The sequence below is a fragment of the Streptomyces enissocaesilis genome, assembly GCF_039533765.1.
In the GTDB taxonomy this organism is placed as follows: domain Bacteria; phylum Actinomycetota; class Actinomycetes; order Streptomycetales; family Streptomycetaceae; genus Streptomyces; species Streptomyces enissocaesilis.
Window position 1 is genome coordinate 113,929 of record NZ_BAAAUD010000010.1, and the last position, 45,935, is coordinate 159,863.

Here is a 45,935-nt window from a genome sequence, read left to right on the forward strand (position 1 = left end):
GTGCCCCTGGGCGACGCAATGAGACGCTCCGGACGGGCGCGGAATTTCGCCCACACGAGTAATGTATGGAGCAGATATGGGCCTTTTTTCACGGTTTCGCCGCAAGTCCAAGGATGTCGCGGAGGCGTCGCCCGAGGAGGCACAGGCCGGAGATCTGACGGCCGGCACTCCGGAGGAAGCCGCGACGGAGGGGACGCAGGGCGCGGCCGGGACCGAGAAGGGCGCCGGGACTCCTGGAACCGCCGAGGGGGAGAGCGTCGAGATCCCCAAGCAGCAGTCCGCGGACGAGGCGGCGGACAATGAGGCCGGAGAGAGCGCCCACAAGTAGTCCCCCGAAGAGCGAAGGTGATCCATGGGTTTCCTGGATTCGTTGAAGGCCAAGATCGCTCCTGCGAAGGACAAGGTCTCGGATCTCGCGCAGCAGCACGAGGGCAGGATCGAGCAGGGTCTGAGCAAGGCCGCCAAGGCGGTCGACAGCAAGACCAAGGGCAAGTACAGCAGTCAGATCGAGTCGGGAACGGGCAAGGCCAAGCAGGCCCTGGACCGCATCGCGCACAAGGACGGCGGGACCGGCGGGACGAGCGGTACCGGCACTGCGCCGCCGCCTCCTCCTCCTCCGGCTTCCTGACCAGCGGTGCCCTGACGAGCGGCAACGGAGGACGGGCGCGGAGCGCACATCGCTCCGCGGCCGTCCGCCGTGCTCGTGTCTCTTGGCGTTCTCGGCGGTTCCCCCGGCTTCAGGACCAGGCGGCGACGAAGTAACCGACGCCGTACGGGGCCTCCTCGTACAGCAGCCGGCCGCCGAGACCGGCGCCCTCGGCGGCGCCTGCGAGGACCTGCCAGGGTGCCCGCCCCGCCGCCTTGAGTTCGTACGCCACGTGCTCGTCCAGGGCCAGCAGGGCGGCCGTGTCGGCCGCGCCCAGTGCCCGTGCCGCTGCCGCGTCGAAACCGTCGGCCCGTTCGTCCAGGTAACCCGGCGCTTTGAGGGTCCGGCAGGCGCTGCCGTCACCGAGCACGAGAAGGGCGACCCGCTCCGCCCGTGCGGCCAGTTTCCGGCCCTCGTCCGCGCACCGGCCGCGCGCGAGCCGCTCCCCGACCCCCAGGCCCTCCACGGGGGCGTCCGCCCACGGCGTACGGGAGAGCAGCCAGGCGCCCACGGCCAGGGACTGCGGGAGTCCGCGCCCTGCGGCGCCCGCCCGGTCGCCCTCCGCGGTCGTGCCGAGACTCACACCGAGTCCGACGCCGAGACCCCGGAAGCTGCCGGCGCTTCCCCGGGGGTACGTTCCGGTGCCGTCCTGTCCCGCGGGGCCCGCGGGGCCCGCGGGGCCTTCGGGGCCGACCACGACCAGCAGGTCGGGGCGGGACGCCGCGAGGACCCCGAGAGCGTCCGCGCAGGCGTCCCGTGCGGCCTCGAGTTCCCCGGCCGCTCCGGAGGCGATCTCGGGGACCAGGAGCGGCGGACAGGGGCATACGGCGGCGGCGACAAGCATGTCCGGAAGCCTAGTACCCCGGCGGAACGCCGTCCTGGGGCTCCGGGGCCTCACTGTCGTACAGCAGCTCCAGCACGCCGAAGCGGCAGTGGTAGTCCCGGGAGCGGCCCTCGGTGACGGTCAGGAAGCCTTCGCCCTGCCGGTAGACCAGGCGGCGCCCCGGACGGCGGGGGTGCTCCGGCCGGTAGGTCCTCGCCCAGCTCTCCAGCCGGGCGAGAGCCTCTTCCCGGGTGCCGTCGACATGGGCCAGCACCCGGAGCGCCCACATCTTCTCCTCGCCGCTTCCCTGGTTCTCCTCGACGACCAGGCCCCACCGGCCCATGTCTCCCCCTCGGCGCGTGGACCGGTTGTCAGCCGGTCACTGGACGGAGCAGCCTCCGGTGGCCGCGGGCAGCGGCTCCGGTACGCCGATCTTCGGCAGCCCCAGCAGAACGCCCGGCCCCTGCTGCGGCCGCGCGGTGCGCTTCTCCCAGGCGTCGCCCGAGCGGGTGCGGCGTACCGCCTTGGAGGGGCCCTCGGCCAGCAGGTGGTGCGGCGCGGCGTAGGTGATCCCGACCGTCACCACGTCACCGGGGCGTACGTCCTCGTCGGGCTTCGTGAAGTGGACGAGGCGGTTGTCGGGGGCGCGGCCGGAGAGGCGGTGCGTGGCGCCGTCCTTGCGGCCCTCGCCCTCGGCGACCATGACGTCCACGGTCCGGCCGACCTGCTTCTTGTTCTCCTCCCAGGAGATCTCCTCCTGGAGGGCGACCAGGCGCATGTAGCGCTCCTGGACGACCTCCTTGGGGATCTGGTCCTCCATGGTGGCGGCCGGGGTCCCGGGGCGCTTGGAGTACTGGAAGGTGAAGGCCTGCGCGAAGCGCGCCTCGCGGACCGTGTGCATGGTCTGCTCGAAGTCCTCCTCGGTCTCGCCGGGGAAGCCCACGATGATGTCGGTGGAGATGGCGGCGTGCGGCATCGCGGCGCGCACCTTCTCGATGATGCCGAGGAAGCGCTCCTGGCGGTACGAGCGGCGCATCGCCCTGAGCACCGTGTCCGAGCCGGACTGGAGCGGCATGTGCAGCTGCGGCATGACGTTCGGCGTCTCGGCCATGGCGGCGATCACGTCGTCCGTGAAGTCGCGCGGGTGCGGCGAGGTGAAGCGCACGCGCTCCAGGCCCTCGATCTTCCCGCAGGCGCGCAGGAGCTTGGAGAACGCCTCGCGGTCACCGATGTCGGAGCCGTACGCGTTGACGTTCTGGCCGAGCAGGGTGATCTCGGAGACGCCCTCGGCGACCAGGGCCTCGATCTCGGCGAGGATGTCGCCGGTCCTGCGGTCCTTCTCCTTGCCGCGCAGCGCCGGGACGATGCAGAAGGTGCAGGTGTTGTTGCACCCGACGGAGATGGAGACCCAGGCGGCGTACGCGCTCTCGCGGCGCGTCGGCAGGGTGGACGGGAACGCCTCCAGCGACTCGGCGATCTCGACCTGCGCCTCTTCCTGGACGCGGGCGCGCTCCAGCAGCACGGGCAGCTTGCCGATGTTGTGCGTGCCGAAGACCACGTCGACCCAGGGGGCCTTCTTGACGATGGTGTCGCGGTCCTTCTGCGCGAGGCAGCCGCCGACGGCGATCTGCATGCCCGGCCGCCTCGTCTTCATCGGGGCGAGCCTGCCGAGGTTGCCGTACAGCTTGTTGTCGGCGTTCTCCCGCACCGCGCAGGTGTTGAAGACGACGACGTCGGCGTCACCGTCGGCGCCCTCCGGCGCCCGGACATATCCCGCGCCCTCCAGGAGGCCCGAGAGCCGCTCGGAGTCGTGGACGTTCATCTGGCACCCGTAAGTGCGCACCTCGTATGTCTTCTCACTCATCTCGTACACCAGGGTACGGGGCCGGGCACCCCCTGGTCCCCGAGGGGAGTGAACTGGCAGGATCGCGCGCATGCCCCAGGTCCTCCCCCGCATCAGCCGCCGCCGCGCCCTCCGGGGGGCCGCCGCCGCACTCGTGGTGTCCGGGCTGCTGCTGTGGTGGCTCCTGCCGGTCGGGGAGTCCTCGCCGCGCGGGAGGATCACGTTCAGTACGGGTGTGACGACCGGGGTCTACCAGCGCTACGGCGAGCTCCTGGGCGAGTCCCTCGCCCGTGATCTCCCCGAGGTGGACATGCGGCTGCGGACCAGCGAGGGGTCGCAGCAGAACCTCGCGCGGCTGGCGAGCGGGGAGGCCGATTTCACCATCGCCACCGCGGACGCCGTGGCGAAGTACCAGCGGGACCGGATGCCCGGCGCGAAGCGGCTGCGCAGCTGCGCGCGGCTGTACGACGACTATGTGCAGCTCGTCGTGGCGAAGGGCTCCGAGGTGCGGTCCGCGGCCGGTCTGCGCGGCATGCGGGTCGCGGTGGGGCAGGACGGCTCGGGCGTACGGCTGGTGGCGAACCGGCTGCTGGAGGCCGCCGGGCTCGACCCCGAGCGGGACGTCGTCCCGGTGTCCGCCGGCATCAACACCATGCCCCGGATGCTGGAGAAGGGCGAGATCGACGCCTTCTTCTGGTCGGGGGGCCTGCCCACCAGTGCCGTGCGGGATCTGTCGGAGCGGATGGCGATCCGGCTCGTACCGCTGGGTGATCTGGTCGACGAGCTGCACGCGGCGGGCGGTGCCTCCCGCCACTACCGGTTCGCCGTGATGCCCGCCGACGCGTACTCCGAGGTGCAGGACGGGGTGGCCGTGCCGACGGTGGCCGTGGCCAATCTGCTGGTGACCACGGACCGTACGGACGCCGGGCTGACGGAGGAACTGACCCGCTCGGTGATAAGGAGCCGGGACCACATCGGCAACGTGGTGCACGCGGCGCAGCTGGTGGATCTGCGGACCGCGATCTACACCGATCCGCTGCGGCTGCACGAGGGCGCGCAGCGCTACTACCGGTCGGTCAAGCCGTAGCCGGTCAGGCGGTCAGGCGGTCAGGCGGTCAGGCGGTCAGGCGGTGGGGGACGTGCGGGGGACCGTCACGGTCACCCGCAGCCCGTGGGGCGTGTTCCGGGCGTACGACATGGTGCCGCCGCCGGCGAGGAGCAGGGCCCGCGAGATGGACAGGCCGAGGCCCGAGCCCTTGATGTTCTGGTGGCGGTTGCTGCGCCAGAAGCGGTCGCCGACGCGCGTCAGTTCGTCGTCGGTCAGGCCGGGGCCGCCGTCCGCGACGGTGACCGTGCAGGTCTTGCCGTTCGGCACGACCGCGACCTCGACCCCCTCGCCCCGGGGTGTGAACTTCAGGGCGTTGTCGATCACCGCGTCCAGGGCGCTGGAGAGTGCGACGAGGTCGCCCCAGGCGGTGACGGCCGCCGGGCCTTCGTACGTGAGGCGTACGCCCTTGTCGTCCGCGAGGGGGCGCCAGGCGGCGACGCGCTCGGTGACCAGTTCGCCGAGGTCGATCAGCCGGAGGTGGGCGGGGGCGTGTTCGGCCAACGCCAGGTCCAGCAGGCTGTCCAGGACCTGTGCGAGGCGCTTGCCCTCCGTGCGGACGGAGGCGATCTCTTCGTTTCCGGGCAGGTCGAGGTGGAGGAGCTCGATCCGCAGGAGCAGGGCGGCCAGTGGGTTGCGCAGCTGGTGGGAGGCGTCGGAGACGAAGGCGCGCTGCTGCTCCAGCACGTCCTCGACGTTGTCCGCCATCTCGTTGAACGACCGGGCCAGGCGCCTGAGTTCCGGCGGCCCGCCCGCGACCGCGACGCGCGAGTTCATCAGGCCGGTCGCTATGTCGTGGGTGGCCGCGTCCAGGATGCGTACGGGCCTGAGCACCCAGCCGGTCAGCCGGAACGCGGCGCCGACCGCGACCAGCATCGCCGCGACCTCGCCCGCCGCGATCAGCACCCAGCCGTGCAGCGTCCGCGAACGCATCTGTCCCGTGGGCGAGTCGGTGACGACGACCGCGACCACGTCACCGTCCCGGACCACCGGCGAGGCGACGAACAGCCGGCCGTTCTGCCAGGGCCAGACCTGCTCCGGATCGTGGCTGCGGCGCTTGTAGAGCGCCTCCTGGAAGGCGTCGCGGCCCTCGCCCTCCGCGGGAACGGACCAGTTCGCGGGGGCGCTCGCCATGGATGCGCCGTCGCGGTAGAAGACCCCCGCCCGGATTCCGTACACCCCGTGGTAGCTGGCGAGTTCGGTCTCCAGGGTCCTGCGCCGCTCGTCCTCGACGCTGTCCTTGCGGGCGGTGACGAACTGGGCGAGGGCCGCGAAGCGCGCCGTGTCGTCGATCCGGTCGACGACCACCCGCTGCTGCTGCGCGGCGGCCACGCTCACCGCGAGCGGGAAGCCCAGCGCGAGGAGGATGCCCGCGAGGAGGACGATGAGCAGCGGGAGGAGGCGGGCGCGCACGCGGGGTTACGGGCCCTGTACGGCGGCCGGGACGACGAGCCGGTAGCCGACGCCGCGCACGGTCTGGACGAGCGCGGGCATCCGCAGCTTGGAGCGCAGCGAGGCCACGTGCACCTCCAGGGTGCGGCCGGTCCCCTCCCAGCTCGTACGCCAGACCTCGCTGATGATCTGCTCCCGGCGGAAGACGACACCGGGGCGCTGCGCGAGGAGGGCGAGCAGGTCGAATTCCTTGCGGGTCAGCTGCACCTCGGTGCCGTCGACGCTGACGCGGCGCGTGGGCAGCTCGATGCGTACGCCGCCGAGTCGCAGGGCGGTGTCGGCGGCCGTGGCGGACACCGGCGCGTCCCCCGTCGCCTTGCGCCTGCTGACGGCGTGGATACGGGCGAGCAGCTCGCCGGTGTCGTACGGCTTCACGACGTAGTCGTCGGCGCCGAGGTTGAGGCCGTGGATGCGGGAGCGCACGTCGGCCCGCGCGGTCACCATGATCACCGGGGTGTCACCGCGCTTGCGGATCTTGCCGCAGACCTCGTAGCCGTCCTGGTCGGGCAGTCCGAGGTCGAGCAGCACGACGCCGAAGGGCTCCTTCTCGGCCGGCAGGAGCGCCTGGAGCGCCTCTTCGCCGCTGCGGGCGTGGACGACCTGGAACCCGTGCCGGACGAGGATGGCGGAGAGGGCCGCCGCGACGTGGTTGTCGTCCTCGACGAGCAGCAGTCTCATGGCCGGCCCCCCTCCTCCGGTGAAATCTTCGTGAATTGGCCTCAGGGCATAAACGCCGATGCGTCACGTTCCAGTCAAGACCCTTCCCGTCACGGGCATGTTCCGTTATGGAGCCGGTATCCCCACCCGGAGTCCCGTTCACGCGGAGTGTCCGGTTGCAGCCGGATCGTTATGCTCAATTTCAGCTCAGATGTAATGACGCTGGTCGTAGCGGCTGACTAGGGTCCTCCCAACCGAGGAGGACGGAGCAAGAAGCCGATGAGCGGAGTTTCAGTGACCAAGGCCGCCGATGACGCTGCGCCCGCAGCCGACGACCTGGTCGTGCTGAGCAACGTCAACAAGCACTTCGGCGCGCTGCATGTGCTCCAGGACATCGATCTGACCATCGCCCGTGGCGAGGTCGTGGTCGTCATCGGACCCTCCGGGTCCGGAAAGTCCACGCTGTGCCGCACCATCAACCGCCTGGAGACGATCGACTCCGGTGCGATCACGATCGACGGAAGGCCGCTGCCCCAGGAGGGCAAGGAACTCGCCCGGCTGCGGGCCGACGTCGGCATGGTCTTCCAGTCGTTCAACCTCTTCGCGCACAAGACGGTGCTGGAGAACGTGACGCTGGGCCAGATCAAGGTCCGCAAGGCGGACAAGGCCGCGGCCGAGAAGAAGGCACGGGAACTGCTCGACCGGGTGGGCGTCGGCTCGCAGGCGGACAAGTACCCGGCGCAGCTCTCCGGCGGTCAGCAGCAGCGTGTCGCGATCGCGCGGGCGCTGGCCATGGACCCCAAGGTCATGCTCTTCGACGAGCCCACTTCGGCGCTCGACCCCGAGATGATCAACGAGGTGCTGGAAGCCATGCAGCAGCTGGCACGCGACGGCATGACGATGGTGGTCGTCACCCACGAGATGGGCTTCGCGCGCTCGGCCGCCAACCGCGTCGTCTTCATGGCGGACGGCCGGATCGTCGAAGAGGCCACGCCCGACCAGTTCTTCAGCAATCCGCGCAGCGACCGGGCCAAGGACTTCCTGTCGAAGATCCTTCACCACTGACGATTCACGACTTACGACATAAGGGATGTTCACGATGAAGCTCCGCAAAACTGCCGCTGTCGCCATTGCTGTGCTCGCCCTGACCGCGACCGCCTGCGGCGGTGAGTCCGGGACCGCCGGCGACAAGCCGAAGGCCCCGGCCGGCGGCAAGGACGCCCCCAAGCTTCCGACGTACACGGTCGCCAAGGACGTCAAGATCGACTCGCCGGTCCTGAAGAAGGCCCAGAAGGCCGGCAAGATCACCTTCGGCGCCAAGAACGACCAGCCGTACCTCGGGTTCGAGGACACCGACGGCAAGCGTTCCGGCTTCGACATCGAGATCGCCAAGATGGTCGCCGCCGACCTCGGCTTCTCGCCCGACCAGATCACTTTCAAGACGGTCGACTCCGGTGTCCGCGAGACGACCATCTCGAAGGGTGACATCGACCTCTACGTCGGTACGTACACGATCAACGACGAGCGCAAGAAGCAGGTCGGCTTCGCCGGTCCGTACTTCATGGCGGGCGCCGACCTCCTGGTCCGCAAGGAGGACAGCGCGATCACCGGGCCCGAGACCCTCAAGGGCAAGAAGGTCTGCTCGATCGTCGGCTCCACGCCGCTCCAGGAGATCAAGAAGCCGAAGTACGGCGCGAAGACCGTCGAGCTCTCGAAGTACTCCGAGTGCGTGCAGCAGCTCGTCAACAACGAGGTCGACGCGGTCACCACCGACGACGCGATCCTCAAGGGCTACGCCGCGCAGCGTCCGACGAAGCTCAAGGTGGTCGGCAAGCCGTTCACCAAGGAGCCGTACGGCATCGGCATGAGCAAGGGCGACAAGGCGCTGCGCGAGGCGGTCACCAAGTCGCTGGAGACGCACATCAAGAACGGCGACTACAAGAAGGCGTACGACGCGACGCTCGGCCTGTCCGGCTCCGCGTTCACCGAGCCGCCGGCGCTCGAGCGCTACTGACAACCGCCGCCTGTCTCCGGTGGTGACTTTCCGGGCCCCGTACGCGCTTGAGGGGAGCGTACGGGGCGCGGTGTCCCCTGCCCGTCCGCTGCCGCCCACGAGGACTTCCCCGTGAATGTATTGCTCGACCACTTGCCGGAGTTCCGTGACGGTTTCATAGGAACCGTGCTGCTGACCGCCGCCAGTGCACTGCTCGCGATGGTGCTGGGCGTCGTGATGGCCGGTTTCCGCGTCTCTCCCGTACCGCCCCTGCGGTTCTTCGGCGCCGCCTGGGTCACGCTCTTCCGCAACACTCCGCTGACGCTGCTGTTCCTCGTCGTCTGGTTCGTGGTGCCCGCCGTCTTCGGCAGCGGCATGAACCCGTGGGTCAAGGCCCTTCTGGCGCTCGGCTTCTACACTTCCGCGTTCGTCTGCGAGGCCGTCAGGTCCGGCATCAGCACGGTGCCGCTCGGCCAGGCCGAGGCCGCCCGTTCCCTGGGCATGTCGTTCTTCCAGACGCTGCGCATGATCGTCCTTCCGCAGGCCACCCGCACCGTGATCCCGCCGCTGAGCAGCATCTTCATCGCGCTCACCAAGAACTCGGCGATCGCGGGAGCGTTCAGCGTCACCGAGCTCTTCGGTGTGCAGAAGCTGCTGAGCGACAAGGGCTTCGCCATCGCCCCGATCTTCCTGTTCGTGGCTCTCGCCTACCTGGTCATCACCTTCACCATCAGCGGTCTCTTCCGGCTGCTCGAGCGGCGCATGGAGGTCGCACGATGAGTTCGACCGTCCTGTACGACGCCCCTGGTCCCAAGGCCCGGGTCCGCAACCGCGTCTACACCGTCGTCGGTTCCCTCTGGGTCCTCGGCCTGATCGCGTTCGCGGTCTACCGCCTCGCGGACGGCGGGCACCTGGCGCCCGAGATGTGGGACATCTTCAACTACGCCGGAGTCCGGACCAGCATCCGCGACGGCATCCTCTCCACCCTCCAGGTGTTCGCCGTGGCGGCGGTGCTGTCACTGGTCCTCGGCGTCGTGCTGGCCGTGGCGCGGCTCTCCGACCACCGTCCGGTGAGCGCGCTGGCGACCGGCTTCATCGAGCTGTTCCGCGCCATCCCGCTGCTGATCACCATTTACGCGCTGTGGGTCGTGTTCCTGACGTACAAGGACAACCTCGGTTTCGTCGGCGAGAGCTCGGCCTTCTGGGCCCTGGTCGTCGGCCTGACGGTCTACAACGCGTGTGTGCAGGCCGAAGTGCTCCGGGCCGGCGTCAACGCCGTGCCCAAGGGGCAGGTCGAGGCGGCGTACGCGCTGGGTCTGCGCAAGTCGCAGGTCATGACGATGCTGCTGATCCCGCAGGCCGTCCGCTCCATGCTGCCGACGATCATCAGCCAGCTCGTGGTGACCCTGAAGGACACCTCGCTCGGTTACATCATCACGTACGCGGAGCTGCTGTTCGTGGCCCGGAGACTGGCCAACAACACCATCGTCAATGACGACTATCCGTACGTCCCGGTGGTCATCGTGTTCGGAGCGATCTACGTCGCGATGTGCCTGGCGCTCTCCTCGCTCGCCACCTGGGTCGAGAAGCGCGGCCGCCGGGCCAAGACCGGCATCGCGCCGGCCGCCGCCGCCGAACCGCTGGAGGCGCCCGGGGTGCTCGACGCCGGTGGCGGGCCGCTCGGACCGCACAGGGAAGGCGGGGCCGGAGGTACCGAAGGGCCCGACGGCAAGAAGAACTGACGAAATGTGAGGCAGCGGCCCCCGCGCCGCTGCCTCTGTCACTTGACGCAAGCACCCGCAGTGGGTTGCATACGTTCTGTGATCGTGCACCGGGTTCCACCTGCCGCTTCCCGCATGTCCGTACGGACGGGAGGGGGCGCGCCGTGGACCCGGTGATCGTCGTCGGGGCCGGTCCTGTCGGACTGGCCCTCTCCCTGGCTCTCGCCGGCCAGGGCGTGCCCTCCGTCGTGCTCGACGAGGGGGCGGGCAAGGACGAGCCCCGCACGGCCCGTACGGCCGTCCTGCGGCCGGACACCGCGGAGCTGCTCGAACGGCTCGGCTGCGCCACGGTCCGTGACGACGGGGCGCGCTGGGCCGGATGGCGGTCCCTGCGGCGCCATCAGGAGGTCAGGCGGATCGTTTTCGGCGACGACGGTGGTCCGCCCTCCCCGGTGCATCTTCCCCAGCACGACCTGACGCGCGGGCTGCGGGACGCCGTCACGGCGCACGAGCTGGTGCGCACCGTGCCGCACGGACGTCTCGACACCATCGAGCAGGACGACGGCGGCGTCACCGCGCACACACGCGAACCCGGGGCCACCTCGTGGCGCGGCAGCTTCCTGGTCGGCTGCGACGGAGCGCGGTCGACGGTGCGCAAGCTCCTCGACATCCGCTTCCCGGGACGTACGTCGGTCGAGCGGCATGCCGTCGCCGCGCTGCGTACGGAACTGCCCTGGCCGGACGAGGCGTTGCTGCACCGCATGCCGCCGTGGCGGACCGGCGGGCAGGAAGTGACCGCCCGCCCGCTGCCCGGCGGTGTGTGGCGGCTCGACTGGCTGCTGCCGTCGCGCGGCGAGCTCGTCACTCCCGAGGCCCTGCTGGCGCGGATCCGGGACACGCTGGGCGGCTGGTGCGGCGAGACACCTCCGTACGAACTCATCGACACCGGCGTGTACACCGTCCACCACCGGCTGGCCCGCAGGTGGCGGGTGGGGCGGGCGTTCCTCGCCGGGGACTCCGCCCATCTGCTCGGCGCGCTCGGCACGCAGGGCCTCGACGAGGGGTTGCGGGACATCGACAACCTGGCCTGGAAGCTGGCCCAGGCCTGGCACCTGGGGGCGTCGGAGACGCTGCTCGACAGCTACCAGGCCGAGCGGCGCACCGCGGTCGCCGCGCGCCTGCGCGCCGCCGACCAGGCACTGCCCGTACTGCGGGGCAGCGGACTGCGGACGTACCTTTCCGGTACCGCGCGCGGGCACGACACCCTGCTCACGGGCGGGCACCTGGGACGCGGGGCACTGGGAGCGCCACCCGAGTACACGCACTCCCCGCTCACGCCCCTGCACACCGAGGCGCAGACGCTCGTCGGCACGCCCCTGGGCGGGCCGGTGGCGGACGTGCGGGCGACCGCGCCCGACGGCACCACGGTGCGGCTGCGGGACCGGCTGGGGCGCGGACGGCAGCTGGTGGTGCTGGTCGCGCCGGGGACGGGCGTGTGGGACCGGCGGCACTGGATGACAGCGGGGCTGATGCCCCGGCTGGCCGCGGCCGTGACGGCCCTGCCGGTACGCGCGGAGCTGCTGGTCGCGGAAAGCTATCCGGGGGCGACCGCGCACACCGTGCTGCTGGTGCGGCCCGACGGGCATCTGGTCGCGGCGTTCCACGGTGTGCGGCCCGCGGAGCTGTACGCGGCCGCGGACGCGGCGCGCGGGGGCGCGCCGGCGGGGGCGCAGGCCGGGCCGGGGCCGCAGCGTTCCGGGGAGGCCGAGGGTCCCGGGGAGCCCGGGCGCTCCGGTTCCGAGAAGACCACGCACGCCGGCCGGACCGCGGACATCAATTGACCGTCACCGGTGTGCGTGGTCTACTCCGGAGCGTGACCGACACCGACGTGCGCCTGTGGCGGAGGGTCCATATGGACCTCGTCCGCTACGCGGGCTGCGTGTGTCCTGCGTCCTGCTGATTCGCCCTTCCCTCCTCGCGCTGTGCCGTGCTGTGGTCCCGGCCGCGCGTTCCCGCGAACTCCTTCAGGACGGTCCCCGTGTCTCTTTCCGTACGTTCCCCAGGCGCGCCCGAAAGCGTTCCCCGGAACGCGGCGTCTTCGCCCTCTTCCTCGGAACTGCTCGCGTTCGTGCGCCGTACCGCCGCCGACGCTTCCCTGGTGGCTTCCCTTCCGCTCGATCCCGAGGGCCGTACCTGGGTACGGCTCGACGGGCCCGGGGGCAGCGAGGCCTGGCTGATCGGCTGGCCGCCCGGCACCGGTACCGGCTGGCACGACCACGGCGGCTCGCACGGGGCCTTCGCCACCGCGGCGGGCACGCTGCGGGAGGAGTCGCTCGCGGCGCGCATCCCGACGGAGGGCTGGAAAACGCTCGAACTCGCCGACGGGATCGACCGGGAGCGGCGGCTGACGGCAGGTCGCGGACGGGCCTTCGGCGCACACCATGTGCACCAGGTGCTGAACGAGTCGGTGGACGAGCACGCCGTCTCGGTGCACGCGTACTACCCGCCGCTGCCGATGATGCGGCGCTACAGCCGTACGGGAGCGATGTTGCGTCTGGAGCAGGTCGAGCGCCCCGAGGAGTGGCAGTGAGCAGCGGACGTACCGGCATCGACGAACTGCTGGAGCGGGTGCGCGAAGGGCTCGACCGGATCGGGCCGCAGGAGGCGTACGACGCCGCCGCGGCCGGTGCGCTGCTGGTGGACATCCGGTACGCCGCGCTGCGCGAGCGGGACGGGCTGATTCCCGGGGCGCTGGTCGTCGAGCGCAACGAGCTGGAGTGGCGGCTCGATCCGCAGGGCAGCCACCGGGCTCCGGAGGCCACCGGTCATGATCTGCGGGTGGTGGTGATCTGCAACGAGGGGTACGCGTCGAGTCTGGCGGCCGCCTCGCTGCGGCAGTTGGGGCTGCACCGGGCGACGGACCTCGTCGGCGGGTTCCAGGCGTGGCGAGCGGCGGGGCTGCCCGTCGCCACGTGAGGAGGCCGCCGCGTGAGGAGAGCGCGGTGAGGGGCGCCCTTCCTGGAGGACGCCCCTCACCGCGTTGCTGTGTTCACTGCCGGGCTTCATTCCTGCTGTGCTTCGCTGCTGTACTCCGCTGCTTGGCGGTGGCCACCTCCGCCGGGCGGAACCTGAGCGCCACCCGGCCCGGGAGAGCCGTCGTCACCAGCGCGAGGAGCCCTGCCGCGCCGGCCGCGGTCGCGTACACCAGCGGGTGCACGGCGGGGACGGCGGCGCCCGTCGTGCCGACACTGAACGCGGTCAGGACGGCCAGCGCGATACCGGTGCCGAGGACGGCGCCGATCAGCAGGACCACGCCGTGGCAAGAGCCTCCTTCAGCCGACCGGGGCCCGTTCCCTTTCCGGGCACGACGCCGATGGCGGTGATCCGGCCGGGGCGGGCGGCATCCCCGGAGGAGAAGAAGAGGGAGGTCTGACGGCGCAGGTCGCCGACGGGGGCAGGGGCGGGTGGCGGCAGGGGCCTCGATGCCGGCGATCCGGTACCGCCGGGGTCCTGTGCCATGCCCACATACCCTCCTGTGCACCCATGGGGGGTGCACTGGAGCGGACCTGCGTCTTCGACCGGGGGTTGCCCCCTGCCCGCGGGGCCGCGGAACCGGTGCCCGGAGGTGTCCGGCCCGGGCCGGCCCGTCATGGTGTGCCGCCCTGGCTAGAGCGGGTCGTAGCCCAGGTCGTCGTCCGCGGCCTCGCCTTCTTCCTCCAGGGCGCGTCTGACCACCCGCAGGGCCATGCCCTCGGGGTAGCCCTTGCGGGCCAGCATGCCGGCGAGGCGGCGCAGCCGGCGGTCGCGCTCCAGTCCCCGGGTCGAGCGGAGTTTGCGGGCCACGAGCTCGCGGGCTCTCTCCTCCTCCTGGTCGGAGTCGAGCTGCCCCACCGCGTCGTCGATCAGCGTGGGGTCCACGCCCTTGTTCCGCAGCTCCCGCGCGAGCGCCCGCCGGGCGAGGCCCCGGCCGTGGTGGCGGGACTCCACCCAGGCGTCCGCGAAGGCCGCGTCGTCGATGAGTCCGACCTCCTCGAAACGGGACAGCACCTCGTCCGACACCTCGTCCGGGATGCCCCGCTTGTGGAGTGCGTCGGCGAGCTGTTTGCGGGTGCGCGCGGTCCCGGTGAGCAGCCGCAGGCAGATGGCCCGCGCCTGCTCACCGGGGTCCTGGGGCGGCAGCCCCTTGCCGGCCCTCGGCGGGTCGGGGCTGCCGCTGTCCTCGGCGTCCATACCTTCGCTCGCGCTTCCCGGCCAGTCCGTCCTCCGGGTCACGGTCTAGCTCTTGGCTGCCGCGGGCTTGGCCGTCTTGGCCTTGGTCGCCGGAGCCGCTACCGACTTCGCGCCGTCGGCCACGGCCGGGGTGCCGACCGCCGCGTCCGCGCCCGGCTCTGCCCCCGGGACCACCGGCTTGACACCGACGCCCAGCTTTTCCTTGATCTTCTTCTCGATCTCGTCGGCGAGGTCGGGGTTGTCCTTCAGGAAGTTACGGGCGTTCTCCTTGCCCTGGCCGAGCTGGTCGCCCTCGTACGTGTACCAGGCACCCGCCTTGCGGACGAAGCCGTGCTCGACACCCATGTCGATCAGACCGCCCTCGCGGCTGATGCCCTGACCGTAGAGGATGTCGAACTCGGCCTGCTTGAACGGCGGCGCGACCTTGTTCTTGACGACCTTGACGCGGGTGCGGTTGCCGACCGCGTCCGTGCCGTCCTTGAGGGTCTCGATGCGGCGGATGTCGAGCCGCACCGAGGCGTAGAACTTCAGCGCCCGGCCACCCGTCGTGGTCTCCGGCGAGCCGAACATCACACCGATCTTCTCGCGGAGCTGGTTGATGAAGATGGCCGTGGTCCCGGACTGGTGCAGCGCACCCGTGATCTTGCGCAGCGCCTGGCTCATCAGCCGGGCCTGGAGACCGACGTGCGAGTCGCCCATCTCACCCTCGATCTCCGCTCGCGGCACCAGGGCCGCGACGGAGTCGATGACGATGAGGTCGATGGCGCCCGAGCGGACCAGCATGTCCACGATTTCGAGCGCCTGCTCGCCGGTGTCCGGCTGGGAGAGGATCAGGTTGTCCGTGTCGACGCCGAGCGCCTTGGCGTATTCGGGGTCGAGCGCGTGCTCGGCGTCCACGAAGGCGACGGTGCCGCCGGCCTTCTGAGCGTTGGCCACGGCGTGCAGCGTCAGCGTCGTCTTGCCGGAGGATTCCGGTCCGTACACCTCCACCACACGGCCGCGCGGCAGCCCGCCGACGCCGAGCGCGATGTCCAGTGCGGTCGAGCCGGTGGAGATCACTTCGATGGGGTCGTTCGGCCGGTCGCCGAGACGCATCACCGCACCCTTGCCGAATTGCCGTTCAATCTGTGCGAGCGCGGCGTCGAGCGCCTTCTCGCGGTCGGTGCCTGCCATGGGTTCCACCCGATTTGCTTGTGTCGATCGCTTCACGTCAAAGACGCTATCTCCTGCCACTGACAACGCGTCCCGACGCCGTCCTGACCTGTGGATAACCGTGGGCAGCCCTTGCAGCTTCACGGCCCGGATCCCATGAGAATGGATGTTCGATTTCAGTGTCAAGCGCACCACGCCGACCGTCCCGGGGCCCTCTGCCCGCCTGTCCTTCGGGTCATGGCCCTCCCCCAGCGCACCGTGCCGCTCGGCGCCGCGGCCGGTGTCGCCCTGGTCACGGCCGTCGTGGCCCTGGTGCGTGACCGGGACGCGTTCGAGTCGCCGGCGTCGCCGACTTCACCTCGCCGGTCATGATGCTGGTGGGCCTGGGCCTGGGCCTGGGCGTCGGCATCGACTAAGCACTGCCGATCCCCTCCCGTTACCGGGGTGAACTGCTGAGGGGCGTGCGGGCGGAACGGGCCGGGCGCGGTGCGTGAGGGGCTCGCGGCCACCGGCAAGGTGATCACGGCGGCCGCGGCCATCATGATCGTGGTGTTCGCGGCGTTCGTGTTCAGCCCGGACCGGATGCTCCAGCAGTTCGGCCTCGGCCTGGCGGTCACGGTCCTGCTGGACGCCGTCGTCATCCGCTGCCTGATCGTGGCGGCGGTGACGCGGCTGCTCGGGCGTCGCGCGTGGTGGTTGCCGGCCCGGCTGCGCGGGGCGCTGCCGCGGGTGCGGCTTGGAGCGCCGCTGACACGGCACCGACGGCTCCTGCGCGAACGGAACCGGCACCAGTGGGACCGGGGGCCCCGGAGCGGTGGTCAGGCGTCGTCGTCCGAGGACGGCGGCGCCTGACCCTTGCGGGGCTCGTCCCGGGCCTCTTCGCGAGGCTCCTGGTGCAGCGTCCGCCGCAGGCGCACAAGAGCCGAGGTGCCCCGGCGCCGCTGGTGCCCGCCGTGCACGCGCGGGTCGTCCGTCACGGCGTACCGCTTCACATACGCGCCCAGGAACGCCTGCAGTGTGGCGATCGCCGGAATCGCGATCAGCGCGCCGACGGCCCCCATCAGCGCCGTGCCGGCGACGACCGAGCCGAAGGCGACAGCCGGGTGGATGGCGACGGTCTTCGCGGTCAGCTTGGGCTGCAGCACGTAGTTCTCGAACTGCTGGTAGACGACGACGAATCCGAGCACCCACAGGGCGTACCAGGGGTTGACGGTGAAGGCGATCAGCATCGGCAGCGCGCCCGCCAGGTACGTACCGATCGTCGGGATGAACTGCGACACCAGCCCGACCCACACCGCGAGCGCGGGCGCGTACGGCACGTCGAGGATCCACAGCAGGATGTAGTGCGCGACCCCGGAGATGAGCGCCATCAGACCGCGCGAGTAGATGTAGCCGCCGGTCTTGTCGACGGCGATCTCCCAGGCGCGCAGCACCTCGGCCTGGCGGGCCGGCGGCAGTACGGAGCACAGGGCGCGGCGCAGCCGTGGTCCGTCGGCCGCGAAGTAGAAGGAGAACAGGAAGATCGTCAGGAACTGGAACAGCCCGCCGAGCACGGTCGCCGACACGTCCAGGACACCGGTGGCGCTGTTCTGCACGTACCTCCGCAGCCAGTCGGAGTTCAGGAGGCTGTCCTGGACCTCGACCCGGGAGAGCTCGGTGCGGAAGGTCTGGTTGATCCAGTTGATCACCTGGTCGAGGTACTTGGGGAAGTCCTCGACCATCTCGACGATCTGGCCGGCCAGCATCGAGCCGAGCAGCACGACGAAGCCGATGCCGACGGCGAGCACTGCCATGAAGACCAGGAAGGTGGCGAGGCCGCGGCGCATGCCGTGGGCCGCCATCCGGCCGACGGCGGGCTCGATCGCGAGCGCCACGAAGAAGGCGATCAGGATGTTGATCAGCAACCCGACGAGCTGGTGGAACGCCCAGTCGCCGAGCTGGAAGCAGGCGTAGAGGGCGAGCGCGAGCACCATGGCGCGCGGCAGCCACCGGGGCATGCGGGCCGGACCGCTCTCCACTCCGGAGGACGCGGGCGGCGGTGCGGTCAGCGGGTCTTCGTGCCCGGCGGGCTCGTCAGTGGGTGCCACGGGCCCAGTCTGGCCCATGCCTGTGACACTCCGTCGCTCCCCCTGCCCTCAGCGCTTGTCCGGGGGGACGTCCATCGCGGCGCAGACACCGCGCCAGACGGTCTTCGCATCCCATCCGGCCGCCAGCGCCTGGTGCACCGTACGGCCGCCGAGCTCGGCCATCACGTGGTCGCGGGCGAACGAATCGGCGTACGCCTCGCCGAAGTGGTCCGCCATCCGCTCCCAGAAAATCGTCAACCGCATGACTCCATTATCGCGCCCCTGGGAGTGCAGCCCTGTCCGGAGAGCTTGCTGGCAGCGCTTTCCGTCCTACGGTCGTTCCATGGCTGGATCCGGAGCATCTCCCCTCGCGCGCGCCGAGCACTTCGTCTGGCTGACGGCCCGTGTGCTCGAACAGCGGCGGTTCGCCCACCACTTCCTGGGCGACGGCGCCGATGCGGTCGAAACGGCGCTCGCCCCGTACCAGGGCGAGGACGGCGGTTACGGCCATGCCCTGGAACCCCATCTGCGCGGTCCCGTGAGCCAGCCGTTGCACACCGCTCACGCGCTGCGTGTCCTGGACTCCATCGGCCGGTGCGAGGGCCCCCGGGTGGAGCGGATGTGCCGCTACCTGTCCGGGGTGTCGACGAAGGAGGGGGCGCTGCCCGCCGTGCATCCTTCGCTGCGCGGCTGTCCGGCCGCGCCGTTCTTCCCGGTCCTCGACGATCCTCCGGGCGATCTGCTCGCGACGGGTCCCGTGGTGGGGCTGCTGCACCGCAACGAGGTGTGGCACGCGTGGCTCTTCAGGGCCACCGATTTCTGCTGGGCCGCGATCGAGGCGCTGGAGGAGTCCCACCCCTGCGAGATCCAGGCCGCGGTCGCCTTCCTGGACGGCGTGCCCGACCGGGCGCGGGCCGGGGCCGCCGCGGACCGGCTCGGCCGTCTCGTGCGCGACCGGCGGCTGGTGGTGCTGGATCCGGCGCGGGCCGGGGAGCAGCCGGTCGCGGCGGGGTACGCCCCGGGCGAGCAGCACTTCCCGTACGAGTACGCCCGTACGCCGGGATCGCTCGCCCGGGGCTGGTTCACCGACGAGGAGATGAGCCGCTCGCTGGACTTCCTCGCAGCCGGGCAGCGGGAGGACGGGGGCTGGCCGGTCCGCCGGCGGGAGTGGGGGCCGGGGGCCGTGCTGGAGTCGCGCCCGATCGTGACGATCGACGCGCTGCTGACGCTACGGGCGTACGGACGTGCCGTCGGCTGACCCCGGCGAGGCGGCGTCCCGCAGCAGCAGGGCGGCGAGGGCGACGCCGCCCGGACAGGCCAGGTCGATGCCGGTCCGCGCGGCGGTCTTCGCGAGCCGGTGGCCGACGGTCTGGGGCGCGGGCCGAGCACGGCCACGGTGGCACGGCAACCCTGCCGCTGCGCGAGGAATGTGCGGAGAGTGTACGGAAGGGGAGGATCCGGCCGGTGTGACGCGCCACATCGTCCAGGGCACCAGAGCGTGTCGGCCGCGGGCCTTCCGGGGCACCGCCCAGGCCGGTGCCCGCGCTCCTGGCGAGGTGCCGTACGGCGCCGGGTGTCAGCCGGCGACCGCCCGTACACCCGCCGTGGCGGCCATCGCGGCGCCGACCACGACGAGGAAGGGGGCGCGCAGCACAAGCGCGAGCCCCGCCGCCGCGAGTCCGGCGCCCCTCGCGTCCAGCATCAGCTGCTGACCGGTGCTGAAGGTCTGCTGGGCGGTGAGCGCGGCGAGCAGGGCCACCGGCAGGAGAGCGGCCAGTCGCTTCACCAGCGGGTGTTCCAGGGCCCCTGCCGGCACCAGCAGGCCGAGCAGTTTGACGAGGTAGCAGCCGACGGCGGTGGCGCCGATCGCGATCCAGACGCTCATCGCCCCGCCTCCTTCGCGGTACGGCGCGCTCTGCGGCCCCGGGCGCAGAGCACGGCGGGCGCGGCGAGCGCGGCCAGGAGCACCGGCGCCCCCGCCGGCAGCACCGGCAGGAAGCCGAGGACCAGAAGCACCGCGAGTCCCGCGACGGCCCGCTCCATGCCGGTACGGATCATGGGCGCCAGCAGTGCGAGGAAGACGGCGGGGCCCGCGGCGTCCAGGCCCCACGCGTCGGTGTCGCCGACGGCCTCCGCGCCCAGCGCCCCGATCAGGGTGGTGAGGTTCCACAGGACGTACAGGGTCAGTCCCGTGACGGTGAAGCCGAGCCGGGCACTGCGGCGCGAGGGCTGTGCGAGCGTCACCGCCGTCGTCTCGTCGATCACCCAGTGCGCGGCGAAGGGACGTACGGAACGCGGGAGCGCCAGCAGCTGGGACAGCCGCAGCCCGTAGAAGGCGTTGCGTACGCCCAGGAAGAAGGCCCCCGCGGCGGCGGTGAACGGATTGCCGCCCGCCGCGAGCGCCCCGACGAGCGCGAACTGCGAGGCTCCGGTGAACACGAGGAGGCTGAGCGCGCACGTCTGGAGGAGGCTGAGGCCCGACCCCGCGGAGGTCACGCCGAAGGCGAAGCCGGAGAGTCCGACGGCGACGCCCACGCCGAGCGCGTCACGGACGACGGCGCTGTCCGGTTTGGCCGCGGGTGGTTCTGTACGTATCGCTGAGGATGCTGTCTGTTCTGCCACGCCCGGGACACTACGGCGGACGGCCGCGGCCGGTCTTGTACGTTCTTGCGCGCTCCCGCTGGTAGGCACCGGGCGGCACCCCGACGATCCGGGTGAAGTGGCGGTTCAGATGCGGCTGGTCGCTGAACCCGACCGCGGCGGCGGCCTCCCCGGGCGCCGTCCCGGCCTCCAGGAGCCGCCGGGCGGTGCGCACGCGCGCGTTGGTGAGCCAGGTGTGCGGCGGCATGCCGTACGCCGATCTGAACGCGCGCAGGAGCGCGAACGGACCGGTCCCGAGTTCGTGCGCCAGCTGTTCCAGGGAAGGCGGCTCGGTCATGCGCTCCTCCAGGAGGCTCTTCGCGAGGGCCGCCGTGCGGGCGCCGGCCGCGTTCGGCGCGCGTGCGGGAAGGCTCTGGCCGTGGCGGCGCAGCAGCCTGGCCACCACGATACGGAGCACGCTGTCGGCGGCGAGCGCGTTGCCCTCCTCGGCCGCCCGGTGGACCGCGCGGATGAGCCGCGCGGTGTCGGCGTCCTCGACGATGGTCTCCGCGAAACCGGCCGTTCCGCGCAGGCTCGTCGTCTCGTCGGCGATGCCGGCGACCACCTGCGCCGAGGGGTACAAGGTGGCGTACGACCAGCCCTCGGGCACACCGGCGCGGGCGGAGTGCGGCACCTCCGGGTTGATCATGACGACGGTGCCGGGGCGGGCCTTGATCGTGCCCTGCGGCATGACCACGTCCTCGATCCCGCGGAGGACCGCGCCGAAGACGAACCCCTCATGGCTGTGGCGCGAGAAGGAGTGGCGCACATAGCGGGCCCGCAGCAGGTCGAGGCCGGGCACCCCGGGGTACTGCCAGTGCCTCGCCCACTCCTCCTTCCGGACAGCCGTCTCCCGGGTCTGCCCCGCCTCCTCGACCTCTCCCGAATCCCTGGCCTCCTCCGTCTCTTGGACCTCACGAGCCTTTCGCTCCTCCGTCGCCATAAAGCCATTCTGCGCTCCTTCCACACGCCGCTGACCTGCATATCCACGTCCTGGACACCCGTTGTCAGTGGTCGGGTGCACGATGGTGGGCATGGCCAGGACTGCGCTCGACTCCTTCTCCCCCGCGACCCGCGGCTGGTTCACGGGTGCCTTCAGCGCGCCCACCGCGGCGCAGGAAGGTGCCTGGCAGGCCATCTCCGAGGGGTCCGACGTCCTGGTCGTGGCCCCGACCGGTTCCGGAAAAACCCTGGCCGCCTTTCTCGCCGCCCTCGACGACCTGGCGTCCAAGCCCCCGCCCGCGGACCCCAGGCAGCGCTGCCGCGTGCTGTACGTATCACCGCTCAAGGCCCTCGCGGTCGACGTCGAGCGCAACCTCCGCAGCCCGCTCACCGGCATCCGGCAGGAGTCTGTACGCCTCGGGCTGGCCGAACCGGACGTGCGGGTCGGCATCCGCTCCGGCGACACCCCTGCCGCCGAGCGGCGGTCGCTGGCGACCAAGCCGCCGGACATCCTCATCACCACGCCCGAGTCGCTGTTCCTGATGCTCACGTCCGCCGCGCGTGACGCCCTGGCCGGCATCGAGACGGTGATCCTGGACGAGGTGCATGCCGTCGCGGGGACCAAGCGCGGCGCGCATCTCGCCGTGTCCCTGGAGCGGCTGGACGAGCTGCTGCCGCGGCCTGCCCGCCGGATCGGCCTGTCGGCGACGGTCCGGCCGGTGGACGAGGTCGCCCGCTTCCTCTCCCCCCGGCGCCGGGCCGCGATCGTCCAGCCGCCCTCGGGCAAGGAGTTCGACCTGTCGGTGGTCGTCCCCGTGGAGGATCTGGGCGAGCTGGGCGGCGCTCCGGCCAAGGAGGGGGACGACGCGGGCGACAAGCCGTCGATCTGGCCCCATGTGGAGGAGCGCATCGCCGATCTCGTCCAGGCCCACCGCTCGACGATCGTCTTCGTGAACTCCCGCCGCCTCGCCGAGCGCCTGTGCAACCGGCTCAACGAGATCGCGTACGAACGGGCCACCGGCGAACCTCTGCCGGAACACCACTCCCCCGCCGAGCTCATGGCCGAGTCCGGCGCCGCCAGGGGTGCTCCGCCCCTGCTCGCCCGCGCCCACCACGGCTCGGTCTCCAAGGAGCAGCGCGCCCAGGTCGAGGAGGACCTCAAGGCGGGCCGGCTGCCCGCAGTCGTCGCCACCTCCAGCCTGGAGCTCGGCATCGACATGGGCGCGGTGGATCTGGTCGTCCAGGTCGAGTCACCGCCGTCCGTCGCCTCGGGCCTCCAGCGCGTCGGCCGCGCGGGACACCAGGTCGGCGCGGTCTCCACCGGTGTCGTCTTCCCGAAGTACCGGGGCGACCTGGTCCAGTCGGCCGTCGTCACCGAGCGCATGCGCAGCGGTGCCATCGAGGCCCTGCGCGTCCCCGCCAACCCGCTCGACGTCCTGGCGCAGCAGCTCGTCGCCATGGTCGCCCTCGACACCTGGCAGGCCGACGACCTGCTCACCGTCGTCCGCCGTGCGGCCCCTTTCGCCTCCCTCCCGGAGTCCGCCTTCACGGCGGTCCTCGACATGCTCGCGGGCCGCTACCCGTCCGACGCCTTCGCCGAACTCCGCCCCCGCGTCGTCTGGGACCGCATCGCCGGTACGGTCACGGGCCGCCCCGGCGCGCAGCGTCTCGCCGTCACCTCCGGCGGCACCATCCCCGACCGCGGTCTCTTCGGCGTCTTCCTGGCCGGAGCCGACCCCAAGAGGGGCGGCGGCCGCGTCGGCGAGCTCGACGAGGAGATGGTCTACGAATCCCGGGTGGGCGATGTCTTCACCCTCGGCACCACCTCGTGGCGGATCGAGGACATCACGCGCGACCGCGTGCTGGTCTCCCCCGCCCCCGGCGTCCCCGGCCGACTGCCCTTCTGGAAGGGCGACCAGCTGGGCCGCCCCCTCGAACTGGGCCGCGCGCTCGGCGCGTTCCTCCGTGAGGTCGGCTCGCTCACCCCCGAGGCGGCCCGGCTGCGCCTGGCCGCCGCCGGACTCGACGACTGGGCCGCCGACAACGTCCTGACCTACCTCGACGAGCAGCGCCGTGCCGCCGGTCATGTCCCGGACGACCGCACCATCGTCGTGGAACGGTTCCGTGACGAGCTGGGCGACTGGCGCGTCGTCATCCACTCCCCTTTCGGCGCCCAGGTGCACGCCCCCTGGGCACTGGCGCTCGGCACCCGCCTGACCGAGCGGTACGGCATGGACGCCCAGGTCATGCACGCCGACGACGGCATCGTGCTGCGCCTGCCCGACGCCGATCTGATGGGCCTCGACCTCCTCGACGACCAACCGTCCCGGCAGAGCACGGCGTTCGACAGCGACCAGGCCCCGCTGGGCGCCGCGGACGTCGTCTTCGACAAAGGCGAGGTCAACCAGGTCGTCACCGACCAGGTCGGCGGCTCCGCGCTCTTCGCCGCCCGATTCCGCGAGTGCGCCGCCCGCGCCCTGCTGCTGCCGCGCCGCAGCCCCGGCAAGCGCACACCGTTGTGGCAGCAGCGCCAGCGCGCCTCCCAGCTGCTCCAGGTCGCCTCGGAGTTCGGCTCGTTCCCGATCGTCCTGGAAGCCGTGCGGGAGTGCCTCCAGGACGTCTTCGACGTGCCGGGCCTCACCGAGCTCATGGGCGACATCGAATCCCGCCGCGTCCGGCTCGTCGAAGTCACCACCCCCGAGCCGTCCCCCTTCGCCCGCTCCCTCCTCTTCGGTTACGTCGCCCAGTTCCTGTACGAGGGCGACTCGCCCCTCGCCGAGCGGCGCGCCGCCGCGCTCTCCCTGGACTCCCGGCTCCTGGCGGAGCTGCTCGGCCAGGCGGAGCTGCGCGAACTCCTCGACCCAGGCGTCCTGACCGAGCTGGAGCAGGAACTCCAGTGGCTCGCCGAAGACCGCCGTGTCAAGGACACCGAGGGCGTCGCCGACGCACTGCGGGTCCTGGGCCCGCTCACCGACCCGGAGCTGGCGGCGCGCGGCGCCGAACCCGGGTGGGCCGAAGACCTTTCGGCCGCCCGCCGGGCCATCCGCGTCCGTATCGCGGGGGCGGACCACTGGGCGGCCGTCGAAGACGCGGGGCGGCTGCGCGACGCGCTGGGCACCGCGCTCCCCGTCGGTGTACCGGAGGCGTTCACCGAGCCGGTCAAGGACCCGCTCGGTGATCTGCTGGCCCGTTTCGCCCGCACCCACGGTCCCTTCACCTCAGCCACGGCCGCCGCGCGCTTCGGACTGGGCGCGGCGGTGACGGACGGGGCCCTGCAACGCCTCGCCGCGGACGGCCGGGTCGTGCAGGGCGAGTTCCACCCGGCCGGAATCGGCCAGGAGTGGTGCGACGCGACGGTGCTGCGCCGCCTGAGGCGCCGGTCCCTCGCCGCCCTGCGCCATGAGCTGGAGCCGGTTCCGCCCGCCGCGCTCGCCACGTTCCTCCCCCAGTGGCAGCACCTGGGCAGCAGCAGTCTGCGCGGCATCGACGGACTGGTGCGCGCGGTCGAGCAGGTGCAGGGCGCCTCCGTCCCCGCCTCCGCGCTCGAAAAGCTCGTCCTGCCGTCCCGCGTAGCGGGCTACTCTCCCGCCATGCTCGACGAGCTCACCACCACCGGCGAGGTCCTGTGGGCCGGATCGGGCGCCCTGCCCGGAAAGGACGGCTGGGTGTCCCTCTACCTCGCCGACGCGGCCCCCCTGCTCCTCCCCCAGCCGCACCCCCTCGACCTCACAGCGCTCCACGAGTCCGTCCTCACCGCCCTCTCCGGCGGGTACGGCCTGTTCTTCCGCCAGGTCGCCGACCAGGTCCGCGCCACCACCCACCCCGACTGCACCGACCCCCAGCTGGCCGACGCCCTCTGGGAGCTCGCCTGGTCCGGCCGCCTCACCAACGACACACTCGCCCCCCTGCGCGCCCTCCTCGGCTCGGGCCGTACGGCGGGCTCCACCGCCCACCGCGCCACACGCACGGTCCCACGCGGGCGTTACGGCACCCTCGGCGCGGCCGCCCGCCCCGCCGCCCGCACCGGCCCGCCCACGGTCTCCGGCCGCTGGTCCCTGCTCCCCGCCCGCGAGCCGGATCCGACCCACCGCGCCCACGCGCTCGCCCGTACGCTGCTCGACCGGCACGGCGTGGTCACGCGCGGCGCGGTCGCCGCCGAGGGCGTCGAGGGCGGCTTCTCGGCGACGTACCGCATCCTGGCCGCGTTCGAGGACAGCGGCCAGGCGCGCCGCGGTTACGTCGTGGAGGGCCTCGGCGCCGCCCAGTTCGCGATGGACGGGGCGGTCGACCGGCTGCGCGCGGCGGCCACCGCGCGCGAACGCGCCGACACTGACTCCCCGCACCGCGCGGTGGTCCTGGCCGCCGCCGACCCGGCCAACGCGTACGGCGCGGCCCTGCCCTGGCCCGAACCGCCGTCCGGCGCGGGCCACAAACCCGGCCGCAAAGCCGGAGCCCTGGTCGTCCTCGTCGACGGCGAGCTGACCCTCTACATGGAGCGCGGCGGAAAGACCCTGCTGGCCTGGCCCACCGACCCGGACGACCCGTCGGCCTCGGACCCCCGTCTCAGCGCGGCGGCCGAAGCCCTGGCGACGGCAGCCCGGCGGGGCGCCCTGGGCACGGTCACGGTGGAACGCACCAACGGCGTCCCCGCCCTGACCTCCCCCCTGGGCCGGACCCTCGAAGCGGCAGGTTTCCACCCCACCCCCAGGGGACTGCGCCTCCGCCCCTGACCCACCGCCCGCCTCACGCCCACCCCACGTCCCCCACCCCGCATCATGGACACATGCCCGAAGGAGACTCCGTCTGGCAGGCCGCCCAGCGTCTGCACACCGCCCTCGCCGGACACACCCTCACCCGCACCGACCTCCGCGTCCCCCGGTTCGCCACCGCCGATCTGACCGGTCGTACCGTCCTGGACGTCACCCCTCGCGGCAAGCACCTCCTCACCCGCGTCGAGGGCGGACTCACCCTCCACTCCCACCTCCGGATGGACGGCGCCTGGAAGATCTACACCCCCGGCGAACGATGGCGCGGCGGGCCCGCCCACGAGATCCGCGCCGTCCTCGCCACCGCCGGGCACACCGCCGTGGGCTACCGCCTTCCGGTGCTCGAGCTGATCCGGACCCGCGACGAAGCCGGCGTCGTCGGTCACCTCGGCCCCGACCTCCTGGGCCCGGACTGGGACGCCGGCGAAGCACTCCGCCGTCTCCTGGCGGACCCCGCCCGCCCCCTCGGCGAAGCCCTTCTCGACCAGCGCAACCTCGCCGGCATCGGCAACATCTACAAGTCGGAGCTGTGCTTCTTCGCCCGCGTGACCCCCTGGCTGCCCGTCGGCGCGCTTCCCGCCCCGGAACGCCTGGTCGCTGCCGCCAAGCGCGTCCTGGAGGCCAACCGGGACCACCCGGGACGCCGCCGCACCACCCTGCCCGCCCTCACCGCACCTCTCTACGTGTACGGCCGCTCCGGCCGCCCCTGCCTGCGCTGCGGCACTCCGGTCCGCCAGGCCGACCAGGGCGACGGCAGCCGCCTCCGCCCCACCTACTGGTGCCCCCGCTGTCAGTCCGGCCCGACCCCCTGACCAGCGTGCCCCCTGCCCGGCGCGACGCGCTCGAACCGCCGCACCCGGAGCCACACACCCGGACCCGCCTGACCGAAGCCACGCATCCGAATCGCGCACGCGGTTCTCCGCGCCCGCCCTCGGGCACCTCCGGGCTCAGGGCGGCGGGCCAGGCCCTCCGCCCGGACGGCGGCGTCGCAATGCCCTGGCCACCGCCAGCGGCCACGCCCCGGCAACCCCGCCCGGCCCCGGTATGCGCCCGTGCCCCCGCGAACGCTCCGGTTCCACACCGGCCGCGGCCGCCGGCACCACATGGACCGGCAGCAGGCTCAGCCCCCAGCCGCCCGCCGCCACCACGCCCTCGACGGCCCCCGCCTGCTCCGGCAGCAGCACGATCCGCAGTACGGCCCACCACCACACCACGCCGAGCACACACACCAGCGGAAGAACAAGCAGCGCCCCGCGTCCACGGAAGCCGCGCCATGCCATGGCTGCCTCCTCCGACCGACGCGCCAGGCGCCAGACGCTAGACGGGTCCCCCCGCACGGCGGGAGGGCGCACCGGAAGCACACCCGGCGCACCCACCCGCCCCGGACGCCACCCTGACGGCCCTCAGCCCTACGCGGTCTCCGCCCGGAACATCCAGGCGTGCTTCTCGAGGTCCGCGGTCAGCCCGATGATGATGTCCTGGCTCACCGGATCCGGCTCGCCGGTCGCCTCGACCCGCTCCCGCATGCGCCCCACCACGACACCGAGCGCGTCCACCAGGATCCGCACGGCGTCCACATCCTTGATCCATCCCGACGGCACCTCCGGGATCGCCGTCGCCCGCGCCACACTCGCGGACCGCCCGTCCGGATTGACGCCCAGCGCCGAGGCCCGCTCGGCGACCGAGTCGGAGTGCAGCCTCGCCGTGTCGACCACCTCGTCGAGCTGCAGATGTACGGACCGGAATCGCGGCCCCACCACGTTCCAGTGGACCTGCTTGGCCACCAGTGAGAGATCCACCAGGTCCACGAGCGCGCCCTGCAGGGCCTCGCCCACCGCCTTGAGATCCGCCTCGGGCAGGGTGCTCTTCACGACAGACATCCGTTTCCTCCTCGGGAACCGACGAACCGACCCTTCGCGATCCTCCCCACCATGGCACATACGCCCCAAAACGGTCACTTCGAGACAGGAAAGAGCCCCGGAGGTCCTTGAGGACCCACCGGGGCTCGTCCGCACATCTCAGGCCGCGATCAGGCGACGCAACCACGCACCACGCTCAGGCGGCGACCACATCCACCGCTTCCGCGGGTGCCGTGATCGTCACTCGTTCCTGTGGCACGCCTGCCACTGTCGTCACCGAAACGGAATTGAGCATCGGGCGTACCGGTGGACGCACCGGCTCGCTCGCGGCCGACTCCGCCAGCTCGGCCAGCGACAACTCATCACTCACTTCGCGCATGAGCTCGGACATCCGTACGTCAAGCGCGTCGCAGATAGCGGAGAGCAGTTCGGAGGAAGCCTCCTTCTGCCCCCGCTCCACCTCGGATAGATAGCCGAGTGAGACTCGGGCGGACGAGGAGACTTCGCGCAGAGTACGGCCCTGGCGTTGGCGCTGCCGACGCAGCACGTCACCAAGCAGGCGACGGAGCAGAATCATCGGTGGCTCCCTCCTCGGACCGCGTAGCCGCATCCTTCACGCCCCACCGTACCGCCTTGCGCTGCGGCCGTGCGGGGAGCGATGTCGTGTTCACTCAGGGCTGCAAACATCAATTCCCCCCGTTCTGTTCCGTATCCTGTGCCCGCGCATTTTCCTTCAGTTCGTCGGAGAGCAGGGTCAACGCGCTCCGTACGCTCTCCCTACGGATTACCGTCCGGTCCCCGTTCAACCTCAACGGGGCGACTTTCCGGGCGCCGTCCGGCCCCGCGACCGCCACGAAGACCGTTCCGACAGGCTTCCCGTCCTGCCCCTCGGGCCCCGCGACACCCGTGGTCGCGATCCCCCAGCCCGCTCCGAGCATCTGCCGCACCCCGGCCGCCATCTGCCGCGCGACCTCAGGATCCACGGCCCCGCGCTGCTCCAGAAGAGCCGCGTCGACCCCGAGGACGTCCCGCTTCAGGTCCGTGGAGTACGCCGTGACGGACCCGCGGAAGACCCGCGAGGCGCCGGGTACGGACGTCAGCTCGGCCGCCACCAGGCCACCGGTGAGCGATTCGGCGACGGCGAGCGTCTCGCCCCGCCCGGCCAGCAGCTCCAGCACCTCGGCCGCAGCAGCCCCAGCGCTCACCCCGGCCCCGCCGGCTTCACCAGCCGCAGCATCATCCACCGCACCAGCCGCATCCCCGACAAAACCCTCCGTCACCGGGACACCCCCGCGGCGATCCCGGCCCGCCGCAGCACCACGGCCTGGCGCACGTAGTCGAGCCCGGTCACCACCGTCAGCACGACCGCCGCCGCCATCACCCAGAACCGCAGCGTCGCGAGCGGCCCGGTCAGCGCCAGTACGTACATCCCGACCGCCACGCCCTGCATGAGCGTCTTCATCTTGCCGCCGCGGCTGGCCGGAATGACCCCGTGCCTGATCACCCAGAAGCGCAGCACCGTGATGCCCAGCTCCCGGAAGAGAATGACGCCCGTCACCCACCACGGCAGGTCCCCGAGCGCCGACAGGCAGATCAGCGCCGCGCCCATGATCGCCTTGTCGGCGATCGGGTCGGCGATCTTCCCGAAGTCGGTGACCAGGTTGTACGTACGGGCCAGGTGCCCGTCGAAGATGTCGGTGATCATCGCGACGGCGAAGGCCGCCCACGCCCACGCGCGCCAGGCCGGGTCGTACCCGCCGTCCTGGAGCATCAGCATCACGAAGCCGGGCACGAGCACCAGCCGCATCATGGTCAGGATGTTCGCGATGTTCCACAGGCTGGCCTGATTGACGGCCGCAGCGCCCAGCTTGCCGCCGGGCGCCGGCTTCGCGCCGGTTCCGCCCGCGGCGGATGCCGGGACTCCGGTCATCTGCCTGCCTCCTCGTCGGGTGTCCGGGAGTCGCCTCCCAGAAGGCCGTAGGGTTCCGCCACCAGGTCCACGCCCTCGGCGGCGACCACCTTCGCCATGACCATACGGCCGACCGCAAGCCCCTGACCCGTCGTGAAGAGCACCTGACCGTCCGTCTCGGGCGCCTGGTGCGCCGCCCGGCCCACCGCGCCGTCCTCGCCGTCGACCGACTCGACCAGCACCTCGACCGTCTCGCCGAGCCGCTCCTCGGCCCGCTGGGCGGTCAGCTCGTCGGCGAGGCGCGAGATGTGCTCAAGACGCTCGGCGATGACGTCGGCGTCCAGCTTGTTCTCGTACGTGACCGCCTCGGTGCCCTCCTCGTCGGAGTACCCGAAGACGCCGATCGCGTCCAGTCGCGCGCCCGTGAGGAAGCGCTCCAGCTCGCCGAGGTCCGCCTCGCTCTCGCCGGGGAACCCGACGATGAAGTTGGACCGCACACCGGCCTGCGGCGCCTTGCTGCGGATCGTCTCCAGCAGCTCCAGGAAGCGGTCGGTGTCACCGAAGCGCCGCATCGAGCGCAGCACACGGGCCGCCGAGTGCTGGAAGGACAGGTCGAAGTACGGCGCGATCTTCGGCGTGGACGTCAGTACGTCGATCAGGCCGGGCCGCATCTCCGCGGGCTGCAGGTAGCTGACCCGTACCCGCTCGATGCCGTCGACCTCCGCCAGCTCCGGCAGCAGGGTCTCCAGGAGCCGGATGTCGCCGAGGTCCTTGCCGTACGACGTGTTGTTCTCGGAGACCAGCATGACCTCCTTGACGCCCTGCTCGGCCAGCCAGCGCGTCTCTCCCAGCACGTCCGAGGGGCGGCGCGAAATGAACGATCCGCGGAACGACGGAATGGCGCAGAAGGAACACCTGCGGTCGCACCCGGACGCGAGCTTCACGGAGGCGACAGGGCTCTTCCCGAGACGCTGCCGCAGCGGCGCACGCGGCCCCGATGCCGGCGCGAGGCCGTCGGGCAGGTCCTCGGGAGGCGTGTCCTGTGCGTGCCCGGGCAGGGCCACGTCGGGGGCGCCCTGACGCTCGGCGGGGCTGATGGGCAGCAGCTTGCGCCGGTCGCGCGGGGTGTGGGAGGCGTGGATGCCGCCGTTGAGGATGGTCTGGAGGCGGTCGGAGATGTCGGCGTAGTCGTCGAATCCGAGTACGCCGTCGGCCTCGGGCAGCGCCTCCGCCAGCTCCTTGCCGTACCGCTCGGCCATGCAGCCCACGGCGACGACGGCCTGGGTCCTGCCATGGTCCTTCAGATCGTTGGCTTCCAGCAGGGCGTCGACGGAGTCCTTCTTGGCGGCTTCGACGAATCCACAGGTGTTGACGACGGCGACATCCGCGTCCGAGGCGTCCTCTACGAGGTGCCAGCCGTCCGCTGCCAAGCGGCCTGCCAGCTCCTCCGAGTCCACCTCATTACGGGCGCAGCCGAGAGTGACAAGGGCGACGGTGCGGCGTTCGGGCATGGACTCAAGACTACTTTGTCCCGGCGCGCGCCCCCGCCCCGAGGGTTCGCCGGGGCCGGGGCCCGGAATTCCGGGCCCCGGCCCCGGCCGTCCTGCCCCTGTTCCTGCCCGGCCTGCGGTCAGCCGACGCCGACCCCCGGGTCGCCCCTCGTGTAGGTCAGCCGCTGGACCTGCCCCGCCTCGAACTTGTTCCCGACCTCCTTGCCGTTCACGAACAGCTGCATCGCCCCGGCGTCACCGAGCACGAGGTCGATCTTCTCCTTGTCCGTGAAGGTCTTGGACTCGCCCTGGAGCAGGAGGCCGTCGAAGAGCAGCCTGCCGTTGTGGTCCTTCGCCGAGATCCAGCTCTTGCCCTCCTTGGCGGTGAGGGCGACCGTCACCTGGTCGGGCGGGACCGCCGCGATGGCGCTGTCCGACGGGTCGGGCTTGGGGTCGGCGGGCTTGGTGGGGGTGGGCTTGCCGGCCGGCTTCCCGGTGGCGGGCTTGGAGCCGTCGGCGACGTCCACCGAGCCGCCGCTGCCGTCGTTGCCGTTGAAGAGCGTGAAACCCACGAAGCCGACGACGGCGACGATGGCGGCGACCATCGCCGCGGTCCAGTTGGGGCGGCGCGACTCGGGTCGGATCCGTTCCGCCTCGAAGAGCGGTGCCGCGGGCGTGGGCGCGGGACGCCCGCCGTGCGCGGCGTCGTACTGCGCGACCAGGGCATCGGGATCGAGACCGACGGCGCGGGCGAGCGTACGGATGTGTCCGCGGGCGTACACGTCGCCGCCGCAGCGGCTGAAGTCGTCCTGCTCGATCGCGTGCACGATGGGGATGCGCACCCGGGTCGAGCCACTGACTTCGTCGACCGTCAGGCCTGCGGCCACACGGGCCTGCTGGAGTGCGCGTCCGATCATGGGCCGGTCGTCTTCGATCGAAGGCCGGTCGTCTTCGGGGGATCTGCCGATGGACACGGGGGCGCCTTTCGAGCGTGAGCCACCTGCTGGCTGTTCAGTCTAGGGGGGGTACGAAAGCCCGGGGCAACTGGGAGGGCGGACTTTGTACGCCATCAGAACCGTCTGACAGCCCGATGGTGACACCATTTGCCCCTCCCTCCCATCAACTGGACGTATGAACAACAGAAACGGTTGCCCACCGCCCTCTTACGGGTGAGCGTCCCCTCGGATCACCGCGAGCACCCCGTCCAGTTCATCCGGTTTCACCAGTACGTCGCGTGCCTTGGAACCTTCACTGGGCCCGACGATGTTCCGGGACTCCATCAGGTCCATGAGCCTGCCCGCCTTCGCGAAACCGACACGCAGCTTCCGCTGGAGCATCGAGGTCGAGCCGAACTGCGTGGACACCACCAGCTCGGCCGCCTGGCACAGGAGGTCCAGGTCGTCGCCGATGTCCTCGTCGATGTCCTTCTTCTTCGCCGTCCCGACCACGACGTCGTCCCTGAAGACCGGCGCCATCTGGTCCTTGCAGTGCTGGACGATCGCCGCGACCTCGTCCTCCGTCACGAAAGCGCCCTGCATACGGGTCGGTTTGTTGGCGCCCATCGGCAGGAAGAGGCCGTCGCCCTTGCCGATCAGCTTCTCGGCGCCCGGCTGGTCGAGGATGACCCGGCTGTCCGCGAGCGAGGACGTCGCGAAGGCCAGCCGCGAAGGCACGTTCGCCTTGATCAGGCCGGTGACGACGTCCACGGAAGGACGCTGGGTGGCGAGCACCAGATGAATACCCGCGGCGCGGGCCAACTGGGTGATGCGGACGATGGAGTCCTCGACGTCACGCGGCGCGACCATCATCAGGTCCGCGAGCTCGTCGACGATCACGAGCAGGTACGGGTACGGCGACAGCTCCCGCTCACTGCCCTCCGGCGGCTTCGCCTTCCCGCTGCGCACCGCCTGGTTGAAGTCGTCGATGTGCCGGTAGCCGTACGCCGCCAGGTCGTCGTAGCGCAGGTCCATTTCCCGTACGACCCACTGGAGCGCCTCGGCGGCCCGCTTGGGGTTGGTGATGATCGGCGTGATCAGGTGCGGGATGCCCTCGTACGCCGTGAGCTCGACCCGCTTCGGGTCGACCAGCACCATCCGTACGTCCTCGGGGGTCGCCCGCACCATGACCGAGGTGATCAGACAGTTGATGCAGGAGGACTTTCCGGACCCGGTGGCACCCGCGACCAGGACGTGCGGCATCTTTGCGAGGTTGGCCATCTCGTAGCCGCCCTCGACGTTCTTGCCGAGCGCGACGAGCATCGGATGGTCGTCCTCGGCGGCGTCCGCGAGCCTCAGCACGTCACCCAGCTTGACCATCTCGCGGTCGCTGTTCGGGATCTCGATGCCGACGGCGGACTTGCCGGGGATCGGGCTGATGATGCGGACGTCCGGACTGGCGACGGCGTACGCGATGTTCTTGGCGAGCGCCGTGATCCGCTCGACCTTCACGGCCGGGCCCAGCTCCACCTCGTACCGCGTGACCGTCGGTCCCCGGGTGAAGCCGGTGACGGCCGCGTCGACCTTGAACTCCGTGAAGACGTTCGTCAGTGAGGCGACGACGGCGTCGTTGGCGGCGCTGCGCGTCTTGCCGGGGCCGCCGCGCTCCAGCAGGTCCAGCGAGGGCAGGGAGTAGGTGATGTCGCCGGCGAGCCGGAGCTGCTCGGCGCGGGGCGGCAGCGGCTGGGGCTCCGCGGGGGGCGCCTTGGTCAGGTCCGCCACCTCCCCCCCGGAGCCGGACGCGGAAGCGGACGCCGAACCGGAACCCGGTCCGGAAGCCTTCGCGCGCTCCGCCCTCCCGGTCCCCGCGCGCGCGGGCGGAACGGCGGCGGAGCGCTCGGTGGAGACGCCCTGCGTCAGGTCCGCCACGAGCGCCGAGGGCGGCAGTCCGTTCAGTACGGCGCCGTCCAGCGCGGCAGCGGCGGCAGCGGCCACGTCCACGGCGTCCATGGAACGCGCGGACGCGGGCTGCGCGGAGGGTGTGGCAGAGGGCCTGCGGGGCCGGCGGCGCGTGAGCGCCTCCTCCTCGGCGAGGTCCGCGTCGTAGGCCGCGGGCGCTTCGCCCCGGCGCCCGGCCGAGCGGCGCGCGCCGGCCGGGAGCGCCTGGCGCCACTGCTCGTCGTACCGCTCGTCGTCCTCGAACTCCTCCGGCGGCATCGGGAGGATCCCCAGCATGATGCCGAGCTGCCGCAGCCGCTGCGGGATGGCGTTGACCGGAGTGGCGGTGACGACCAGCAGCCCGAAGACGGTGAGCAGCAGCAGAAGAGGTACGGCGAGGACGCTGCCCATGGTGAAGACCAGCGGCGCGGAAGCGGCCCAGCCGATCAGACCGCCGGCGGCCCTCAGCACCTCGATGCCGTCGTCGCGTGCGGGCGACCCGCACGCGATGTGGACCTGCCCGAGAACGCCGACGACGAGGGCGGAGAGCCCGATCACGATCCGGCCGTTGGCCTCGGGCTTCTCCGGATGCAGGATCAGCCGTACGGCGACGGCGCCCAGCAGTATCGGCACCAGCAGGTCGAGCCGCCCGAAGGCACCGGTCACCAGCATCTCGACGAGGTCGCCGACCGGGCCGTGCAACTGTGCCCAGGTGCCGGCGGCGACGACCAGCGCGAGTGCGAGCAGGAGCAGGGCCACGCCGTCCTTGCGGTGCGCCGGGTCGAGCCCCTGCGCGCCACGCCCTATTCCGCGGAACATCGCGCCCACGCCGTGCGCCGTCCCCAGCCAGAGGGCGCGGACGAGCCGGTACACGCCCGCGGTGGGAGACGGCGCCGCCTTGGGGGCGGGTCTGGCCGCCGCCTTCTTCGCGGGCGCCTTCTTCACGGGCACCTTTTTGACCGGTGGGGACTTCTTCGCAGCGGTCTTCTTGACGGGCGCCGCTTTCTTCGCGACGCCGGTGGTACGGCCGGCGCGCGGCTTCGCGGTGCCCGCCGTGCCCTGGGAGCCCTTGCCGGACGTACGTGAGGCCATGGTGGTGAGGTTACCGGTGCGGGCCGCGACGGACACGCGTGCCCACCGCTTCACCCGTTCGTGTCGTGGAGCGAGAAGCCGGAAACTGACGTTCCCTCACGGGACTCCGCCGCGCCCGGTCTCAGTTCTGCGAAGGGAAGGGGGGCGCAGCGCCGTTGGTGCCCGGCTCGAGCGCGTCGAGCGCCCGGCGCAGACCGGTGAGCTTGCGCTCCAGGTGAGCCGCCGTGGCGACGGCCGCGGCGTCCGCGGACTCGTCGTCGAGCTGCTTGGAGAGCGCCTCTGCCTGCTCCTCGACCGCCGCGAGGCGCGCCGAGAGCTCGGCGAGGAGACCGGCGGGCTCCCGCGTGTCGCCCATCCCGCCCGCCTGGCCGCCGCCCTCCAGCTGGAGGCGCAGCAGCGCGGCCTGCTCACGCAGTTGGCAGTTCTTCATGTACAGCTCGACGAAGACCGAGACCTTGGCGCGCAGCACCCACGGGTCGAACGGCTTGGAGATGTAGTCCACGGCACCCGCCGCGTAACCCCGGAAGGTGTGGTGCGGGCCGTGGTTGATGGCGGTGAGGAAGATGATCGGGATGTCCCGGGTCCGCTCTCGCCGCTTGATGTGCGCGGCGGTCTCGAAACCGTCCATGCCCGGCATCTGGACGTCCAGCAGAATGACCGCGAAGTCGTCTGTCAGCAGCGCTTTGAGCGCTTCCTCCCCTGACGATGCCCGTACCAGTGTCTGATCCAGCGCAGAGAGGATGGCCTCCAGCGCCAACAGATTCTCCGGCCGGTCATCGACCAGGAGGATCTTGGCCTTCTGCACCATGGCCCGCCCTCCTCGCCCCGGCAGTGCACCGGGCGCCGCCCCAGGGAACGACTCTCTTGCGTCGCCCGTCCTTGTGCCGGTCATGGTAGCCGCACCCCGCCTGTCGCCACACCCTGTCACCGCGATGTCACTGTGCACGTAGCAGAAACGCGGTGGGAGACCAGAAGGTTCCCCGTATACCGCCGGCTCACACGCCTTCGGCCACAGCCAGTCAACAACCCGTCGGGTTTCATACAGCTTACGATCACTCTCCACGCATCCACTGCTCCATCACCGAGAGCAGATGATCGGGATCGACCGGCTTCGTAACGTAGTCGGAAGCGCCGGACTCGATGGCCTTCTCCCGGTCGCCCTTCATCGCCTTCGCCGTCAGCGCGATGATCGGCAGTCCGGCGAACTGCGGCATCCTGCGGATCGCCGTCGTCGTCGCGTAGCCGTCCATCTCCGGCATCATGATGTCCATCAGCACGAGCGTCACGTCGTCGTGCTGTTCCATGACTTCGATGCCCTCCCGGCCGTTCTCCGCGTACAGCACGGAGAGCCCGTGCTGCTCCAGCACGCTCGTGAGCGCGAAGACGTTGCGGATGTCGTCGTCGACGATCAGCACCTTCTCGTTGTCGAACATGATGCCGCGACGCGGCTCGGGCGCCGCCGCCTCCTGTCCGCTCTCGGGCCGGGGCTCCTGGGGGGCCGCCTGTGCCTGCACCGCGGCCGCGGGCTGACCGGACTGCCCCGGCAGCGCGGACCGCTGCTCGGCGGCGCCCACCGCCTTGCGGCGGCGCCGGAACAGCCCGGCGGGACCGGTCTGCGGGGCGGAGGGCAGCCGGACGGGGCCGGTGTCGGTCGGCAGTTCTCCATCGGCCGCCGCGGCGGCGGCGCGCAGCGGCTCCATGCCGCCGGGCGTGAGCTGCGGGTAGCCCTGCGGCGGCAGCTCGCTCGGGTGCAGCGGCAGGTAGAGCGTGAACGTCGAGCCGCGGCCCGGCTCGCTCGCCGCGTGGATCTCGCCGCCCAGCAGCCTGGCGATCTCCCGGCTGATGGACAGTCCGAGACCCGTGCCTCCGTACTTCCTGCTGGTGGTCCCGTCGGCCTGCTTGAACGCCTCGAAGATCACCCGCATCTTGCTGGCCGCGATCCCGATGCCGGTGTCGGTGACCGAGAAGGCGATGAGATCGGCGTCCGCGTCGCGCAGCGAGCCGGCCTCCAGCAGCTGCTCACGGATGGCGTCCGGTACGTCGGCGTTGGCCGGCCGGATGACGAGCTCGACGGCCCCCGTGTCGGTGAACTTCACCGCGTTGGACAGGAGGTTGCGCAGCACCTGCAGCAGCCGCTGCTCGTCCGTGTGCAGCGTCGCGGGCAGCTCCGGGGACACCCGTACCGAGAAGTCGAGTCCCTTCTCGGCGGTGAGCGGCCTGAAGGTCGCCTCCACGTAGTCGACGAGCTGGACCAGCGCGATCCGGGTCGGGCTGACGTCCATCTTGCCCGCCTCGACCTTCGACAGGTCGAGGATGTCGTTGATCAGCTGGAGCAGGTCGGAGCCGGCGCCGTGGATCGTCTCGGCGAACTCCACCTGCTTCGGGGAGAGGTTGCCCTCCGCGTTGTCCGCGAGCAGCTTCGCCAGGATGAGCAGGGAGTTGAGCGGCGTACGCAGCTCGTGCGACATGTTCGCCAGGAACTCCGACTTGTAGCGCATCGAGACCGCGAGCTGCTCGGCGCGCTCCTCCAGGACCTGCCGGGCCTCTTCGATCTCGGTGTTCTTCACCTCGATGTCGCGATTCTGCCGGGCCAGCAGCTCGGCCTTCTCCTCCAGTTCGGCGTTGGACTCCTGAAGGGCCTTCTGCCGGTTCTCCAACTCCGCGGAACGCTCCCGCAGTTGCTCGGTCAGCTCCTGCGACTGCTCCAGCAGCACCTCGGTCTTCGTATTGACGCTGATGGTGTTGACGCTGGTCGCGATCATCTCGGCGATCTGGTTGAGGAAGTCCTTCTGGATCTGGGTGAAGGGCTGGAAGGACGCCAGCTCGATCACGCCGAGGACCTTCCCCTCGAAGAGCACCGGCAGCACGATCACATGCGCGGGAGGCGCCTCGCCGAGTCCGGAGGAGATCTTGAGGTAACCCGGCGGCACGTTGTCCACCAGGATGGTGCGCTTCTCCTCCGCCGCCGTGCCGATGAGCGTCTCACCGGGCTTGAAGGAGGTCGGCATGGAGCCCGCCGAGTAGCCGTAGCTGCCGCGCATGCGCAGCTCGTACGGGCTGTCCTCGTCCGCCCCCACCTCGGCCGTGCCGCGCGTCGACAGGGCCAGGAAGAACGCGCCGTGCTGCGCCGAGACCACCGGCGTGAGCTCGCTCATGATCAGCGAGGCCACGTCGTCGAGATCGCGGCGGCCCTGCATCAGACCCGAGATACGGGCCAGGTTGCCCTTGAGCCAGTCCTGCTCCTTGTTGGCGAGGGTGGTGTCGCGCAGGTTGGCGATCATCGTGTTGATGTTGTCCTGGAGGACCTGGATCTCGCCGCGCGCATCGACATCGATCTTGAGATTGAGGTCGCCGCGGGTCACCGCGGTGGCCACCGCCGCGATGGCGCGTACCTGCCGGGTCAGGTTCCCGGCCATCTCGTTCACGGACTCGGTCAGGTCGCGCCAGGTGCCGTCCACGTCGCGTACGCGCGCCTGGCCGCCCAGCTGGCCGTCCGTACCCACCTCACGGGCGACCCGCGTCACCTGGTCGGCGAACGACGACAGCTGGTCCACCATCGTGTTGATCGTGGTCTTGAGCTCCAGGATCTCGCCGCGCGCGTCGATGTCGATCTTCTTGGTCAGGTCGCCCTTGGCGATGGCGGTGGTGACCATGGCGATCTGGCGGACCTGTCCGGTCAGGTTCGACGCCATCGAGTTCACGGACTCGGTGAGGTCCTTCCACGTACCGGAGACGCCAGGGACGCGCGCCTGGCCGCCCAGCTCTCCTTCCGTACCCACCTCGCGGGCCACGCGCGTGACCTCGTCGGCGAACGACGACAGCGTCGTCACCATGGTGTTGACGGTGTCGGCGAGCTGCGCGACCTCGCCGCGCGCCTCGACCGTCACCTTCTTCGTCAGATCGCCGTTGGCGACCGCCGCCGAGACCTGCGAGATGTTCCGCACCTGCGACGTCAGGTTGTTGGCCATCAGGTTGACGTTGTCGCTGAGGTCCTTCCAGATGCCGGTGACCCCGCGCACCCTGGCCTGACCGCCGAGGATGCCCTCGGTGCCCACTTCACGGGCGACCCTCGTCACCTCGTCGGCGAACGACGACAGCTGGTCGACCATCGTGTTGACGGTCGTCACCAGTTCCAGGATCTCGCCCTTGGCGTCGACGGTGATCTTCTTCGACAGGTCGCCCTTGGCGACCGCCGTCGTCACCTCGGCGATGTTGCGCACCTGTGAAGTCAGGTTGTTCGCCATGAAGTTGACGGACTGGGTGAGGTCCTTCCACGTACCGCTGACGCCCTGGACCTCCGCCTGGCCGCCCAGGATGCCCTCGGTGCCCACCTCGCGGGCCACCCGGGTCACCTGCTCGGCGAAGTTCGACAGCTGGTCCACCATCGTGTTGAGGGTGTTCTTCAGCTCCAGGATCTCGCCGCGCGCGTCCACGTCGATCTTCTGCGACAGGTCACCGCGGGCCACCGCGGTCGCGACCTGCGCGATGTTGCGGACCTGGGCGGTGAGGTTCCCGGCCATGCCGTTCACGGAGTCCGTCAGATCGCGCCATACGCCGGCGACGCCCGGCACCTGCGCCTGCCCGCCCAGCCGGCCGTCCGTACCCACCTCGCGGGCCACCCGGGTCACCTGCTCGGCGAACGACGACAGCTGGTCCACCATCGTGTTGATCGTGTTCTTCAGCTCCAGGATCTCGCCGCGCGCGTCCACGTCGATCTTCTGCGACAGGTCACCGCGGGCCACCGCGGTCGTCACCTGGGCGATCTGCCGTACCTGAGACGTCAGGTTGCCCGCCATGAAGTTGACGGAGTCGGTCAGCTCCTTCCACGTACCGCTGACGCCGTCCACCCGCGCCTGGCCGCCGAGACGTCCCTCCGTACCCACGTCACGCGCCATCCGCGTCACCTGGTCGGCGAACGACGACAGCTGGTCCACCATCGTGTTGACGGTGTTCTTCAGCTCCAGCATCTCGCCGGAGACGTCGACCGTGACCTTCTGCGACAGATCGCCGTTGGCCACCGCCGTGGTCACCTGCGCGATGTTGCGCACCTGCCCGGTCAGGTTCCGGAACGCCGTGTTGACGGAGTCCGTCAGGTCCTTCCAGGTCCCCGCCGCGCCCGGCACCTGCGCCTGCCCGCCCAGCAGGCCCTCGACGCCGACCTCCCGCGCCACCCGCGTCACTTCGGAGCCGAAGGACTGGAGCTGGTCCACCATGGTGTTCACGGTGTTCTTCAGCTCCAGCATCTCGCCGGCGACGTCGACCGTGACCTTCTGCGTCATGTCACCGTTGGCCACCGCCGTCGTGACCTGCGCGATGTCCCGCACCTGCGTCGTGAGGTTCCGGAAGACCGTGTTGACGGAGTCCGTCAGGTCCTTCCAGGTCCCCGCCGCGCCCGGCACCTGCGCCTGCCCGCCCAGCAGACCCTCGCCGCCGACCTCGCTCGCCACCCGCGTGACCTCGTCCGCGAACGTACGGAGCGTCTCGGTCATCTGGTTGATCGTCTCGGCCAGCTGGGCGACCTCGCCCCGCGCGCTCACCGTGACCTTGCGCGACAGATCACCATTGGCGACCGCCGTGGTCACCTCGGCGATCCCCCGCACCTGCGCGGTCAGGTTCCCCGCCATCAGGTTGACGGAGTCCGTCAGGTCCTTCCACACACCCGCGACACCGGGCACCTGGGCCTGACCGCCCAGCTCGCCCTCCGTACCCACCTCACGCGCGACACGGGTCACCTCGGAGGAGAACGACGACAGCTGGTCGACCATCGTGTTGACGGTGTTCTTCAGCTGGAGCATCTCGCCGGCCACATGCACGGTGACCTTGCGTGACAGGTCGCCCTTGGCGACCGCCGTCGTGACGAGAGCAATGTCACGCACCTGGGCCGTGAGCCGGTACGCCATGGTGTTGACGGAATCCGTCAGATCTTTCCATGAACCGGACATACCGCGCACCTGGGCCTGGCCGCCCAGTTTGCCCTCGGTGCCCACCTCGAGCGCGACACGGGTCACCTCGTCCGTGAACGCCGACAACTGGTCGACCAGGTTGTTGACCGTACGCCCGACCTTCAGGAACTCACCACGCAGCGGATGCCCGGCGCCCTCCGCGCCGTCGCCCCCCTGCGTCCGCAGTTCCATCCGCTGATCGAGATCACCGTCCGCCACCGCGGACAGCACCCGCCCGACCTCGGAGACAGGCCGCGCGAGATCATCCACCAGGGCGTTCGACGCGTCGATCGCGGTCGCCCAGGAGCCCTCGCAGGCCCCCGTCTCCAGCCTCTCGGCCAGCTTCCCCTCGCGTCCGACCATGCGCCGCACCCGGGCGATCTCGCCGGTCAGATGCAGATTCCGGTCGGCGACCTCGTTGAAGACAGCGGCGATCTCGGCCATCACCCCGTCGCCCGAGACCGTCAGGCGTTTACGGAAATTGCCGTCCCGCATCGTCACAAGGGCCTGCAGCAGCCTGTTCAGGGCCGCCGTGTCCACTTCGGTTGTCCCATTGTTCCGGGACCGTCCGCCTTTTGCGCGCGTGCTGGTGCTCCGCGCGGCTGCGCCAGACTCCACCGTGTCCCTCCCGCAGGGGTCGACCGTACTCACCGGGCTGTGCCCGAAACACTCCCAGTGTTTCACCCTGGCCGAACCAGGCCATAACAGTTCGGCAGCTTCGCACACCCCTCCCCGCACTCCCGGGGCGGAAACACCGGTGACCGGCATCCGCACGGGCACCGAAGGTAAGTAACCTGGTTTCCGGCTGACCAGCCGCCCCGGTCCGCCCGGCGGGGGCGGTGACGCGAGATCCACCACCGGGCACCGGAGGGGCGGGCCGATCATGGCAGAGCCGGGCGTCGAGACGCGTACGAGGAGTTCTGTGATCACCGCGCGGGCGGCTGCCAGCTTCGACCCCGTGGGACGGTCCGTCGCGACCGCCCGCGCTTTTGTCAGGGACACCCTCCAGGGGTGGGGCTACGCCGACATCGTGGACGACGCCGTCGTCCTCACCAGCGAGCTCGTCACGAACGCGGTGGTGCACGCCGGCACCACCGCCGACGTGCTCTGTCTGCGTACGGACGACGGCGTCCGCGTCGAAGTCGGCGACCGCTACCCCGAGCGCGAGGTCCCGCTCCAGGGCACGGCCCAGTCCTTCGGCAGCCCCGACCGCGAAGGAGGCCGCGGCCTGCTGCTGTGCGCCGCCCTCGCCGCCCGCTGGGGTGTCGAGTACGCACCCACCCGCAAACACGTCTGGTTCCAACTGGACCTCCCCCAGCGCCCGGTGGGCATCCGCTCCGCCGGCCCCGTCCTTCCCGTCGAGCTTCTCCCGGTCGCCGACGGCCGCATCCGCGTAGCCGTCGTCCAGATCGACCGCTCCGGCGCGATCAACGCCTGGAACGAGGACGCGGAAGAGCTCTTCGGATACGCCGCCGAGCAGGTCACCGGCAAGCAGCTCACCGACTTCGCCGCCTGGCCGCACAGCCCCGGCATGGCCACCGGCATCGCGGACGCCCTCCAGCTCTCCCGCTGGGAAGGCAGCTACGGCGTCCGCTGCGCCGACGGCCGCACCCTCGCCGTCTACGCCTCCCACCTCCGCGTACGGGACACGTCCGGCGAGCCCTCCACCGTCTGCCTCCTGGTACGCGACTTCGAACGCGCGGTGATCCAGTCCCCTCAGCGCACCCCCTCCGACAGCATCGGCGGCCCCCTCTCCGAGGGCCGCACGGCGGATCCCTTCGAGGTCTTCATCGGCTCCCCCGCCCCCGACGACCTCGACGGGCTCCTCCAGCGCACCGTCGAGCGCTCCCGGGACATGCTGGACGCCGACTCCGCCTTCCTGCTCCTCGCCACCGACGACGAGACCGAGCTGGAGGTACGGGCCACCACCGGCCTGCCCTCCGCCCGCCAGCGCTTCGCCCGCGTCCCCGTGGAGGCCGGCACCGGCCGCTACGGCTCCGCCCGCATGCCCGCCGTCCACGAGGACCTCACGGCCGTCCCGGGGGCCGTCCCGCTCCTCAACGGCACCGGCATGCGCTCGGTCGTCACCGTCCCCCTCAAGGTCGAGGGCCGCCTCACCGGCTCACTCGGCGTCGCCGCCGAAGCCCCCGGCCGCTATTCGAACGAAGACGCCCTGCGCCTCCAGTTCGCCGCCGACCGCATCGCGCTCGCCGTCGAATCGGCCCGCCTCGGCGAGCTGGAGCGCCTCCGCCGGGGATCGCTCTCCTTCCTCGTCGAAGCCTCCGACCTCCTGGCCGGCACGCTCGACCGCGACCAGACCCTCGCCCTGATGGCACAGATGACGGTCCCCACCCTCGCCACCTGGTGCGCCGTCTACACCATCGCCGACCAGTCCTCCGAGCCGTACCTCTCATTCGTACTCCACGAGGACGAGGAGCGCATCGACGGCCTCAAGGCCCTGCTCTCCAAGATCGCCCCTCCGGAGCCGGTCCCGACCCCCGGCGCCCGCATCTGGGCGGCCCCCGGCGAAGCCGCCCACCAGGCGGCACTCCGTACGTCGATGCGCAGCCTCGGCCTCGGCTCCACCCCGCACCTGGGCTCGGGCATCGGCACCACACTCGCCACGGCGGCAGCGGTCGGCGGCGAGACGGTCGTACTCCCCCTGGTGGCCCGCAACCGCGTCATCGGCATGCTGACCCTCGGCAAACCCACCGACGACCACTTCCGCCAGGAGATCCTCGAACTCGCCGAGGACCTCTCCCGCCGCGCTGCGCTCGCCCTGGACAACGCACGGCTGTACTCCGAACGCATGGCCATCAGCCAGTCCCTCCAGCGCAGCCTGCTCCCCCCGGAGCTCCCGCACGTCCCGAACGTCGAGGTCGAAGTCATCTACCGAGCGGCGGGCGAGGGCAACGAGGTCGGCGGCGACTTCTACGACCTCTTCCCGATCCGCGACGGCGCGTACGGCTTCGCCATCGGCGACGTCTGCGGTACGGGCCCCGAGGCCGCCGCCGTCACCGGCCTCGCCCGTCACGCCCTGCGCCTCCTCGCCCGAGAAGGTTTCGGCGGCCCCGCCGTCCTGGAACGCCTCAACGCGGCGATCCTCGACGAGGGCGCCCGCAGCCGCTTCCTGACACTCCTGTACGGCGAGCTGTGGCCCCAGGAGGACGGCAGCGCCGTTCTCAAGGTCGTCTGCGCGGGCCACCCCCTCCCCCTGCGCCTGCGCCCGGACGGCACGGTCGAACCGGCCGCCGAACCCCAGCCGCTCCTCGGCGTCATGGAGGACCTGGAGCTGTACGAGGAGATGGTCACCCTCGACCCCGGTGACGTACTCCTGTGCGTCACCGACGGCGTCACCGAGCGCCGCGAAGGCACCCGCATGCTCGGCGACGACGGCCTGGCCGAGGTTCTGGCGACCTGTACGGGCCTGACGGCCGGCGCGGTCGCCTCCCGCATCCTGCGCGCCGTGGAGCGCTTCGCCGCGGAACCGGCCTCCGACGACATGGCCATCCTCGCCATGCGCGTCCCGATGCCGCACGCCCCCCTGTAGCAAGTAGGGGAGTACGCGGAAGGCCCCCGCCAACCGGCGGGGGCCTTCCGCGTGTTGAGCCCCAATACGGAATCGAACCGTAGACCTTCTCCTTACCATGGAGACGCTCTACCGACTGAGCTATTGGGGCCTGCGCTGCGCTGCGGCAACGGGGTAAAGCATACCCGAATCCGAAGGTGTTCCGAACACACCACTCCTCCGGGCAGGGCGGCGGACACGGCCGAACCGGAAGTCCGCGTCAACGCGACCGTCCTGGTGGCGGAGTTCTTCGCCCACCACCCCGATACCCCCCAGAACAAATGCCCTAGAAGGCCGGTTGAAGAAGCCCGCCGAGCGCGTTGCAGGCAGCAACGACGCGCTGGAGATCCCTGCGCGACAGCGGCCCGCCGACGGGCAGCGCGAGCGTCTCGTCGGCGGCGCGCTCGGTCTCGGGCAGACAGACCTCCTGCCGGAAGGCATGCATCCGGTGTACGGGCGTCTTCACGGGCACCTGACACTCCACCCCCCTGCGTCGCACAGCGCGGGCGAAGGCGTCACGGTCGGGCCGCCCGTTCCCGGGAACCCGGACGACGTACTCCTGATACGTATGCCCCGCACACGCTCCCGGGGTCCGCACCCCGGTGAGCCGCCGGTCCAGGTAAGCCGCCCGCACCTGCCGCTGAGCCAGCACACTCCGATCAGGCCGGCCGTCCCCCTCACGGTGCTCCACCACAAGAAGCCCCCGCCGACGCCCGAGCTCCTGCAAGGGCCGCACGCCGGCCAGGTACCCGAATCGCGGTACGGCGACAATGGCGGCCGTACGCGACGTCAGGGCAGCCTCAGCAGCCTCCGGATCCAGGCAGTACGTCGCCTCGTCGATGTCAGCGAAAACGGGCCGGGCACCAACAGCCAGCACAGCCTCGGCCACCTCGACGTTCCCGTACGCCGACACGATGACCTCGTCGCCGGCACCGACACCCGCGGACTTCAGCATTCCGATCGTCCCCATGTCTGGGGATGTTCGTCGTACAACGTGAACACCAAGTAACAAGGCATAAAAAAACGCTGGTCTCTGAACCGAAGTTCAGAAACCAGCGTTGAATGATTGTTCGGCGGTGTCCTACTCTCCCACAGGGTCCCCCCTGCAGTACCATCGGCGCTGAAAGGCTTAGCTTCCGGGTTCGGAATGTAACCGGGCGTTTCCC

At 71.1% G+C, this 45,935-nt stretch carries 42 protein-coding genes, 1 tRNA gene, 1 rRNA gene and 1 pseudogene; 17 read left to right on the plus strand and 28 right to left on the minus strand.

Going from position 1 to position 45,935, the window contains the following annotated elements; translation table 11 throughout:
- The first annotated feature begins 76 nt into the window (after positions 1-76).
- Both ABD374_RS03790 and ABD374_RS03795 read left to right on the plus strand, forming a co-directional pair.
- Positions 77-328 (plus strand): hypothetical protein, encoded by a 252-nt coding sequence (locus tag ABD374_RS03790; RefSeq protein ID WP_344490552.1) that lies wholly within the window; start codon positions 77-79, stop codon positions 326-328.
- 24 nt (positions 329-352) lie between these two features.
- Positions 353-628, plus strand: a complete 276-nt coding sequence (locus tag ABD374_RS03795; RefSeq protein ID WP_344490555.1) for an antitoxin — start codon at positions 353-355, stop codon at positions 626-628.
- A 109-nt stretch (positions 629-737) separates the two neighbouring features.
- On the opposite strand, the gene ABD374_RS03800 is transcribed toward ABD374_RS03795, so the two are convergent.
- The 3 genes from ABD374_RS03800 to miaB are packed head-to-tail and all read right to left on the minus strand — an operon-like array spanning position 738 to position 3,333.
- Entirely contained in the window at positions 738-1,490 is a 753-nt protein-coding gene (locus ABD374_RS03800; protein WP_344490558.1) for a class III extradiol dioxygenase subunit B-like domain-containing protein, read from the minus strand.
- Between the two features lie 10 nt (positions 1,491-1,500).
- A complete protein-coding gene (locus ABD374_RS03805; protein WP_344490561.1) occupies positions 1,501-1,812 on the minus strand; it encodes a hypothetical protein in 312 nt (103 codons plus the stop codon).
- Between the two features lie 36 nt (positions 1,813-1,848).
- Positions 1,849-3,333, minus strand: a complete 1,485-nt coding sequence (miaB, locus tag ABD374_RS03810) for a tRNA (N6-isopentenyl adenosine(37)-C2)-methylthiotransferase MiaB (RefSeq protein WP_344490564.1) — start codon at positions 3,331-3,333, stop codon at positions 1,849-1,851.
- Positions 3,334-3,403: 70 nt separating this feature from the next.
- Here miaB and ABD374_RS03815 point away from each other — a divergent pair, with 70 nt between their 5' ends.
- Positions 3,404-4,399: a TAXI family TRAP transporter solute-binding subunit gene (locus ABD374_RS03815; RefSeq protein WP_344490567.1), complete on the plus strand. Its 996-nt coding sequence runs from the start codon at positions 3,404-3,406 to the stop codon at positions 4,397-4,399.
- Positions 4,400-4,435: 36 nt separating this feature from the next.
- Here the strand turns inward: ABD374_RS03815 and ABD374_RS03820 are convergent, their stop codons facing one another.
- Positions 4,436-5,830, minus strand: a complete 1,395-nt coding sequence (locus ABD374_RS03820) for a sensor histidine kinase (protein ID WP_344490570.1) — start codon at positions 5,828-5,830, stop codon at positions 4,436-4,438.
- Positions 5,831-5,836: 6 nt separating this feature from the next.
- The gene (locus tag ABD374_RS03825) at positions 5,837-6,547 is read right to left on the minus strand and encodes a response regulator transcription factor (protein ID WP_344490573.1); all 711 of its coding nucleotides are present in this window, start codon (positions 6,545-6,547) and stop codon (positions 5,837-5,839) included.
- A 258-nt stretch (positions 6,548-6,805) separates the two neighbouring features.
- Here ABD374_RS03825 and ABD374_RS03830 point away from each other — a divergent pair, with 258 nt between their 5' ends.
- From ABD374_RS03830 to ABD374_RS03865, 8 genes are all read left to right on the plus strand, one after another.
- Positions 6,806-7,591 carry an amino acid ABC transporter ATP-binding protein gene (locus ABD374_RS03830; protein WP_344490576.1) on the plus strand — a complete coding sequence of 262 codons (786 nt, stop codon included), beginning with the start codon at positions 6,806-6,808 and terminating at the stop codon, positions 7,589-7,591.
- Between the two features lie 34 nt (positions 7,592-7,625).
- Complete coding sequence (locus ABD374_RS03835; RefSeq protein ID WP_344490578.1) at positions 7,626-8,540, plus strand: glutamate ABC transporter substrate-binding protein; 915 nt, start codon at positions 7,626-7,628, stop codon at positions 8,538-8,540.
- A gap of 111 nt (positions 8,541-8,651) precedes the next feature.
- Positions 8,652-9,299, plus strand: a complete 648-nt coding sequence (locus tag ABD374_RS03840) for an amino acid ABC transporter permease (protein ID WP_344490581.1) — start codon at positions 8,652-8,654, stop codon at positions 9,297-9,299.
- A complete protein-coding gene (locus ABD374_RS03845; RefSeq protein ID WP_344490584.1) occupies positions 9,296-10,261 on the plus strand; it encodes an amino acid ABC transporter permease in 966 nt (321 codons plus the stop codon). Before ABD374_RS03840 ends, ABD374_RS03845 begins: the two co-directional genes overlap by 4 nt.
- A 143-nt stretch (positions 10,262-10,404) precedes the next feature.
- Positions 10,405-12,081 (plus strand): FAD-dependent monooxygenase, encoded by a 1,677-nt coding sequence (locus ABD374_RS03850; RefSeq protein WP_344490587.1) that lies wholly within the window; start codon positions 10,405-10,407, stop codon positions 12,079-12,081.
- Between the two features lie 47 nt (positions 12,082-12,128).
- A complete protein-coding gene (locus ABD374_RS03855) occupies positions 12,129-12,200 on the plus strand; it encodes a putative leader peptide (RefSeq protein WP_344490683.1) in 72 nt (23 codons plus the stop codon).
- Between the two features lie 78 nt (positions 12,201-12,278).
- The gene (locus ABD374_RS03860) at positions 12,279-12,830 is read left to right on the plus strand and encodes a cupin domain-containing protein (protein WP_344490590.1); all 552 of its coding nucleotides are present in this window, start codon (positions 12,279-12,281) and stop codon (positions 12,828-12,830) included.
- On the plus strand, positions 12,827-13,216 hold the full coding sequence (locus tag ABD374_RS03865) for a rhodanese-like domain-containing protein (RefSeq protein ID WP_344490593.1): 390 nt from the start codon (positions 12,827-12,829) through the stop codon (positions 13,214-13,216). Before ABD374_RS03860 ends, ABD374_RS03865 begins: the two co-directional genes overlap by 4 nt.
- A 73-nt stretch (positions 13,217-13,289) precedes the next feature.
- Here the strand turns inward: ABD374_RS03865 and ABD374_RS03870 are convergent, their stop codons facing one another.
- The 4 genes from ABD374_RS03870 to recA form a co-directional block, all read right to left on the minus strand.
- Positions 13,290-13,553, minus strand: a complete 264-nt coding sequence (locus tag ABD374_RS03870; protein WP_344490596.1) for a hypothetical protein — start codon at positions 13,551-13,553, stop codon at positions 13,290-13,292.
- Entirely contained in the window at positions 13,541-13,759 is a 219-nt protein-coding gene (locus ABD374_RS03875; protein WP_344490599.1) for a hypothetical protein, read from the minus strand. Before ABD374_RS03875 ends, ABD374_RS03870 begins: the two co-directional genes overlap by 13 nt.
- A 147-nt stretch (positions 13,760-13,906) precedes the next feature.
- The gene (gene recX, locus ABD374_RS03880; RefSeq protein ID WP_425577120.1) at positions 13,907-14,512 is read right to left on the minus strand and encodes a recombination regulator RecX; all 606 of its coding nucleotides are present in this window, start codon (positions 14,510-14,512) and stop codon (positions 13,907-13,909) included.
- 3 nt (positions 14,513-14,515) lie between these two features.
- On the minus strand, positions 14,516-15,643 hold the full coding sequence (recA, locus tag ABD374_RS03885) for a recombinase RecA (RefSeq protein WP_344490602.1): 1,128 nt from the start codon (positions 15,641-15,643) through the stop codon (positions 14,516-14,518).
- Between the two features lie 216 nt (positions 15,644-15,859).
- Between recA and ABD374_RS03890 the strand changes: the two genes are divergently transcribed.
- Positions 15,860-15,994: a hypothetical protein gene (locus ABD374_RS03890; protein WP_344490605.1), complete on the plus strand. Its 135-nt coding sequence runs from the start codon at positions 15,860-15,862 to the stop codon at positions 15,992-15,994.
- Between the two features lie 111 nt (positions 15,995-16,105).
- Positions 16,106-16,474, plus strand: a pseudogene (locus ABD374_RS03895) (MMPL family transporter); the annotation flags it as partial.
- Here ABD374_RS03895 and ABD374_RS03900 read toward each other — a convergent pair.
- Positions 16,441-17,619 (minus strand): AI-2E family transporter, encoded by a 1,179-nt coding sequence (locus ABD374_RS03900; RefSeq protein WP_344490689.1) that lies wholly within the window; start codon positions 17,617-17,619, stop codon positions 16,441-16,443. The pseudogene ABD374_RS03895 and the gene ABD374_RS03900 overlap by 34 nt on opposite strands.
- 138 nt (positions 17,620-17,757) lie before the next feature.
- Entirely contained in the window at positions 17,758-17,952 is a 195-nt protein-coding gene (locus ABD374_RS03905; protein ID WP_344490608.1) for a DUF3046 domain-containing protein, read from the minus strand.
- Between the two features lie 79 nt (positions 17,953-18,031).
- Here ABD374_RS03905 and ABD374_RS03910 point away from each other — a divergent pair, with 79 nt between their 5' ends.
- Positions 18,032-18,946 carry a hypothetical protein gene (locus ABD374_RS03910; RefSeq protein WP_344490611.1) on the plus strand — a complete coding sequence of 305 codons (915 nt, stop codon included), beginning with the start codon at positions 18,032-18,034 and terminating at the stop codon, positions 18,944-18,946.
- On the opposite strand, the gene ABD374_RS03915 is transcribed toward ABD374_RS03910, so the two are convergent.
- The 4 genes from ABD374_RS03915 to ABD374_RS03930 all read right to left on the minus strand — a co-directional run bounded on the left by ABD374_RS03915 (position 18,917) and on the right by ABD374_RS03930 (position 21,271).
- Positions 18,917-19,096 carry a hypothetical protein gene (locus tag ABD374_RS03915; protein ID WP_344490615.1) on the minus strand — a complete coding sequence of 60 codons (180 nt, stop codon included), beginning with the start codon at positions 19,094-19,096 and terminating at the stop codon, positions 18,917-18,919. The genes ABD374_RS03910 and ABD374_RS03915 overlap by 30 nt on opposite strands.
- Before the next feature lie 168 nt (positions 19,097-19,264).
- The gene (locus tag ABD374_RS03920) at positions 19,265-19,573 is read right to left on the minus strand and encodes an AzlD domain-containing protein (protein ID WP_344490618.1); all 309 of its coding nucleotides are present in this window, start codon (positions 19,571-19,573) and stop codon (positions 19,265-19,267) included.
- Complete coding sequence (locus ABD374_RS03925) at positions 19,570-20,310, minus strand: AzlC family ABC transporter permease (RefSeq protein ID WP_344490621.1); 741 nt, start codon at positions 20,308-20,310, stop codon at positions 19,570-19,572. The genes ABD374_RS03920 and ABD374_RS03925 overlap by 4 nt, the downstream gene beginning before the upstream one ends.
- A gap of 10 nt (positions 20,311-20,320) precedes the next feature.
- Positions 20,321-21,271 (minus strand): AraC family ligand binding domain-containing protein, encoded by a 951-nt coding sequence (locus ABD374_RS03930; protein WP_344490624.1) that lies wholly within the window; start codon positions 21,269-21,271, stop codon positions 20,321-20,323.
- 91 nt (positions 21,272-21,362) lie between these two features.
- On the opposite strand from ABD374_RS03930, the gene ABD374_RS03935 reads away from it, so the two are divergent.
- Both ABD374_RS03935 and ABD374_RS03940 read left to right on the plus strand, forming a co-directional pair.
- A complete protein-coding gene (locus ABD374_RS03935) occupies positions 21,363-26,000 on the plus strand; it encodes an ATP-dependent helicase (protein ID WP_344490627.1) in 4,638 nt (1,545 codons plus the stop codon).
- A 53-nt stretch (positions 26,001-26,053) separates the two neighbouring features.
- Positions 26,054-26,848, plus strand: a complete 795-nt coding sequence (locus tag ABD374_RS03940) for an Fpg/Nei family DNA glycosylase (protein WP_344490630.1) — start codon at positions 26,054-26,056, stop codon at positions 26,846-26,848.
- A 135-nt stretch (positions 26,849-26,983) separates the two neighbouring features.
- Here the strand turns inward: ABD374_RS03940 and ABD374_RS03945 are convergent, their stop codons facing one another.
- From ABD374_RS03945 to ABD374_RS03990, 10 genes are all read right to left on the minus strand, one after another.
- The gene (locus ABD374_RS03945; protein WP_344490633.1) at positions 26,984-27,316 is read right to left on the minus strand and encodes a hypothetical protein; all 333 of its coding nucleotides are present in this window, start codon (positions 27,314-27,316) and stop codon (positions 26,984-26,986) included.
- A gap of 129 nt (positions 27,317-27,445) precedes the next feature.
- On the minus strand, positions 27,446-27,916 hold the full coding sequence (locus ABD374_RS03950; protein WP_344490636.1) for a Dps family protein: 471 nt from the start codon (positions 27,914-27,916) through the stop codon (positions 27,446-27,448).
- A 175-nt stretch (positions 27,917-28,091) separates the two neighbouring features.
- A complete protein-coding gene (locus tag ABD374_RS03955) occupies positions 28,092-28,472 on the minus strand; it encodes a helix-turn-helix domain-containing protein (protein WP_344490639.1) in 381 nt (126 codons plus the stop codon).
- Between the two features lie 109 nt (positions 28,473-28,581).
- Positions 28,582-29,100: a CinA family protein gene (locus ABD374_RS03960; RefSeq protein WP_344490642.1), complete on the minus strand. Its 519-nt coding sequence runs from the start codon at positions 29,098-29,100 to the stop codon at positions 28,582-28,584.
- Positions 29,101-29,171: 71 nt separating this feature from the next.
- Complete coding sequence (gene pgsA, locus ABD374_RS03965) at positions 29,172-29,825, minus strand: CDP-diacylglycerol--glycerol-3-phosphate 3-phosphatidyltransferase (protein ID WP_344490646.1); 654 nt, start codon at positions 29,823-29,825, stop codon at positions 29,172-29,174.
- Complete coding sequence (gene rimO, locus ABD374_RS03970) at positions 29,822-31,315, minus strand: 30S ribosomal protein S12 methylthiotransferase RimO (RefSeq protein WP_344490649.1); 1,494 nt, start codon at positions 31,313-31,315, stop codon at positions 29,822-29,824. Before rimO ends, pgsA begins: the two co-directional genes overlap by 4 nt.
- A 119-nt stretch (positions 31,316-31,434) precedes the next feature.
- Complete coding sequence (locus tag ABD374_RS03975) at positions 31,435-32,268, minus strand: helix-turn-helix domain-containing protein (RefSeq protein ID WP_344490652.1); 834 nt, start codon at positions 32,266-32,268, stop codon at positions 31,435-31,437.
- A 189-nt stretch (positions 32,269-32,457) separates the two neighbouring features.
- A complete protein-coding gene (locus ABD374_RS03980) occupies positions 32,458-35,259 on the minus strand; it encodes a DNA translocase FtsK (RefSeq protein ID WP_344490655.1) in 2,802 nt (933 codons plus the stop codon).
- A gap of 121 nt (positions 35,260-35,380) precedes the next feature.
- A complete protein-coding gene (locus ABD374_RS03985) occupies positions 35,381-36,067 on the minus strand; it encodes a response regulator (RefSeq protein ID WP_344490658.1) in 687 nt (228 codons plus the stop codon).
- A 244-nt stretch (positions 36,068-36,311) separates the two neighbouring features.
- Positions 36,312-41,819 carry a HAMP domain-containing protein gene (locus ABD374_RS03990; protein ID WP_344490661.1) on the minus strand — a complete coding sequence of 1,836 codons (5,508 nt, stop codon included), beginning with the start codon at positions 41,817-41,819 and terminating at the stop codon, positions 36,312-36,314.
- 265 nt (positions 41,820-42,084) lie between these two features.
- Between ABD374_RS03990 and ABD374_RS03995 the strand changes: the two genes are divergently transcribed.
- The gene (locus ABD374_RS03995) at positions 42,085-44,751 is read left to right on the plus strand and encodes a SpoIIE family protein phosphatase (protein ID WP_344490664.1); all 2,667 of its coding nucleotides are present in this window, start codon (positions 42,085-42,087) and stop codon (positions 44,749-44,751) included.
- Between the two features lie 57 nt (positions 44,752-44,808).
- On the opposite strand, the gene ABD374_RS04000 is transcribed toward ABD374_RS03995, so the two are convergent.
- The 3 genes from ABD374_RS04000 to rrf all read right to left on the minus strand — a co-directional run.
- Positions 44,809-44,881 (minus strand) — tRNA-Thr (locus tag ABD374_RS04000).
- Positions 44,882-45,055: 174 nt separating this feature from the next.
- Positions 45,056-45,724: a DegT/DnrJ/EryC1/StrS family aminotransferase gene (locus ABD374_RS04005; RefSeq protein ID WP_344490692.1), complete on the minus strand. Its 669-nt coding sequence runs from the start codon at positions 45,722-45,724 to the stop codon at positions 45,056-45,058.
- Positions 45,725-45,837: 113 nt separating this feature from the next.
- Positions 45,838-45,935 (minus strand): 5S ribosomal RNA (rrf, locus tag ABD374_RS04010); the annotation flags it as partial.

Bases quoted from the DNA above. Each gene is read 5' to 3' on its own strand.
- ABD374_RS03790 (WP_344490552.1), top strand. From the start codon at position 77: ATGGGCCTTTTTTCACGGTTTCGCCGCAAGTCCAAGGATGTCGCGGAG.
- ABD374_RS03795 (WP_344490555.1), top strand. From the start codon at position 353: ATGGGTTTCCTGGATTCGTTGAAGGCCAAGATCGCTCCTGCGAAGGAC.
- ABD374_RS03800 (WP_344490558.1), bottom strand. From the start codon at position 1,490: ATGCTTGTCGCCGCCGCCGTATGCCCCTGTCCGCCGCTCCTGGTCCCC.
- ABD374_RS03805 (WP_344490561.1), bottom strand. From the start codon at position 1,812: ATGGGCCGGTGGGGCCTGGTCGTCGAGGAGAACCAGGGAAGCGGCGAG.
- miaB (WP_344490564.1), bottom strand. From the start codon at position 3,333: ATGAGTGAGAAGACATACGAGGTGCGCACTTACGGGTGCCAGATGAAC.
- ABD374_RS03815 (WP_344490567.1), top strand. From the start codon at position 3,404: ATGCCCCAGGTCCTCCCCCGCATCAGCCGCCGCCGCGCCCTCCGGGGG.
- ABD374_RS03825 (WP_344490573.1), bottom strand. From the start codon at position 6,547: ATGAGACTGCTGCTCGTCGAGGACGACAACCACGTCGCGGCGGCCCTC.
- ABD374_RS03830 (WP_344490576.1), top strand. From the start codon at position 6,806: ATGAGCGGAGTTTCAGTGACCAAGGCCGCCGATGACGCTGCGCCCGCA.
- ABD374_RS03835 (WP_344490578.1), top strand. From the start codon at position 7,626: ATGAAGCTCCGCAAAACTGCCGCTGTCGCCATTGCTGTGCTCGCCCTG.
- ABD374_RS03845 (WP_344490584.1), top strand. From the start codon at position 9,296: ATGAGTTCGACCGTCCTGTACGACGCCCCTGGTCCCAAGGCCCGGGTC.
- ABD374_RS03875 (WP_344490599.1), bottom strand. From the start codon at position 13,759: ATGGCACAGGACCCCGGCGGTACCGGATCGCCGGCATCGAGGCCCCTG.
- recA (WP_344490602.1), bottom strand. From the start codon at position 15,643: ATGGCAGGCACCGACCGCGAGAAGGCGCTCGACGCCGCGCTCGCACAG.
- ABD374_RS03890 (WP_344490605.1), top strand. From the start codon at position 15,860: ATGGCCCTCCCCCAGCGCACCGTGCCGCTCGGCGCCGCGGCCGGTGTC.
- ABD374_RS03900 (WP_344490689.1), bottom strand. From the start codon at position 17,619: ATGCCCCGGTGGCTGCCGCGCGCCATGGTGCTCGCGCTCGCCCTCTAC.
- ABD374_RS03905 (WP_344490608.1), bottom strand. From the start codon at position 17,952: ATGCGGTTGACGATTTTCTGGGAGCGGATGGCGGACCACTTCGGCGAG.
- ABD374_RS03910 (WP_344490611.1), top strand. From the start codon at position 18,032: ATGGCTGGATCCGGAGCATCTCCCCTCGCGCGCGCCGAGCACTTCGTC.
- ABD374_RS03920 (WP_344490618.1), bottom strand. From the start codon at position 19,573: ATGAGCGTCTGGATCGCGATCGGCGCCACCGCCGTCGGCTGCTACCTC.
- ABD374_RS03930 (WP_344490624.1), bottom strand. From the start codon at position 21,271: ATGGCGACGGAGGAGCGAAAGGCTCGTGAGGTCCAAGAGACGGAGGAG.
- ABD374_RS03935 (WP_344490627.1), top strand. From the start codon at position 21,363: ATGGCCAGGACTGCGCTCGACTCCTTCTCCCCCGCGACCCGCGGCTGG.
- ABD374_RS03940 (WP_344490630.1), top strand. From the start codon at position 26,054: ATGCCCGAAGGAGACTCCGTCTGGCAGGCCGCCCAGCGTCTGCACACC.
- ABD374_RS03945 (WP_344490633.1), bottom strand. From the start codon at position 27,316: ATGGCATGGCGCGGCTTCCGTGGACGCGGGGCGCTGCTTGTTCTTCCG.
- ABD374_RS03950 (WP_344490636.1), bottom strand. From the start codon at position 27,916: ATGTCTGTCGTGAAGAGCACCCTGCCCGAGGCGGATCTCAAGGCGGTG.
- ABD374_RS03955 (WP_344490639.1), bottom strand. From the start codon at position 28,472: ATGATTCTGCTCCGTCGCCTGCTTGGTGACGTGCTGCGTCGGCAGCGC.
- pgsA (WP_344490646.1), bottom strand. From the start codon at position 29,825: ATGACCGGAGTCCCGGCATCCGCCGCGGGCGGAACCGGCGCGAAGCCG.
- rimO (WP_344490649.1), bottom strand. From the start codon at position 31,315: ATGCCCGAACGCCGCACCGTCGCCCTTGTCACTCTCGGCTGCGCCCGT.
- ABD374_RS03980 (WP_344490655.1), bottom strand. From the start codon at position 35,259: ATGGCCTCACGTACGTCCGGCAAGGGCTCCCAGGGCACGGCGGGCACC.
- ABD374_RS03985 (WP_344490658.1), bottom strand. From the start codon at position 36,067: ATGGTGCAGAAGGCCAAGATCCTCCTGGTCGATGACCGGCCGGAGAAT.
- ABD374_RS03995 (WP_344490664.1), top strand. From the start codon at position 42,085: ATGGCAGAGCCGGGCGTCGAGACGCGTACGAGGAGTTCTGTGATCACC.
- ABD374_RS04005 (WP_344490692.1), bottom strand. From the start codon at position 45,724: ATGCTGAAGTCCGCGGGTGTCGGTGCCGGCGACGAGGTCATCGTGTCG.